The sequence below is a fragment of the Sediminimonas sp. genome, from assembly GCF_024637375.1.
GTDB lineage: Bacteria > Pseudomonadota > Alphaproteobacteria > Rhodobacterales > Rhodobacteraceae > Sediminimonas.
This window is the reverse complement of sequence record NZ_JAGXFK010000059.1, coordinates 1-43,090: the sequence shown is the minus strand read 5'-3', so window position 1 is coordinate 43,090 and position 43,090 is coordinate 1. Positions and strand designations below refer to the sequence as shown.

The window sequence follows — 43,090 nt, the reverse complement described above, 5'->3', positions numbered from 1 at the left end:
GGCTCGACCGTGGTTCATTCGGTGGGCGGCTGGGCCGCACTCACTGGCGCGATCATCCTCGGGCCGCGCATCGGCAAGTACAACAAGGACGGCAAGACCGTACCGATCCCCGGTTCGAACCTCGCGCTGGCGACGCTGGGCACGTTCATCCTGTGGCTGGGCTGGTTCGGGTTCAACGGCGCATCGCAACTGGCGATGGGCAGCGTCGGCGACGTGGCCGATATCAGCCGCATCTTTGCCAACACCAATACCGCCGCCGCCGGCGGGGCGGTCGCGGCGCTGATCCTGACGCAGCTTCTTTACAAGAAACCCGACCTGACCATGGTGCTCAACGGCGCGCTGGCGGGGCTGGTGTCGATCACCGCCGAGCCGCTGACGCCCTCGCTGGGCGCCGCGACGCTGATCGGGGCCGTGGGCGGCGTGATCGTCGTGTTCGCCGTGCCGATGCTCGACCGGCTCAAGGTGGACGATGTCGTGGGCGCCATCCCTGTGCACCTGATCGCCGGCGTCTGGGGCACGCTGGCGGTGCCGCTGACCAATCCGGGCGCCAGCTTCGGCGCACAGATCATGGGCATCGTGATCATCGGGGTCTTCGTCGCGGTCGCTTCGGCCGTCGTGTGGGCGGTCCTGAACATGGTGATGGGCCTGCGCGTCGACGAAGAGACCGAGATCAACGGCCTCGACATGGCCGAATTGGGGATGGAAGCCTACCCCGAGTTCTCGAAAAGCTGATCCTTCCTTCCTGATCGGCTGACCACTGGCCCGGGCGCACAAGGCGCCCGGGCTTTTTGCATTCGCGCGACGCCGCCGCGCCCCGGGTTGGAGCGGCGCGCATTTGGCGCTATTACCGGGCAACGCTCCCGCCCAGCGGGGGCCATCCCAAACCCCGGTTCAGGAGCCGCCGATGCGACGCCACCCCCTTTTCGGGATATTCCTTGCGCTGTTCGGCGCGTTGGTGTTGACGCCCGATACGTTGCTGATGCGCTGGTCGGAGATGGACGGCTTCCAGATGCTGGGCTGGCGCGGCACCCTGATGGGGTGTTTGCTGCTGGCCTACTGGGCCGTGACGCGGGGCGGGCTGCACCGGGCCGACCTGCGTGCCTTCGCCTCGGGCGCGGGGTTGACCATCGTGGCGTGCCAGTTCTTCAACGCCACGCTGTTCAGTTTCGGCATCGCCACCGCACCGGTTTCGGTGGTGCTGTTCGGGGTAGCCACGGTGCCGATCTTCGCCGCCATCCTTGCACGGCTGTTGTTCGGCGAGCCGACGCATCCGTCCACCTGGATCACCATCGTCGTGGTGCTGGCAGGCATCGGCCTGGCGGTGTTCGGCGGGCACGGCGGCGCCGATGCGCCGACGATGCGAATCGAGACGCTGTGGGGCGCGGTTGCGGGGCTGTTGGTGGCGGGCACGCTGGCGCTCAATTTCGTGGTGATCAGGGCGCGACCCACGGTGCCGATCCTGCTGGGCATCGGTACCGGCGCCCTGCTGGCCGGCCTGATGGGGCTGGCGATCACCGGGCCGGCGCGCATGGCCGATGGCGGCGTGCTGGCGATCGCGGCAACGGGGCTGGTGGTGCTGCCGGTGTCGTTCATGACGTTGTCGCTGGCCGCGCGCCTGACGCCGGCCGCGAATGTCAGCCTGCTGTTGCTGCTGGAAACGGTGCTGGGCCCGCTGTGGGTGTGGCTGGGCACCGACGAATCACCAACGCCCGCGATGGTCGCGGGCGGGGCGGTGGTAGTCACGGCGCTGGCGGTTTACCTGTTATACACCGACCGGCGGCAGGCGCGTGCCCGGCGCCGCGCCGGCCCTGCGTGAATGCGTGTGGGCTCAGCCGCGGCCGTCCACCAGTTGCGGCGCGCCGGTGGCCATGTTGGTACCGATATAGGGCTGGTGCGCCTCTTTCCACGCCACCATGCCGCCGCTCATGTGCGCGACGCGGTCCATTCCGGCGGCGATGGCGGCGCGCGCCACCCGGTCCGACCGCACGCCCGAGCCGCAATGGAACACGATGCGCTTGTCGCTCTGCCCCGGCAGCTTGTCGGCTCGGAAGAACGACATCGGCATCAGCAGCGCGCCCTCGATATGTTCGAACATGTATTCCTGTGGCGTGCGCACGTCGATCAGCACGATCTCGTCGCGGACAAAGGCCGCGGCTACCTCGGCCACGGTCCATGTCTCCAGCTCGGCGTTGTCGACGGTTTCGGTTTTCATTCCGGGGTCTCCTGCGGTTGGGTATGATGCTTCGGCCGGGCGGCGCCGTGTGATGGCGTGCATGTAGTCGATCACGCGCAGCTTTGCACCTGCAACGCCCGAAATCGGGTGGCGGCGGTGCCGCGCGGGCACGCGAACCCGGTAGCAGAATCGCGGGCGGCATGCTAGGTATTGTGGTATGAATACGCATGCCCCCAATATCCGGCCTGTCATCCGGCAGCTTGACGATGCCGCGATCAACCGGATCGCCGCTGGTGAGGTGGTCGAGCGCCCCGCCTCGGCGGTCAAGGAACTGGTCGAGAACGCCATCGACGCGGGCGCACGGCGCATCGACATCGCCATCGCCGATGGCGGCAAGAGCCTGATACGGGTCGGCGACGACGGTTGCGGCATTTCGCCCGAGCAGTTGCCCCTGGCATTGTCACGCCATGCGACCTCCAAGATCGACGGTGAAAACCTGCTCGACATCCACAGTTTCGGCTTTCGCGGCGAGGCGTTGCCCAGCCTTGGCGCGGTTGGCCGGCTGACCATCACCAGCCGCGCCGAGGGCCATGACGGGGCGCGCGTCGCGATCAGCGGCGGGCAGGCGGGCGCGGTGGCGCCGGCGGCGCTGAATACCGGCACGGTGGTGGAGTTGCGCGATTTGTTCCATGCCACGCCCGCACGGCTGAAATTCCTGCGCAGCGACCGTGCCGAGACGCAGGCGATCATGGACGTGGTTCGGCGGCTGGCGATGGCCGCACCCTATGTGGCGTTCTGCCTGCGCGACGTCAGCGGCGGCGGCGCCGGGCGGGTGAGCTTCCGCGCCGACGCCGAGACGGGCGACATGTTCGATGCGCTGCACGGCCGTCTGGGCCGCGTGCTGGGGGCGGAGTTCGCGCAGAACGCCCTGCCAATAGATGCCGAGCGCGAGGGGCTGCACCTGTCCGGGTATGCCGCCTTGCCGACCTATTCACGCGGCTCGGCGGTGGCGCAATACCTGTTCGTCAACGGCCGCCCGGTGCGCGACAAGTTGCTGGTAGGGGCGCTGCGCGCCGCCTATCAGGATTTCCTCAGCCGTGACCGGCACCCGGCGGCGGCGCTGTTTCTCGATTGCGCGCCGCAGCTGGTGGATGTGAACGTGCACCCGGCGAAATCGGAGGTGCGGTTTCGCGATCCGGGGCTGGCACGGGGGTTGATCGTGTCGGCCTTGCGCCATGCGCTGGCGGCGGCGGGGCATCGCGCGTCGTCCACGGTAGCGGGCGCGACGCTCGGGGCCTTTCGCCCCGAGGGCGCGGGTGGGCCTGCGCCCCGGTATCAGGCTGACTATGGCGCCCCCGCGGCGCGGGCCGCGGCCTACCAGGCGCAGGCGCCGGGCTTTGCCGATCTGGGCGCCGGATACAGCGCGCGGGTCGAGGCGCCGGCGGCGCCCGGCCCCGATGGCGACGGGGCGGTGGCGTCCGAGCACCTGCCGCTGGGCGCGGCGCGGGCGCAGGTGCACGAGAATTACATCGTCGCCCAGACCGGCGACGGCATGGTGATCGTCGATCAGCACGCCGCGCACGAGCGGCTGGTCTATGAGAAACTCAAGCGCCAGATGGACGACAACGGCGTCGCCGCGCAGGCGCTGCTGATCCCCGAGATCGTCGAGCTTTCCGAAGCCGACTGCGCCCGGCTGATGGACCACGCCGAGGCGCTGGCGCGGCTGGGGCTGGGAATCGAGCGGTTCGGCGGCGGCGCGGTGGCGGTGCGCGAGACGCCCGCGCTGCTGGGTCAGGTCGATGCGGGCGCGATGCTGCGCGACATCCTCGACGAGCTGGCCGACGAGGGCGAAAGCCCGACCCTGCGTGCGCGGCTTGAGGCGATTCTCAGCCGCGTGGCCTGCCACGGGTCGGTCAGGTCGGGCCGGCGCATGGCCGCCGACGAGATGAATGCCCTCCTGCGCGAGATGGAGGCGACCCCCCATTCCGGCCAGTGCAACCACGGTCGCCCCACTTACGTGGAACTCAAACTTGCCGATATCGAGCGGCTGTTCGGGCGCACCTGAACGCCGCGCTCAGATCCGCAGGAACGGCTGCGCAATGCGCGGGATCAGGCCGCGAAACCGCAGCGGCGCGTCGGTCGCGGCGAGGCAGATGCAATCGGCGCCGATATCTGCCACCGGCGTGTGGTGAAGGCTTTCGTCGGCAACCTCGATGTCACCGGGGCCGAAACGGTCGGTTTCGTCGCGGAAGGCGCCGCGCAGAACCAGCGTCAGTTCGGTGCCGCGGTGGCCATGGTCGGGCACCGCCGCACCGGCGGGGATGTACAACAGCCGCGCCGTCGCATCGCGCGAAGTGCGCAGGATCGCCTGCTTCACACCCATGCCGACGGGGCGCCATTTCACCGCGTCAAGGCTGCCGCCGATGTAATCGGCCAGCGGCGCCGGCAACCCCTCGACGCGCTTGCGCCGCGGAGCCGCCGCCGGAGTCGCCCCGGTGATGCGGGCCAGCGTCGCTTCAAGACTGTCGTCAGCCATGGCCACGGTGTCGCAGCCTTCCAGCAGGGCACCGCCGACGCTGTCGAACGCGCCAAGGCGCGCACGGCATTCGTCGCAAAGCGACAGGTGCGTGGCAATGGTCAGGTTGAACGCCTCGGGCAGGGTGCCGGCGGAATAGGCCATCAGCAGGGCGTCGGTCAGGTGATGCGTGATCTTGGTCATTGCGGCGGTCATTTCATTGCGTGGCGCAGTCGGTCCAGCGCCAACCTGATGCGGGATTTGATCGTGCCAAGGGGCAGGCCGGTTTCTTCGGCGATTTCGCTGTGCGACAGATCGCCGAAATAGGCGCGTTCGATCAGCTCGCGCTGTTTCTCGGGCAATTCGGCGATCGCACGGCCCAGGCGGGCGCATTCCTGTTGCAGGCCAAGCGCCTCTTCCTGGTCGGGCTCGGCCTCGGGGCCCCAGGGCAGGTCTTCGGGTTCGGGGCGGCGCTGCTTGCGCAGCAGGTCGATCTTGCGGTTGCGCGCGATGGTGAAGATCCACGTCGCAACCGAGGCGCGGGTGGGGTCGAACAGGTGGGATTTCTGCCAGAGCGTCGCCATCACGTCCTGTGTGCATTCCTCGGCCAGCGCCATATCGGTGCCCGAGCGGATCAGAAAGCCTTTGATGCGCGGGGCGAAGTGCGCGAACAGCTCGGCGAAAGCGCGCCTGTCCTCCTGATCGCGAATGCGCTCGATGTGGGCGACCCAGTCGCGGGTGTCGGTCTTGTGCTGTGCTGTCACCGCAGGCGCCTTGTTCGCATGTCTGTCATCCCTGCCTTGCCTAGCATGGCCCGAGGGCGGTGGCGACGGGGCTTTCGTGCAGCGCAGTGTATCGGGATCAGCCAACATACCACTGTTTACGCCGCCCAAAGATGCCCGGATCACTCGGCGGCGCAGCTTTTTCTCATCCGGTTTCTGCCGCGCGGCGTATCCCCGACAACTCGGATTTCACGGAGAACATCACATGCCGTTCGAAGCAGCCCCCGGGGCGACAGGCAAGGTCGCCGTCATTGGCGCGGGGATTTCCGGCATGGGGGCGGCGCACATGCTGGCCGCCGATCGCCACGTCACCCTGTTCGAGGCCGAACCGCGCCTTGGCGGCCATGCCCGCACCATCATGGCCGGGCGCCGCGGCGATCAGCCGGTGGATACCGGGTTCATCGTGTTCAACTACGCCAACTACCCACACATGGCCGAGCTGTTCGCACGCCTCGACGTGCCGGTGGTCAAGTCGAACATGAGCTTCGGCGCCTCGCTGCGCGGCGGCGCGTTCGAGTACGGGCTGGCAAATCTGCGTGCTGTCTTTGCCCAGCCGCGCAACGCGGCTGACCCGCGATTCCTGCGCATGTTGCGCGACATATTCCGGTTCAACGCCAATGCCCTGCAACTGGCGCAGGATCGCGGCCTGACATTGGCACAGTTCCTTTCGCGGCTGGGCACCGGCGCGTGGTTTCGTGACCATTACCTGCTGCCGCTGTCGGGCGCGATCTGGTCCACCCCGGCGGAGCGGATCATGGAGTTCCCCGCCCACGCGATGATCGGCTTTTTCGAAAACCACGCCTTGCTCAGCCACACCGGCCAGCACCAGTGGTACACCGTGCAGGGCGGGTCGGTGGAATATGTGCGCCGTCTGGGTGCGGCGATGCGCGCGCAGGGCGTGAGCCTGCGCCTGGGCTGCCCCGTGGCGGGCGTGCGGCGCACGGTGCGCGGGGTCGAGGTGCGGGCCCACGGCGGAGAATGGGAAGCCTTCGACGAGGTGGTGTTCGCCACCCATTCCGACGACTCGCTGGCGCTGCTGGCCGATGCCACACCCGATGAGCGCACCAACCTGGGTGCCATTGCCTACCAGCCCAATGATATCGTGCTGCATTCCGACACCGGCGTGATGCCGCGCCGCCGCGCGGTGTGGTCATCGTGGAACTATACCGAAGCCGCCGACAAGCGAAGCGACCGGATCGATTTGACCTACTGGATGAACTCGTTGCAGCCGATCCCGATGGACGACCCGCATTTCGTCACCCTCAACAGCACCCGGCCGATCCGCGAAGAACTGATCTACGATCAGGTGACGCTGCGCCACCCGGTCTACGACCTTCCCGCACTGGCCGCGCAGGACCGGGTGCGCGCGCGCAGCGGCGCCGCCAACACCTGGTTTTGCGGTGCGTGGCTGGGTCACGGGTTTCACGAAGACGGATTGCTCAGCGCCGTCAACGTGGCCCATGAAATACGCTGGCGCGACGCAGCGGTGGGGATTGCCGCGCAATGACAGGTGGCATCGACCATATCGCCGGCCACACATGGCATGGGCGCAAGGGCGGGATCGAGAACGCCTTTCGCTACGGTGTGGATTACCTGTTGCTGGATGCCGAGGCGCCGCCGCCGGACACGCCGCGCCTGTTCTCGCGCAACCGGGGCAACCTGGTGTCGCTCTGGGACATCGACAATGGCGGGCCGCCGAACAACGGGCGCGGCGCGGCCTGGGTACGCGAGGTGTTGGACGCCCATGGCCTGCCGACGCCGGCGCGGATCGAGCTGCTGACACAACCGCGGGTTCTGGGGCATGTGTTCAACCCGGTGTCGTTCTGGCTGTGCCGTGACGCGGCCGGCGCGTTGCGCGTGGTGATCGCCGAGGTCAGCAATACCTTCGGCGACCGCCATTTCTACCTGTGCCGCCGCGACGACATGGGGCCGATCACGGCCAGTGACCGGCTGCGGGCACGAAAGGTCTTTCACGTCTCGCCCTTCCAGCCTGCCGAGGGGCACTACGAGTTCCGCTTCGACATCCGCGACGACCGCATCGGCATCTGGATCGACTTCACCGGCGGCAATGGCGGCGTGACCGCCACGCTTGTCGGGCGCCGCCGGGCGCTGAGCACGCACGGGTTGCTGGGCGCGGCGCTGCGCCGGCCGCTGGGGTCGCGCCGGGTGCTGGCGCTGATCCACTGGCAGGCGCTCAAGCTGTGGTGGAAGGGCGCGCGCTATCGCCCCCGCCCGGAGCCACCGGCGCAAGACGTGTCGCGGTGACGGCGCGCGGCGCCACGGCATTCAATGCGCATCGAGACGCGCCACCGCCCAGAGGGCCGCATCGCGCACCGTGTCGTCGGCGTCTTCGCACAGGCCCTGCGCCACCGCGCGCAGCGACGCGTCACCGGAATTTCCGATGGCGTACAGCACATTGCGCACGAACCGGTTGCGCCCGATCCGCTTGATCGGGCTGCCGCTGAACCGCGCGCGAAACGCGGTATCGTCCAGCCCGGCCAGCTCGGCCAGCGGTGGCGCCAGCAGGTCGTCGCGGGCGTGATACTTGGCCTCGCGTGCGGCAACGGCGAACTTGTTCCACGGGCACGCGGCAAGGCAATCGTCGCACCCGTAGATACGGTTGCCCATCAGCGGCCGCAGAGCCTCGTCTACCGGGCCGTGGTGTTCGATCGTCAGGTAGGAAATGCAACGCCGCGCGTCCAGTTGGTAGGGCGCCGGAAAGGCATCGGTGGGGCAGACATCGAGGCAGGCGCGGCAATTGCCGCAATGGTCAGTCTCGGGCGCGTCGGTCTGCAAATCCAGCGTGGTGAACACCGAGCCCAGGAAGAACCAACTGCCCAGCCCCCGCGACACGAGGTTTGTATGCCTGCCCTGCCAGCCGATTCCGGCGGCTTCGCCCAAGGGTTTTTCGGGCACTGGCGCGGTATCGACGAACACCTTGACCTCGCCGCCCGCGTCGGAAATCAGCCAGCGCGCCAGCCGCTTGAGCGCCTTTTTCAGCGGGTCGTGATAGTCGCGGTTCTGCGCATAGACGGAAATCGCGGCGCGGTCGGGGTGCTCCAGCACCGCCAGAGGGTCGTGTTCGGGGGTATAGCTTTGCCCCAGCATGATGACGGTGCGCGCCTCTGGCCACAGCACATGCGGCTGGCCGCGCCATTCGGCCCGCTCAGACAGCCAGCGCATCTGCCCGTGATAGCCACGGCCCAGGAATTCGGTCAGCCGGTCGGGCACCTGCGGCACGTCCCACGGGCGGCACAGGCGGCAGGCGTCAAAACCTTCGTCGCGCGCGCGGGTCTTGAGGCGTTCTTCGAGGCTGGTCATCGTCCATCCACGGGGTCGATCACGCCGACGACCGGGCCCAACGGCAACCCGATATCCGCCCTCCCCAGCCCCGGCGCGTAGAGGCGCGAAATATTGCCATCCAGAAAAAGCGCCTGATCGACGCCAAGCCGGTCGCGGAACAGGCGTGCGAATTCGTGGAAAGTAACCGGCGCCTTCGAGATGGCAAACCACGCCGTGCGCCCGTCGGCTGCGGTGCCGACGCCGTTGCGCACACGGCGCGAGGTGCTGTCAGGCAGGAAACGCGGGTGCAGCGCGCCATCGATCACCAGCATCGGCCCCGATTGGGTGGCATGGCGGCAGGCGGGGGCCTCGGCGATGTACTGGCGGGTTTCGATCACGTCGGCGCGGCCCTCGCGCAGGCACAGCACGCCATTGGGCAGCATTCCGAAATTGCCCGGCCCGGCGGAGGGAACGAGACGCATCGCCTGTTGGCCGTCCTCGATAAACAGCCCCACCGGGCTGCGATCGGGGTGATACATGCCGGCGTTCATGGCAAAGGCCAGCCGATGCCCCTGCGCGCGCAGGCCATCGTCGATACGCCGAAAGCTGCCCCAGGGCGCGCCGCTGTCGTCATACAGGAACAGGCGCAATTCCTCGTGCGCGGCATCGACGCGGCAGACGGTGTAGCCACGCCCATCATGGGCGATGTCGTTGCATTCGACGGCCCACGCCGCCCCGGCCGCCAGCCACAGCGCCAGCGCCGCGGCCAAGGTGGGGGCTATGCGCGGCGGGCGCATGTCAGTCCTCGATGTCGCGCTTGACCTCGTCGCGCGAGAACAGCTCGCGCGCCTCGTCCAGCCTGTCGAAGGTGGCGTCGGGCTGAAAGCGCAGCTCGGGCACGAATTTCAGCGTCAGGCTGCGCCCGGTCAGGTGCCGCAGCTCACCCTGGTTGCGCGCCAGCAGGCCGATCAGCTCGTCCTGGCCCTCGCCGCCCAGCGGCACGACATAGGCGGTCGCCACGCGCAGGTCGGGCGACATACGCACCTCGCCCACCGTGACCGAGAAACGGTCGAGATCGGGGTCGTGAATATCGCCGCGCATCAGGATGTCGGATAGCGCGCGCCGCACCAGCTCGCCGACGCGAAGCTGTCTTTGGCTGGGTCCGGCCCCGTCGTGTTGCTTGTTCTTTGCCATCCCCGCGCATCTAAGCTCTCAGACGGGTTTTGCCAAGCGCGCCGTGCCGGGCTATCAGGACGGCAAACCGCGAAAAGGAGCAAGCCAATGACAGATCTGCCGGGAATCGTCGTTAACGGCGCGTCGGGCCGCATGGGCCGGATGCTGGTGGACACCGTCACGCAAAGCCCCCGCGCGCGGCTGGCCGGTGCGGTGGTACGGCCCGGCCACGACTGGATCGGGCAGGACATTGGCACCGCCATGGGCGGCGCGGCGCTGGGTGTGACGGTCACCGACGACCCGCTGGAGGCGCTCGCCAATGCCCAGGCGGTGGTGGATTTCACCGCGCCCGCCGCAACGGTCGCGATCGCCGCGCTGGCCGCGCAGGCGCGCGCGGTGCATGTCATCGGCACGACGGGGCTGTCCGACGACGACCTGTCGCGCATCGCCGCCGCCGCCCGCCACGCGCCCATCGTGCGTGCCGGCAACATGAGCCTGGGCGTCAACCTTCTGGTGCAACTGGCCAAGCGGGTGGCCGCCGCGCTGGACGAGGACTTCGACATCGAGGTGATCGAGGCGCATCACAACCGCAAGGTCGACGCGCCCTCGGGCACCGCGCTGATGCTGGGCGAGGCCGCGGCACAAGGTCGCGGCGTGCGCCTTGCGGACGTGCGCGATTCGGGCCGCGACGGGATGACCGGTGCGCGCCGGCGCGGCGATATCGGGTTTTCGGCGATTCGCGGCGGCGACATCGTGGGCGAACACGACGTGCTGTTCGCCGGCCCCGGGGAGCGGATCATCCTGCGCCACGTCGCCAGCGACCGCGCGGTGTTCGCGCGCGGGGCGCTCAAGGCGGCGCTCTGGGCGCAGGAGAAGGCGCCCGGCGAATATGACATGCTGGACGTGCTGGGCCTGTCGGGCGGCTGACAGCCCGCCCGCGTCATCGTATCCCGGCGCACGCGACGCGCGGGCAACCAAGGTCAGCGGTCAGAAATCGATCGCGATACCCTTCTTTTCCCAATCGCCGAAGCGCACCGGCTCGGGCCCGTCGCGACCGCCCAGCTCGGTGGGCAGGCTTTCTTCGGCGCGGGCCTTGCGGCGGGCCTCCGCCTCGGCCAGGGCGCGTTGCGCGGCAGGGGGAAGGGGGTTTTCGGTCTCGCTCATGGCATGGCTTCCTTGCTGCGTCGGCCCTTGATATACGCCGCACGCCAGCCAGAGCAAGGACACCGCCATGACACCCCCCACCCAGACCCCGCGCGCCGGCGCCGTCGCCCTGCTGGACCGGGTGCTTGGCGAACGCCGCACAGTGACCGAGGCGCTAGGCGTACTGCACCCGCTGGACCCACCCGAGCGCGCGCGGGCGCAACGGCTGGCGCTTGACACGTTGCGGGGCCTGGAACGCGCCGACCGGCTTCTGGCGCGGCACATGCGCAAGGCACCGCCGCTGCATGTGCGCAACGTGTTGCGACAGGCCACGGTGGAAATCTGCATGGGCGGCGAGGCGCATGGCGTGGTCAACGACGCGGTGTCCACCGTTGCCGCCGACAAGCGCCGCGCCGCGCTGAAAGGCATGGTCAACGCGGTGCTGCGCAAGATCGCCGCCGACGGGCCGGCGGCCTGGTCCAGGCTGCGCGTGCCGCGGCTACCCAAATGGCTGCGCGGGCCGCTTGTGGATGCTTACGGCGCGCCCACCGTCACCGCGATGGAGGCGGCGCATTTCGCCGGCGCGGCGCTGGACATCACCGCGCGCGACGACAACGCCGGGGTGGCGGCGATGCTGGGCGGCCGGCTGTTGCCCACGGGCACCGTGCGGCTGGACGAGGCCGGGCAGGTGTCGCGCCTGCCGGGGTTCGACGCCGGGCAGTGGTGGGTGCAGGATGCCGCCGCCGCCCTGCCCGCGCGCATCCTCGCACCCGTGCCCGGCGAAACGGTGCTCGACATGTGCGCGGCGCCCGGTGGCAAGACGCTGCAACTGGCCGCCGCCGGCGCGCGGGTGACGGCGCTGGATGTCTCGGACCAACGGTTGGCGCGGCTGCACGAGAACCTTGCCCGCACCGGGCTTGACGCAGCGGTGGTCGTGGGCGATGCGCTGGCCCATGACGGGCGTTACGACGCGATCCTGCTGGACGCGCCCTGTTCGGCCACCGGCACTATCCGCCGCCACCCGGACCTGCCGCACGCGCAGGACGGCGCCAACTATGGCGACCTGATGGCCCTGCAAGCGGCGATGATCGACCACGCCATCGGCCTGCTGGCACCGGGCGGGCGGCTGGTCTACTGCACCTGCTCGCTGCTTCCCGACGAGGGCGAATGCCAGGTCGAAGCGGCGCTGGCCCGCCATCCCGACCTTGCCGCCGACAGCGCGGCGCTGGCCCTGCCCGGCATCGCGCCCGAATGGCGTAGCCCCGAGGGCGGGCTGCGCCTGCGCCCCGATTACTGGCCCGAGCACGGCGGCATGGACGGGTTCTACATCGCCGCGCTGGTGCGCTGACCCCTTCATCTTTCCGGCAAGTACTCTCGGGGGGAATCGCGCCAAAGGCGCGATGGGGGGCGGAACGCCCCCCCGACAACACGGGTGACAGCCGCGGTGCCGGCGCGTATGATCCGCCCAGACGCCGCGAGCGCGTGAGAGGCCGGTGCAGATGCCCACACCCAACATCGTTTCGGCGCGTCTGACGCGCTGGATGAACCGCCTGCACGCGCGGGCGAGCAGCTTGGCGCGGCCCGCCACCGGATTCGTCAGCCAGCCCGAGCCGCGCACCATCGGCTCCTACGCGCGGGGGCGGCAGTTGATGGCCGGCAACTACCTGTTCGCCGGTCACCTGGTCGAGGCACCGGGCGGCTCGCCGTGGGACATAACGCCGCCCGATGCCGATTTCCGCAACGCGCTGCACGGCTTTGGCTGGCTCGACGACCTGGCCGCCGTGGGTGACACCGCGGCACGGGCGCGGGCTCAGGAATGGCTCTGGGACTGGATCGCACGCTATGGCGACGGGCGCGGCCCGGGCTGGACACCCGAGCTGACCGGCCGTCGGATGATCCGATGTATCCACCACGCGCTGTTCCTGCTGCGCGGGCAGGAGGCGGACCGGAGCGAGGCATTCTACCGCGTGCTGGCGCGGCAGGCGCTGTTCCTCGGCCGCCGCTGGCAAGCCGCCGCGCCCGGCCTGCCCCGGTTCGAGGCGCTGACGGGGCTTTTGTATGCCGGGTTGTCGCTGCAGGGGATGGGCCGCTTCACCGACCCCGCGATGCGCGCGCTGGCCCGCGAGTGCCGCGCGCAGGTGGATGCGCAGGGCGGCATCCCCACGCGCAACCCCGAGGAGTTGCTGGAGGTTTTCACGCTGCTGACATGGGCCTCGGCGGCGCTGGCCGAGGATGGCAAGAGCGCCCTGCCCGACCACCTCGCGGCCATCGAACGCATTGCACCTGCGCTGCGCACGTTGCGCCACGCCGATGGCGGGCTGGCGCGGTTCCACGGCGGTGGCCGCGGCGCCGAAGGGCTGCTGGACATGGCGCTGACGGCCTCGGGCACCGGCGGGCGGCGGGCACCCGAGGGGCTGTCGATGGGCTATGCGCGGCTGAGCGCCGGGCGCACCAGCATCATCGTCGATGCCGCCGCGCCGCCCACCGGACCGGCCTCGCGCGACGCGCATGCCTCGACGCTGGCGTTCGAACTCACCTCGGGGCGCCGGCCGGTGATCGTCAATTGCGGCTCGGGCGCCGCTTTCGGCGCTGAATGGCGCCGCGCCGGGCGCGCCACGGCCAGCCATTCGACCCTGGCGCTGGCGGGGTATTCCAGCGCCCGGCTGGGCACGGGGCACGCGCGGGGCGAATGGCTGATCGACGCGCCGCAGGGCGTGCCCGTCGAAATGAGCCACGCGCCCGACGGCATTCGTTTCGAGGGCGCACATGACGGCTATCTGCGCACCCACGGGCTGACCCATGCGCGCACGCTGGAACTGACATTCGAAGGCCGCAGCATGCTGGGCGAGGATTTGCTGCTGGTGATCGACGACGCCGACAAGCGCCGCTTCGACAAGGCGCTGGACGCGACGCAGTTGCAGGGCATCGCGTTCCAGGTTCGGTTTCACCTGCATCCCGACGTGGAACCCGCGCTCGACATGGGCGGCGCGGCGGTGTCGATGGCGCTGAAAAGCGGCGAGGTGTGGGTGTTCCGCCACGATGGGACGCTGGAAATGACGCTGGAACCCAGCGTTTACCTTGAAAAGGGGCGGCTGCGCCCGCGTGCGACCAAACAAGTCGTTTTAACCGGCCGCGCGATGGATTATGCGACACGCACCCGGTGGTCGCTGGCCAAGGCGCATGACACGCCGATCAGCATTCGCGACCTGCACCGGGACGAAGAGATGGACCTGACCAACTGAACCACACCCGGGGACCCCGACAGATGACCGAACTGACCAAGCTGCGCCGCGCGCTGATTTCCGTATCCGACAAGACCGGGCTGGTTGATCTGGCCCGCGCGCTGGATGCGCGCGGCGTCGAGCTGATCTCGACCGGGGGCACGGCGCGGGCGATGCGCGAGGCCGGGCTGACGGTGCGCGATGTCTCGGACATCACCGGCTTTCCCGAGATGATGGATGGCCGCGTGAAAACCCTGCACCCGGCGGTGCATGGCGGGCTGCTGGCACTGCGCGACAACGACGCCCACGTCAGCGCCATGACCGCCCACGGCATCCCGACGATCGACCTGCTGGTGGTCAACCTCTACCCGTTCGAGAAAACCGTCGCCGCCGGTGCCGACTACGACACCTGCATCGAGAATATCGACATCGGTGGTCCGGCGATGATTCGCGCCGCGGCCAAGAACCACGCCCATGTGGCCGTGGTCACCGATGTCGAGGACTATGACAAGCTGATCGGCGACATGGACCAGCACGACGGCGCCACCTGTCCGAAGTTCCGCCGCAAGCTGGCGCAGCGTGCCTACGGGCGCACCGCGGCCTATGACGCGGCCGTCAGCACCTGGATGGCCGATGCCATCGGCGATGCGGCCCCGCGCCGCCGGGCCGCCGCCGGGCACCTGGCGCAAACCCTGCGCTACGGCGAGAACCCGCACCAGCGGGCGGCGTTCTATACCGACGGCAGCGACCGCCCCGGCGTCGCCACCGCGAAGCAGCTTCAGGGCAAGGAACTGAGCTACAACAACATAAACGACACCGACGCGGCGTTCGAGCTGGTCAGCGAGTTCCCGCCCAAGGACGGCCCGGCCTGCGCCATCATCAAGCACGCCAACCCCTGTGGCGTGGCCCGCGGCGCGACCCCGAAAGAGGCCTATATCCGCGCCCATCAATGCGACAGCACCAGCGCCTTCGGCGGCATCGTGGCGCTGAATTCAAAACTCGACCTGGAGACGGCGCAGGAGATCATGCAGATATTCACCGAGGTGGTGATCGCGCCGGGCATCGACCAGGACGCGCGTGATCTGTTCGCGTCCAGGAAGAACCTGCGCCTTTTGATCACGCCGGGGCTGGCCAACCCGGCCGCGGCATCCCTGACCTGGCGGCAGGTGTCCGGCGGGTTCCTGGTGCAGGACAAGGACAACGGCCATCTCGACGTTGACGATTTGAAGGTGGTGACGAAACGCGCCCCGACCGACCACGAACTGGCGGACATGATCTTTGCCTGGCGGGTGGCCAAGCACGTCAAGTCGAACGCCATCGTCTACGTCAACGACGGCGCCACCGTGGGCGTGGGCGCCGGGCAGATGAGCCGCGTCGACAGTTGCCGTATCGCGGCGCGCAAGGCCGCCGACATGGCGGCCGAGCTGGGCCTGCCCGCGCCGCTGACGCAGGGGTCCGTGGTGGCCTCGGATGCCTTCTTCCCGTTCGCCGACGGGCTGATGACCGCGGCCGAGGCAGGCGCCACGGCGGTGATCCAGCCCGGTGGCTCGATGCGCGACGACGAGGTGATCGCCGCCGCCGACGAGGCCGGGCTGGCGATGGTGTTCACCGGCATGCGCCATTTCCGGCACTGAACGGCCGGCGCTCCGCCGGGAAAGGATTATCGGGATGCGGATTGTCTTCTGGGTAGGGTTCTGGGTTTTCCTGGCTGACCAGGCCAGCAAGTACTTGGTGGTTCATTTCATGTCGCTGCGCGAGCTTGGCCGCATCGACGTGTTTCCGCCCTACCTGAACCTGCGCATGGCATGGAACCGGGGGGTCAATTTCGGCCTGTTCTCGCAGGACAGCGATGCGATGCGCTGGGTGCTGATCGCGCTGGCGCTGGTGATCTCGGGCACCGTGCTGTGGTGGGTCTACCGCGACCGGCCCGGGCGCGCCGGCCTGGTCGGCGCGGGCCTGCTGGTGGGCGGAGCCCTGGGCAACGTGATGGATCGCCTCCTTTACGGCGCAGTGGCCGATTTTCTCAACATGTCGTGCTGCGGCATCGCCAACCCATACGCCTTCAACGTGGCCGACATGGCGGTTTTCCTCGGGGCGATCGGGCTGGTGTTTTTCGCCGGTCGCGAAAAGGCCCCGTGACGCCCGCCTTTCGATCGGCTAAGTCTGGACGCGACGGATTCAGGAGGGTGGCAATGCGACTGCCGCGCGCGACTATCTTGGTAACTGGGTTGATGCTGGCCGCCTGTTCGGGCGATGGGCAGCCTCCCGAATTGCGCAACCTTCAGCCACCGGGCAAGGGGCCGGACGAATTCTCGGTCCTGCCGGGCAAGCCGCTGGAGACGCCGGGCGATCTGTCGGCCCTGCCAACGCCGACACCGGGGCAGGGCAACCGCACAGACCAGACCCCGGTCGCCAACGCGGTAACCGCTCTGGGCGGACGGCCCGAGGCGGCCGCCGGCCCGGTGCCGCAGCGCGACAGCGCCCTGGTCCAGCACGCAAGCCGCAACGGCGTGACCGAGGGCATCCGCCAGATGCTTGCCGCGGAGGATGCCGATTTCCGCCGCCGGCGCGGGCGTTTCACGCAAATCAAGATCGCCAGGACCGACCGCTATCGGCAGGCCTACAAGTCGATGCTGCTCGACCCTTACGCCGCGCTGGGCAAGTTCCGGCAGATGGGGGTGGAGACGCCTTCGGCGCCGCCGGGTGGTTGAAGCATTCACATGCGCGTCACCCCGGGTTGAAGTACGCGGGTGACGGCGTAACTGTGCCTCATGCGTAACGCCCACAGCCCGTGAGGAGACCCTGACATGATGCGCGCACTGGCCCTTGTCGCGGGAATGTTGGCCCCCGCCGGGGCAATCGCCGAAGGGCAGGTCACCGATTTTCCCCTGGATAACGGGATGCAGGTGGTTGTGATCGAGGACCACCGCGTACCCGTGGTGACCCACATGGTCTGGTACCGCACCGGCGCCGCCGACGAACCGCAAGGGCGCTCGGGCGTGGCGCACTACCTCGAACACCTGATGTTCAAGGGAACCGAGACCCTGGAGGCAGGCGAGTTTTCCGCAACAGTGGCGCGCCACGGCGGCCGCGACAACGCCTTCACAAGCTGGGACTATACCGCCTATTACCAGCGCGTCGCCGCCGACCGGCTGGGCCTGATGATGCGGATGGAGGCCGACCGAATGGTCAACCTGCGGCTCGCCGAGCGCGACACCGTGACCGAGCGCAACGTGATCCTCGAAGAGCGCAACCAACGGGTCGAAAACGACCCCGCGGCGCTGTTTCGCGAGCAGAAGCGTGCAGCGCAATACCTCAACCACCCATACGGAATCCCGATCATCGGCTGGCGCGCCGAGGTCGAGTCACTGGATCGCGATGCGGCGCTGGATTTCTATCGCCGCCACTACGCGCCCAACAACGCCATCCTGGTGGTCGCCGGCGACGTGACGCCGCAACAGGTGCGCCGTCTGGCCGAAAAGCACTACGGCGCGATCCCCGCCAACCCCGACCTGCCGCCGCGCACCCGCCCGCAAGAGCCGCCGCAGCTTGCCGAACGCCGCGTGATCATGCGCGACGCCCGCGTCGGCACACCGCACCTGAGCCGCGCCTACCTTGCCCCCGAACGCGACAGCGGCACGCAGGAAAAGGCGGCGGCGCTTGCGCTGCTGGCCAATCTTCTGGGTGGCGGGCAGACATCGGTGCTGACGGAAAAGTTGCAGTTCGAGGATAACCTGGCCGTGCACACCGCCGCCTATTACGGCGGCACCTCGCTTGATGCGACCAGCTTCGATATCGTCGTGGTTCCGGCGCAGGATGTGAGCCTTACCGATGCCGAGGCGGCGCTCGACACTGCGCTGGCCGAGTTCCTGGCCGAGGGTATCGACCCGGACGCCCTGGAGCGCATCAAGTTCCAGGCCCGCGCCGAGCTGATCTACGAACGCGACGACACGCAAAAGCTGGCGCACAGATACGGCCGGGCCCTGACGCAGGGCCTGACGATTGCGGACGTGCAGGCGTGGCCCGATATCCTTCAATCCGTGACCGGGGACGACATCATGGCCGCCGCGCGCGAGGTGTTCGACAAACGCCGCGCCGTGACCGGCTTTCTCGACAAGAAGGAACTGACGCAATGATCCGCGCAACGCTGCGCCTTTGCCTCGCCGCGCTAACCGGGGCGCTGATGCTGGCCGCGCCGGGGGCGCGCGCCGCCATCGACATCCAGAAGGTGGAAACGCCCGGCGGCCTGACGGCCTGGCTGGTCGAGGATCACACCATCCCCTTTACCGCGCTGGAAATCCGGTTTCGCGGCGGAACCGCGCTCGACAGCCCGGAAAAGGCCGGCGCGACCAGCCTGATGACCGCGCTGCTGGAGGAAGGCGCAGGCGAGATGGACGCCCGCGCCTTCGCTCGGGCGCGCGATTCGCTTGCGACCACGTTTCGCTTCGATGCATCCACCGACGCGGTGCGCGTCTCGGCCCGGTTCCTGACCGAGAACCGCGAAGCGGCATTGGGGCTGTTGCGCAAAAGCCTGACGCAACCGCGGTTCGACGCGGAGGCCATCGAACGGGTGCGCGGCCAGATGATGGCAAATCTGCGCTCGGATGCCAATGACCCGCGCAGCATGGCCGACAAGGCGTTCGAGGCTGCGGTGTTCGGCGACCATCCCTATGCCATCCCCGGCGACGGTACGCTCGACACGGTGCCGAACCTTGCGCGTGACGACATCGTGGCGGCCCATCGCGGCGCGCTGGCACGTGACCGCATCTATATCGGCGCCGCCGGCGACATAACTGCCGACGAACTAGCAGCACTGCTTGACGATCTGCTGGGAGATCTGCCCGAAACCGGCACGCCGCTGCCCGGCGATGCCGACCCGGCCTTCAGCGGCGAAACGCAGGTGGTCGACTTCGACACCCCGCAATCGGTGGCGGTATTCGGGCAGCCCGGCGTTGCCATCGACGACCCCGATTTCTTCGCCGTCTATATCGTCAACCGCATTCTCGGCGGCGGGTCGTTCGAAAGCCGCCTGATGGAGGAGCTGCGCGAGAAGCGCGGCCTGACCTACGGCGTCGGCACCTACCTGGCTGATCGTGACCACGCCAAGCTGTGGATGGGGTCGCTGGCCTCGTCCAACGACACCATGGCGCAGGCGGTGCGCCTTGTGCGCTCCGAATGGGCCCGCCTTGCCCGCGACGGCGTCACTGAACAGGAATTGCAGGACGCCAAGACCTACCTGACCGGGGCCTACCCGCTGCGGTTCGACGGCAATGCGCCGATCGCGCGGATCATTGTCGGAATGCAGATGCAGGGCCTGCCCATCGACTACGTGCGCACCCGCAATGACCGCATCCGTGCCGTCACGCTGGAAGAGGTCAACCGCGTCGCCGCCGAACGGCTCGACCCCGAGGCACTCAGCTTCACGGTGGTCGGGCAGCCCGAGGGCATGACGGCACCCGCGAACTGACAGCCCGTGATCGCCGCCCCCTGATCACAGGTGCTGTGCGCTGACGCGGGTTGCCATCGCCCCGCCGCTGGCTAGGTGATGGGCGGATCAAACAAACACGGGTGCAAAATGTCGACAACAAAGCTGCTGGGCCTCTCGGGTTCGCTCCGCCGGGGATCCTACAACACGATGCTGCTGCACGAGGCGGCAAACGTCTTCGGCGACGCGGACCTGTCCATCGCCGATATCGACCTGCCGCTGTTCAACGAGGATGACGAGGCCGCGAACGGCATCCCTGCCAGTGTTCAGACGCTCGCCGACCAGATCGCCGCCGCCGACGCGGTGCTGATTTCCACCTCCGAATACAACAAGGGCATCTCGGGGGCGCTGAAGAACGCGCTGGACTGGATCAGCCGGACCAGGCCGAACCCCCTGATCGGCAAACCCGTGGCGATCATGTCGGCCGCCGCCGGCCGCGCCGGCGGCGAGCGCGCGCAGACGATGCTGCGCAATTGCCTCGTGGCGTTCCAGCCGCGGCTGCTGCAAGGGCCCGAAATGCTGTTGGCCGGGCCGTCAAAGGAATTCGACGACGACGGCCACCTTGTCAGCGACACCTACCGCAAGACCCTCGGCAACCTGATGGAGGCCCTGCGCGAGGAAATTCGCTAGGCACGGTTGGCGATCTCGATCAGGTTCCCATCAGGATCGCGCAGGTAGATCGACAGGATCGGCCCGGTCGCCCCCGTGCGGGGCACCGGGCCTTGCTCCATCCCGACGCCGAGTTTGGCGAGGTGCCGCTGCCAGTCGGAAACCGGCTGATCGCTCAGAAAACACAGGTCCGCCGCGCCAGGCGTCGGGTGCGCTGCCCTGGGTTCGAACTCGGCGCCGCGTTGATGCAGGTTGATCTTCTGACCACCGAAGTACAGCGCCCAGCGATCCGGGCCATCGGCGGGCTTGAAGCGGGCCGGCTCCATCCCCAGGACATCGCGATAGAACGCTAGCGTGTCATCGATGTCGGAAACCGTCAGAACCAGGTGGTCGAGCCCCTGAACATGCGGTGTCATTTGCCGTTGCCTCCGCTTGTGCATCTGCCTAGGTTTCGCGCATGCAGGTTGCCGATCCCGAACCGTTTCGTCAAAGCGATATCATGGATCCCGCGCGCGCCGTCGCCTTCCTGGCCACGCTGGGACGCACGGACAACGTCGCCGCCGGCGATCCCCTGCCACCGTTCTTCCACCAGCTCTATTTCTGGGAGGCCCGCCCGCCCGGCGAGTTGGGCCGCGACGGGCCCCCGCACCCCGGGCTGGGCCCGATCCCGGACACGGGTTTGCCCCGGCGCATGTGGGCCGGCGGGCGGCTGAAATTCCACGCACCGCTGATCGCCGGGCGCCCGGCGCAAAAGACAACCACGCTGGACAAGACCGCCCGCAAGCAAGGGCGCACGGGGCCGCTGGCCTTCGTCACCTTGCGCCACAACATTACCCAAGGCGGGCAGCCGCGCGTTACCGAATGGCAGGATCTTGTCTACCGCAACGACCCGGCGCCGGGCAGCACGCGGCCCGCACCACCCGCCGCCCCGCAAGACGAAGACCTGCGCGAGGACGCGCGTTTCGACACCACGATGCTGTTTCGCTACTCGGCGCTCACGTTCAACGGCCACCGCATCCATTATGACCTCGACTATGCCCGCGATGTCGAAGGCTACGACGGCCTGGTCACCCACGGCCCGCTGCTGGCGCAACTGCTGATGCTGCTGGCCGAACGCAAGCTGGGCAGGCTGCGCACCTTTTCGTTCCGCGCCACCGCCCCGCTGATGCACCATGAGACGGCGCAACTGTGCTGGAAATCCGACGGCACGCTCTGGGTGCGCGGCCCCGGCGGGCGGCTGTGCATGACGGCGCAGGCGCAGTAGCGAACTTCATCTTTCCAGAAATACTCACTGCGCGGCGCCCGCAGTCAGAAACTGGCCTCGGGGCGGAACCCCTGCGGGATCGCATCGTGCCCGCCCAGCACCAGATCGGCCATGACCGCGCCCACCTTGGGCGCCATGCCGAAGCCGATCTTGAATCCGCCGTTGGCGATGAATTCTCCCTCGTGCAGCGGATGCGCACCCAGCACCGGCGCGCGCGACCGCGAGCGCGGGCGCAGACCGGCCCAGCGGTTGATCACCGCGGCCCCCGCCAGTGCCGGCACTGCCCCCTCGGCACGCGCCAGCACCGCGTCAAGCTGCGCGTCGGTGCCGGTTGCGTCGTCGAATGCGCGCTCGCTGGTCGAACCGACGGCTGTGGTACCATCGGCGTGCGGCACGACGTGCACGCCATCGGCAAATATCTGCGGGCAATCGCGCCGGTCCAGTCGCAACAGCGCCGCCTGGCCCTTGACCGCGTTGCCGAAGGCGCGCGGGCGTGCGGCGTTGATTTCCTCAAGCCCGGCCACCCCGGTCGCCCACACGACGTGCCCCTCGGCGGCGCCCTCGCGCGCCACCACGCCGCCCTTTTCCCCGATCGCCGCCACCAGCGCCGCGCAGGCCATCCGCGGATGCAACCGCGCGCTGAGGCTGTCCGCGATCAGCCAGCCACTCGGGGTTTCCGGCGCCCATGCGCCGAAATCACCGCGCGGGCGCACCTGCCATTGCGCCCGGCCCTGCCATAGCGCGGCCGCGCTTTCGGCCCGCGCGCGGGCCATTTCCAGCGCTGCGGCGTCCGCCACCGGCTGCAACCGGCCCAGCCGCGCATAACCGGGATCACGCCCCGAGACCCGCGCCACCCCGTCCCAGAACGCCTGTGCCATGATCAGGCTGTCGAACTGGAACGCCTTCTTGTCGTTCCACTGCTCGGGCACATGGGGGGCCAATGCGCCGACCAGCCCGCCACTGGCCCCGGCGCCGGGGCCGTGGGGGTCGATCACCCGCACCCGCGCGCCGCGCTGCGCGCAGCACCAAGCCACCGAAAGCCCGAAAATACCGGCGCCGAAAACCGTCACATCCGCCATTGCCATCACCGGGCCTCCGCTGCATCCTCGCGCCATCTTTAACGGACGTTCCCATGCAAGACCAGCAACGCCAGATCGCGTGGCACGGCCATGACGTGCCCGTCTCGACCCGCTTCGGCGACCCGTATTTCAGCCTCCATGACGGGCTGGCCGAAACGCGGCACGTATTCCTGGCCGGCAACGGCCTGCCGGCGCGATTGCGCCCCGGTTTCCACGTTGCCGAGCTGGGCTTCGGCACCGGGCTCAACCTGTTGGCGGTGCTGGCGCTGTGGCGTGGCAGCGGGCAGGCGGGCGCGCTGCGCTACACCACGTTCGAGGCATTCCCGATGTCCGCGGCCGACATGATCCGGGCGCAAGGCGCGTTTCCCGATCTGGTCGGCATCGCCGCCGAACTGGCGCCCTTCTGGCAGGAGGGCGCGGCACGGATCACCCTGCCCGACCTGGATTTCACCCTGATCGTCGGCGATGCGCGCACCACCCTGCCGGATTGGGAAGGACAGGCGGATGCGTGGTTTCTTGACGGGTTCGCGCCGGCCCGTAATCCCGAGCTGTGGCAACCCGATCTCATGCGCGCGGTGGCCCGCCACACCGTGCCGGGCGGCACCGCGGCCACCTACACCGCCGCCGGGGCGGTGCGAAGGGGTCTGGCCATGGCAGGCTTTGACGTGGTGCGCATCGCGGGCTATGGGCGCAAGCGGCACATGACCACGGCGCGCAAACCGGCAGGGGGCGAGATTGCACAGTGACACCAACACCCGGCTCGGCATCGGGCTGATGGTTCTGACCACCTTCATCTTCGCGATGCAGGACGGCATCTCGCGCCACCTGGCGGGGGAATACAACGTGCTGATGGTCATCATGATCCGCTACTGGTTCTTCGCGGCCTTCGTGATCACCGTCGCCACCCGCAAGGCCGGCGGCCTGCGCGCCGCCGCGCACACCACGCAGCCGTTTCTGCAAACCTTCCGCGCGCTGCTGCTGATCACCGAAATCTGCGTGATGGTCCTGGGGTTTACCCTGCTGGGCCTAATCGAAAGCCACGCCGTGTTCACCGTCTACCCGCTGCTGATCGCTGCGCTGTCGGGTCCGATCCTGGGCGAGCGGGTCGGCTGGCGGCGCTGGGTGGCGATCGCGGTGGGCTTCGTTGGCGTCATGATCATCCTGCAACCGGGTTTCGGCGTCTTCCGACCCGAGGCCGTGGTGCCCCTGCTCGCGGCGCTGATGTTCGCGCTTTACGGGCTGCTGACGCGCTACGCCGCACGCCGTGACACCACCGCGACCAGCTTTTTCTGGACCGGCACCGTGGGCGCGCTGGGCATGACCGCCGCGGGCGCCTGGTTCTGGGAACCCATGACACCCCCCGACTGGGGCTGGATGGGCCTTTTGTGTGTCACCGGGGCGCTGGGTCACTGGACGCTGATCAAGTGCTATGAGGTCGCCGAGGCGTCGTCAGTGCAGCCCTTCGCCTATCTGCAACTGGTGTTCGGCAGCATGCTGGGCCTCACCGTGTTCGGCGAGGTCATCCGCACCAATGTCGCCATCGGCGCGGCGCTGATCGTGGGCGCGGGGCTATTCACCCTGTGGCGCGAGCGGCAGCGCGGTTGAGCCGGCAAGCTCGGCGCTGAATGGCACCGGGTGGGGCGCCTTGCCCAGGCGCGCGCGGTAGATGGGAAGCGATTCGGCCACCCGCATGACGTAGTTGCGGGTCTCGCGGAACGGGATGTGCTCGATCCAGTCGATCACGTCCATGCCATCCTCGCGCGGGTCGCCATTGCCTTCCATCCAGCGGTTGGCGCGACTGGGGCCGGCATTATAGGCCACCGCCACCAGCACCACGTTGCCGCCGAACCGCCAGCCCAGCCGCGCCAGGTATGCGCTGCCCAGCCGCGCGTTATAGCGCCAGTCGTCCAGCACCCGGCTCGCATCGTGATCGGCCACGCCAAGTGCGCGCGCCATGCCGGCCGCCGTGCCGGGCACAAGCTGCATCAGCCCCAGCGCCCCGGCGCCGCTGGCCACGCGGTGGTTGAATTCGCTTTCACGCCGCGCGATGGCCAGCGCCATCTCCATCGGCACCGGCAGGTTCATCTCGTGCATCGGGTGCAGCGCGTAGTAGGGCCCGGGCAAGACAATGCCGCGGCCCGCCGCCAGCTTGCCGATCATCACCGCCAGGTGCGGCTGGCCCAGATCCTGCGCCATGGCACCCATCTGACCCAGCGTGGTGCGGTCGAAATCGCGGGCCAGGTGCAACAGGAACCGCTTTGCCAGCGTCGTCTCGCCCGCGTTCATCGCCAGCACCCCAACCCGAAACAACGGCGACTCTGTGAACGCCGCCTCGCGCCAGGGCGCAAATGCCTCATCCCCGGCAAGCGCGGGGTCGGGCGGCAGGTCCGCGGCTTCGGCCGCGAGCAGGCCGTAAAAACTGGTCTGGTAGCGTGCGCCCAGTGCGAACGCGGCGCGTGCCGCCGCCTCGTCGCCGCGCGCGCGCTGCGCCCGGCCCAGCCAATACCCCGCGCGCCCCAGCGAGATCGGCGTGGCGACGGCGTTTCGAAAGCGCTCGAAATGGTGCACTGCAAGGTCCGGATCATCCAGGTAGCGCAACGTCAGGTAACCCGACAACCACTCCAGATCAGCGTAATTCGCCCCCTCACGCAGGTGGTGCGCGGCGGCGATCTCATAGGCCGCGCGCCCCTGGCCGGCACGCATCCGGTCGCGCGCCAGCCAGCGCCGCCAACTCGCCCAACGTTCTGGCCGGCCCAGCGACGCGTCGCTTTCACTGCGCGCGTTCAGCAACGCGATCGCGTCGTCGCTACGCCCCTTGCGGATGCGCCACAGGAAGCGCTCGTAGGCCAGGCCCGGATCGCCCGACAGCGCCTCGGGCACGGCCATGATCAACGCGTCGACGCCGGCGCGATCGGCCCGCAGCGCCAGCCGCGCCTGCGCCAACGCCTGCCATCCCTCGGGCAGGCGCGGCAGCAGCGCCCGCGCCTGTTCGTCGGCGCCGCGCCACAACAGCATGTCGGCCCGCGCGACGTGGTGCGAGCGCAGGAGGTCGGCATGCGCGGCCAGCATCGCGTGTTGGTCCGCCACCGACATGGACAGCGTGCGCCAGGCCAGTACCAGCCCGGCCTGCGCATCGCCGATGCGCCCCGCAGCCCGCAACGCACGCGCCTGCGCCAGCACGCCTGCCCCGGTGCGTGGACGGATATCCCCCGCAAACAGGCGCAACACATCCGCGTCGGCGGCACCGTCCAGCCTGGTTTCGGCGCGCTCACGGATCAGGCCCAGCCCGGGCCAGTCGTCATGCACGTCGAGGAAGGTCAGCGCCTGTTCCAGCGTGCCCCCGCCGACGCGCAGTCGCCGCCATTCGATCAACGGCACCGCCTGCGGGCCGGCGCGGCGGGCCAGCTCGGCGGCATTGTCCCAGTTGCCGGCGCGCGCGGCATCCAGCGCGCTGGCCAGCGGGCGCGGCCCCTCCTGTGCCGGCATGGGCGTTGCGCAGACGGCAAGCGCGGCGGCAAGGACCAGTGAAATCGGGCGCATGCGTCTTGCCTTTCTAATCCGACAGGGGATAGACAGCGCCAGATTACCCGCGCACCGGGGGCGCGGCAATTCACGAACTTGCCCAAGCCACCGGGTCGGCGGCAGGCTGCGCAATACCGGGGCGCACATGGCGCGCCGGCAAGACGAACGATCAAGGGAGCGTGTTATGTTCAAAGGGTCCATTCCCGCACTGGTAACGCCGTTCACGAACGGCGAGCTGGATCTGGAGACGCTGCACAAGCTGGTGAACTGGCACGTCGCCGAAGGGTCGTCGGGGCTGGTCCCGGTGGGCACCACGGGCGAGAGCCCCACGCTCAGCCACCGCGAGCACGAGCGCGTCGTCGAAGAGGTGGTCAAGGCCGCCGCCGGGCGTATCCCGGTGATCGCCGGCGCCGGGTCGAACAGCACCCATGAAGGCATCCGCCTGATCCGCCACGCCGAAGAGGTGGGCGCAGACGCCGCGCTTGTCGTGACACCCTATTACAACAAGCCCACGCAGGCCGGGCTTTACGCCCATTTCAAGGCCGTGCATGACGCCTGCAACCTGCCGATCATCATCTACAACATCCCCGGCCGCTCGGTCATCGACATGAGCCCCGACACCATGGGCGAACTGGCCAAACTGCCGCGTATCGCGGGTGTCAAGGACGCCACCGGCGACCTGGCCCGCGTGCCGCGCACCCGCATCACCTGTGGCCCCGATTTCGTCCAGCTTTCGGGCGAGGACGCCACAGCCCTGGGCTTCAACGCGCATGGCGGGGTGGGCTGCATTTCCGTCACCGCCAACGTGGCGCCGCGCCTGTGCGCCGAGTTCCAGGCCGCCACGCTGGAAGGCGACTACACAAAGGCGCTGGAGTTGCTCGACCGGCTGATGCCGTTGCACGACGCGGTGTTCACCGAACCGGGCGTGGTGGGCGTGAAATACGCCATGTCACGGCTGGGGCTGTGCAGCGCCGAGGTGCGCCTGCCGCTTGTCGAACCGAGCGATGACACCAAGGCCCGGCTCGACGCCGGCCTGCGCCACGCCGGGCTGCTCTGAACCGCCGCTTGCAGGAATCTCACGGGCGCGCCCCTTGAGAACCGCTGCTTCTGCTGGTGCCCATCAAATCCCGCAGTCGATGATCGCCTTGGCGAGGATTGGCACGGTGTCGCGGTTCAGCCCCGCGATATTCAACCGCGAATCACCCACCATGTAGATCGCGTGCTTCTCGCGCAGCTCTTCCACCTTGTCGGGCGTCGTACCCAGCCGCGAGAACATGCCACGGTGCTGCGCGATGAATCCGAACCGGTCGGACCCCGACAGCCGCCTCAATTCATCGGCCAGTTGCTCGCGCAGGCCCAGCATCGAGTTGCGCACATCCTCCAGTTCCGCCGCCCAGTCGGCACGCAGCGCATCGTCGCGCAGGATCATCGTCACCACCCGCGCGCCGTGATCTGGGGGAAAGGAATAGTTCTGCCGATTCAAGTAGTTCAGCGTACCCTGCGTCAACCCCCGCAAGCCGGTGTCGTGCGCCACCGCCATCAGGATACCGGTGCGTTCGCGGTAGACGCCGAAATTCTTGGAACAGCTTGCCGCGATCAGGCATTCGGGCACCATCGAGGCCACCAGCCGCGTAGCTTTGGCGTCTTCCTCCAACCCGTCGCCAAAGCCCTGGTAGGCGATGTCGATCATCGGCATCGCGCCCTTCTTCAGCATCAGGTCGATGACCTCTTGCCACTGCGTCAGGTTGAGGTTGGCGCCGGTGGGGTTGTGGCAGCAGCCGTGCAGCAGAATCACGTCGCCCGCCTGCACCTGTTCCAGGTCGGCCATCATGCCGTCGAAATCGACACCGCCGGTGGCGCTGTCGAAATAGCGGTAGCTGAGCGTGGGCATCTCCATGAACTTGAGGATGCTCAGGTGGTTGGGCCATGTCGGATCGGATACGAAGATGCGCGCATCGGGGTTGGCCATGCGGATCGCCTCGAACGCCTGGCGCACCGCGCCGGTGCCGCCCGGCGTGGCCGCGGCGGCCACCTGGGCACGATCCACCGCATCGCCCAGCACCAGATCGACCATCGCATCGCCGAAGGCCGGGTCACCCGCCAGCCCGACATAGGCCTTGGTCGTCTGGTCCTGCCAAAGCTGTTTCTCGGCGGCTTTCACGGCGCGCATCACCGGGGTCACGCCCTCGGCGTTCTTGTAGACACCCACCCCGAGGTCGATCTTGTCCTCGCGCGGGTCGTCCTTGAACTTCTGCATCAGTTGCAGGATCTTGTCGGCGGGTTGTTCGTGCAGGTTTGCGAACATCTCAGGTGTCTCCAGTAGCGACAGGCACGGTGGGGAAGGCGCCCCATTCCGCCCATGACCCGTCATAAAGCGAATGATCGGTCTTGCCGATGCGTTCCAGCGCAAGGTTGATGATCGCAGCGGTCACGCCCGACCCGCAGGTGGTGATGGCGGGCTTGCCCAGGTCGACACCGGCGGCATCGAACATGGCGCGCAGGTCTTCGGGCGATTTCATGGTGCCGTCGGCGTTCAGCAAATCCCGGTAGTGCACGTTGCGTGATCCCGGCACATGGCCCTTGCGCAGACCGGGGCGCGGCTCGTCCTCGCGGCCCGTGAAGCGGCCCGGCGAGCGCGCATCGAGGATCTCGTGATCGCCCAGTTTCGAAGCGGCGGCGACCTGCGTGACATCCCTGACCATTTGGTTCTGACGGCGCACCGTCATGTGGCGGTCGCGCACCATCGGCGGCAGATCTTCCACCTCGCGCCCCTCGGCCACCCATTTCGGCAGGCCACCGTCGAGTACCGCGATGTCGGGCTGGCCCATGAGCCGGAACAGCCACCACACCCGCGCCGCCGAAAACAGCCCCAGCGCATCGTAGACCACCACCTGGTGACCATCGCCCACGCCCATCGCCCGCAACCGCGACATGAATTTCTCGACCGGCGGCACCATGTGCGGCAGGTCCGACCGGTGATCGCTGATCTCGTCGATGTCGAAGAACCGCGCCCCCGGAATGTGGCAGGCCCGGTATTCCGCCCGTGCATCGCGGCCATCGTCGGGCATGAACCAGGTCGCATCCAGGATCCGCAGATCGGGATCCTTGATATGCGCGGCCAACCAGTCGGTCGAAACCATCGTTCTCGGATCGTCATGCGCCATTCGGACCCCCGTTATTGCGTTCATCCTTGCCTACATCGGGGGGCACTCAAGGGCAAGTCCGGCCCGCCCGCGGACATGGCGCAATTTCATCTTGCCCGAAACACCCCGGGGGGAGTCGCGCGCGACGGGGGGGCGCGCACCCTTACCCGTGATCCTTCAGCAGGCGCTGCTTCTGGCGGTTCCAGTCGCGCTTGGCGGCCGTTTCGCGCTTGTCGTGCGTCTTCTTGCCTTTGGCGACACCGATCTTGATCTTGGCGATACCACGATGGTTGAAATACAGCACCAGCGGCACCAGCGTCAGCCCCTTGCGCTGCGTGGCGTTCCACAGTCGCGCCAGCTCCTTGCGCGAGGCCAAAAGCTTGCGGCGGCGGCGTTCCTCGTGCTTGAAAGTCCTGGCCTGTTCGTATTGCGGGATGTGGCTGTTAATCAGCCACAACTCGCCATCCTCGACGGCGGCATAGCTTTCGGCGATGTTGGCACCGCCCTGGCGCAGCGATTTCACCTCGGAGCCTTCGAGGATGATCCCGCATTCGAGATCCTCTTCGATCGCATAGTCGAACCGCGCCCGGCGGTTTTCCGCAATCACTTTGTAATTGGTCGACTCTTTCGGCTTGGCCATGATCGCGCGTCCTATCTCGGGCGGTGGCTGCTGTCCACCTGCATTGTCGGCCGGAAATCACGCGCCGACAATTCAATGGCGCACGCATGGTGCTGTCGATGTTGGCCGACCTTGTCCACGGCGGGCTTGATCAGGTTCATGTTGGTGGCCCACTCCCGCCCGGCAATCAGTTGGTAGATCCAGGTCTGGCTTGCGCCACCACGCGGATCAGCAACAACGCCAGCCCCACGCCCAGAACCGCGCCGGAAACGTCGGCGATGACGTCGCCCAGTTCGGCATTGCGCCCCGTCAGGGGTTGCAAGAACTCCAGCACGGCGCCGTAAATCGCCGCGAAGCCGATCGCCACGATCAACCTGTGGGGACAGCCAAGCGCCACGATGCACCCCAGAACGGCAAATGAAACCAGGTGATGCAACTTGTCGCCGCCGGGGGCCTGGGGCAGAGAGTCAGACGGCAGCAGCATCACGACCGCCAACGCCAGGGCCCAGACCACCGCGACTAGGCGAATCATCCGCCGGTTGCGCAGGCACCGTGCAGCTATGGATCGGATCCCGGCGATGCTCCACTTGCTCATCACGGCGCGCTATTCCACCGTGACCGACTTGGCCAGGTTGCGCGGCTGATCCACATCGGTGCCCTTTTCCACCGCGGTGTGATAGGCCAGCAACTGCACCGGTACGGCATAGACGATGGGCGCGAAAATGCTGTCGAAGGTGGGCATCTCGACCCCGTTCCACAGGTCTTCGCCTGCCTCATGCAGGCCGCGCGCGTCCGAGATCATCAGGATCTGCCCGCCGCGCGCCATGACCTCGTGCATGTTCGACACGGTCTTGTCGAACAGCGCGTCAAAGGGGGCCATGACCACGACCGGCATGTCCTCGTCTATCAGCGCGATGGGGCCGTGTTTCAACTCGCCGCTGGCATAGCCCTCGGCATGGATATAGCTGATCTCCTTGAGCTTCAGCGCCCCCTCCAGCGCCAGCGGGTACATTGCCCCGCGGCCAAGGAACAGCGCATCGCGCCGGCGTGCCAACTGGGCGCTGATCGCCTGAATCTGCGGCTCGCAGCGCATCGCCTCGCTCACCATGCCGGGCACATGGCGCAACTGCGCCTCCAGCGCCTCGATGCGGTCGGGGGTCTGCGTACCGCGCTGCTGCGCGGCGTGCAGTGCCATGACCGCCAGCACGGTCAGCTGGCAGGTGAACGCCTTGGTCGAGGCAACGCCGATCTCGGGCCCGGCCAGGATCGGCAGGGTGACATCGCTTTCCCGTGCGATCGAGCTTTCGGGCACATTCACGATCGACACGATCCGCGCCGCCTTACCGACGCAATACCGCAGCGCCGCCAGGGTGTCGGCGGTCTCGCCCGACTGGCTGACGAATACCGCCATGGTGGCCTTGGATACCGGCGGCTCGCGGTAACGGAACTCCGACGCGATATCCACCTCCACCGGCAGGTCGGCCAGTCGTTCGAACCAGTATTTCGCCACCGCGCCGGCCAGCGCCGCGGTTCCGCACGCCACGATCACGACGCGGTCGATTCCGGTGAAATCGACGCTGTCACGCAACAACTCGCGCCCGTCCTGGTCGCGCAGGTAGTATTCCAGCGCCTCGCCCAGAACGAGGGGCTGCTCGGCGATCTCCTTGGCCATGAAATGCTTGTATCCGCCCTTGTCGGCCGCCCTTGCGTTGACGCGCACGCGTTTGCGCGGGCGCTCGACCGGGTGTTGATCGGCGTCAAGGAACGCGGCGCCGCTGCGCCGCACGATCGCGATGTCGCCCTCTTCGAGGTAGGTGATCTCGTCGGTCATCGGCGCCAGCGCCAGCGCGTCCGATCCCACGTACATCTCGTTCTCGCCCCACCCAACTGCCAGCGGGCTGCCCTTGCGCGCGGCAACGATCAGGTCCTCTTCGCCGTCGAACAGGAAACACAGCGCATAGGCCCCTTCGAGACGGGCCACCGTGGCCTTGGCCGCCTCGACCGGGTCGAGCCCCTGGTCGAGATGCCAGTTGCACAGCATCGCCACGGTTTCGGTGTCGGTGTCGGTTTCGGGTGTCACCTGATGCTGCGACAGGAAGGCGCGCAGCTCGCGGAAGTTCTCGATGATGCCGTTATGTACCACCGCGACGCGCCCGCGCGCGTGGGGGTGGGCGTTGCCCATGTTGGCAGCGCCGTGGGTGGCCCAGCGCGTATGGCCGATCCCGGCGGTGCCCGACAGCGGCTCGTGTACCAGCAAATCCGACAGATTCACCAGCTTGCCCATGGCGCGGCGCCGGTCCAGCCGGCCATCGTTCACCGTTGCGATCCCGGCACTGTCGTAGCCCCGGTATTCGAGCATCTTCAACCCTTCGACAAGGATCGGCGCGGCCTGATGCCGCCCCAGAACGCCGACTATTCCGCACATGATTTATCCATCCGATGAAATATTGTCATTCGCCGCCAGCTTCGCCTTGAGCGCCAGCAATTTCTCGCGCAGCCGGCGTGCCAATCCGGGCTTGTTCACCTGCTGCGCACGCGCGATCCCCAGCGCGCCATCGGGCACGTCCGCGGTGATCACGGACCCGGCTGCTGTCATCGCTCCCGCACCCACCGCGACCGGCGCAACCAGGGCGGTATTGGTGCCGATGAAGGCACCGGCGCCGACCTCGGTGCGATGCTTGAAGACGCCATCGTAATTACAGGTGATGGTCCCGGCGCCGATATTGGCATCGGCGCCGATCTCCGCATCGCCGATATACGACAAGTGGTTGATCTTGGCGCCTTTGCCCAGGTTGGCGCTCTTGGTTTCCACGAAATTACCGATGCGCGCCCCCGCGCCCACGCGCGTGCCGGGCCGCACCCGCGCATAGGGCCCGACGACCGCACCGGAACCCACCTCGCACCCTTCCAGGTGGCTGAAAGCGCGCAGCCGGGCGCCATCGGCGACCGTTACGCCGGGGCCAAGCACGACGTGCGGCTCGATCGTGACATCGTGGCCAAGCCGCGTGTCATGAGACAGGAACACGGTGTCGGGGGCGGTCAAGGTCGCCCCCTCGGCCATTGCCTGCGTGCGCGCCGCGGCCTGGAATGTCGCCTCGGCGCGGGCCAGTTCGGCGCGTGAATTGATGCCCATCGTCTCGGCCTCGTCGCACTGCTCGACAACGCAGTGCAGGCCGTCAGACGCGGCCAGGCCGATGATGTCGGTCAGGTAATATTCCTTGCTTGCGTTGTCGTTGCCGACCCGATCAATCAAGGCGCGCATGGTAGCCCAATCGGCGCAGATCACGCCCGAGTTGCACAGCCGCACCGCCAGTTCGGCCTCGGTCGCGTCCTTTGCCTCGACGATACGGGTCAGGCTGCCATCCTCGACAATCAGGCGGCCGTAGCGGCCCGGCTCGGCAGCCTCGAAACCCAGAACCACAACGTCTGCGCCGGTCCGGCGCCGCGCTTGCATGGCTTGCAGGGTTTCGGGCCGGATAAACGGGGTGTCGCCGTACAGAACGATGGCATCGCCGGAAAACCCGTCAAGCGCCGCGCCAGCCTGCGCCACGGCGTGCGCGGTGCCCTTCTGTTCAGCCTGATGGGCGAGCCGCACCTCGGGGTTCAGCGCCTGCACGCAGCTTGCCACCCGGTCGGCGCCATGGCCGGTAACGACGACGCAACGCTCCGGGCGCAGCGCTGCGCCGGCCGCCATCGCATGCCCGACCAGCGGCAGGTCTGCCACCTCGTGCAGCACCTTCGGCAGGTCCGACACCATGCGGGTGCCGCGTCCGGCGGCAAGAATGATCAATGACAGGGACATGCGGGAACTTCGCCTCGGCTTCGGTGCAATGGTGTTAGTCTCTCGGGTCTGCGTTGCCAAGCCCGGCAGGACGCTCAGGCCGACAGGGCGGCGGATGTCGCGTCGTCGCGTATCGCTTCGGACACGATCTCGACAACCTCATGCATCAGCGCCTCGTCCTCGCATTCGACCATGACCCGGATCAGGGGCTCGGTTCCGGAAGGTCGGATCACCAGCCGCCCCATCCCTGCAAGGCGCTTTTCCTGCTCGGCGATTACCCCGCGTACCATGTCAGAGGCCAGCGGCGCCGCGCCGGCGTCGATGGTCAGGTTTTCCAGGTGCTGCGGCACAGGCGTGAAATTATCCAAAAGCGCGCTTGCCTGCTTGCCGGTCTCCACCATTGCGGCGAGCAACTGCAACCCGGCGATCAGGCCGTCGCCAGTGGTGGTGAAATCGGTCATCACGATATGGCCCGATTGCTCGCCGCCGAGGTTGAATCCGCCTTCGCGCATCCGCTCTACGACATAACGATCGCCCACCTTTGTGCGTTCCAGCGCAAGGCCGCGACCGTGCATAAAGCGCTCCAGCCCGAGGTTCGACATCACCGTTGTCACCAGCGTCCCGTTGGCAAGACGCCCCGCATCGGCCCAGAGCCCGGCGAACAGCGCCATGATCTGATCGCCATCGGCGACATGGCCGGTTTCATCCAGCGCAATCAGGCGGTCGGCATCGCCATCCAGGCACAAGCCAAGGTCGGCGCCGCTTTCACGCACCAGCCGCGCCGCGGCCTCGGGTCGGGTCGAGCCGCATTCGCTGTTGATGTTGGTGCCGTCAGGCGCAACGCCGAGAGTCACCACCTCGGCCCCCAGTTCCCATAGAACCTGGGGCGCCACCTTGTAGGCCGCCCCGTTGGCGCAATCCACAACCACCTTGAGCCCGGTCAGGCGCTTGCGCCGCGGGAAGGTCGTCTTGGCATATTCCACGTACCGGCCGCCGGCGTCGTCGATGCGGCGCGCGCGGCCGATATTGCCGGGCTCTGCGGGTTTGATCTCGTCGGCGAGGAACTGCTCGATCTCGTGCTCGGCGGCGTCACACAGCTTGAAACCGTCGGGACCGAAGAACTTGATGCCGTTGTCCTGATGCGGGTTGTGGCTGGCCGAGATCATCACGCCGAGATCGGCTCGCATCGACCGCGTCAGGAACCCGACCGCCGGCGTCGGCACCGGCCCCAGCAAGAGAACGTTCATGCCCGTCGAGGTCAGGCCGGCCGTCAGCGCGTTCTCGATCATGTAACCCGACAGCCGCGTATCCTTGCCGATCACCACGCGGTGACCGTTGGAGTGGTCGCGGCGAAAAAACCGCCCGGCCGCCGCGCCGAGCCTGAGCGCCATCTCGGCGGTCATTGGGTAGGTGTTTGCCTCACCGCGCACACCATCGGTACCAAAAACCTTGCGGACCATCGCAACCTCCATCACCTGAAAATGCCATCGCAGAAATCATTACCAAGGTGTTAATGCACCGCACGCCGCGCTCCAAGAGCCGCGTCGCCAGCGCCTTTCAGAAACTGCGGCCTCAAGGCAGAATTCCGCTGATTTCTTGGAATTTCAAACACTTGCCCGGCTCGATACGACGCGGGTACAGCCAACGGTTGAAACATGCTGAAACAGTTTGCGACCCCAAGAGTCACACCCGCGATGCGCGGCATGACGGATCATCCTGCAAGAAGGGAACTGGTGCCGGTGATAGGACTCGAACCTACGACCCCATCATTACGAATGACGTGCTCTACCAGCTGAGCTACACCGGCTCCGTGGGGCGGGGCTATAGCACCGGCTATCGGGATGGAAAAGCCCTATTTTTTCCCGGTTCCGGTTTCGGGCATGTCCTCTTCGGGGGGGACGATCTCGGCCTCGGCGACAGGCGTGTTCTGCGCGTCGGGGTCGTCCTCCAAGGCAGCCTCGTCGCCGGTATCGCCCGCGTCCGCGGCGCCGTGCGGCGCGACGATCAGCGGCAGCATCTCGACCCCGGTCGGCGCCACGATATGGGGCGCCGGGGGAGTGCGCCAGCTCAGCGTGTCAAAGCTGTGGCAGTTCTCGCAGACCGGAACCCATTCGCGGTGGATGTTGTGGCAATTGTCGCACACCCATTGCGGGCCGCGCGGCGCTGCCAGCGCACGGGTGAGCCAGCCCTCCACAACCGCGTCGCTTGCCCCCTCGCCACGCTCGATCGCGGCCATGATCGTCAGCGCCCGCGCATCCGGCGTCGTCTCGGGGATGTCGCCCAGGGCACGGCGCGCGGCGGGGAAGTCTTCGGCGGCGATGTACAGCTCGGCCTGCAATAGCCGGCTTTCGCGGTGATCCGGGTTGGTCTTGATCAGCTTGGCGAACCGCTTGAGCCGCTCTTCGGGCGATTCATCGGGCGCGATGTCGGCATAGGCCCCGGCAAGGTCAGGGTGCGGGTGCACGGCCCAGGTTTTTTTCAGCACCCGGGCGGCCAACCGTGATTTGCCGTTCTCGATATAGCTGCGCGCCGCCAGACAGGTTGCCGGCACCAGGTCGGGCGACAGGCGATTGGCCTCGATCGCGGCTTCGCGCGCCTCGATTGTCTTGCCCTCGTCCATGACGTCGCGCGCCTCCGACAACGCCAGAACCGCATCGCGGCGCCGGTAGACGTCGCGCGGCAGCGCGCCGCTTTTCAGCTTGGCGCTCAACGTCTCGCGCGCGCCTTTCCAATCGTGCTTGTCCGCCTGAAGCTTGAGCAGGATATCCTGTGTCTCGGTATGGCGCGGCTTTATGGCAAAGGCCTTTTGCGCCAGCTTCAGCGCCGTGTCGGTATCGCCGTTGGCCAACTTTTGTTTCATGATCCCGCGCACGCCGACAAAACGCGTCTTGTCATCGGCCAGAAGGCGCTTGTAGACGGTTTCAGCCTTGTGGTGATCGCCCGAAAGCTCGGCCGCCTGCGCCGTCAGCAGGTTGGTCAGTTCGGGCTTGGCGAGGAATTTCTCGGCCTTGGTGGCCTTGGCCATCGCCAGCCGCCCCTCGCCCGAAGCCAGCGCCAGCATGGCCTCCGACAGCGCCTGGTATCCCTTGCGCTCGCGGTTGCGGTCGAAATAGCGCGAAATCGCCGTTTCGTCACCGTTGATGAAGTGCAGCACCGCCACCAGAAGCGCCGCCAATTTCAGAAACAGCCACACCGCCAGCACCAAAAGCACCAATGCAATGACCGCGTTGAGCGGCGTCAGGTTCACCTCGATCCCGGCAAAGGCGACGCGCACGCCGCCTTCCAGATCCAGAAGGTACGCAGCCCCGGTCGCCGCCGCGGCCACCAGAATGACGAAAACAACAATCTTTATCAGCGCCCAAAGCATTCCGGCAATCCTCAGTTCGAGTTCAGCTCTTGCGCCAACGCTTCGGCGGCGGCAACGGCGTTGCGGCGCGCGACGACGTCGCCGACCCAGTCCGACAATACGACGCGCGCAGGCTCGGGCAGTTGTTCGATTTCGGCCAGCGTATCGGTCAGCCGGCCGTCGCGCAGCGCGGCCTCGGCCCGCGACAGAACGGCGTCGGGGTCGTCGCCAGGGCGCGGCTCCAGCGAGCGCAGGCCCAACTGCGCACGCAGGAACGCCATCACGTCGCCCTGGGGCCCGTCGGCGCCGGTGGACCGTGCCGCGGCCAGCGCCTCGCGTGCCAGATCGGGAAACCGGGATTGCAGGCTGCTATACGTCTCGACCCCGTCTTCGGCCACCGCCACCAGGTCGCCGGAAACGTCCACGCCGGCGGCGCGCAGATCGGCCAGCGCCGGGGCAAAGCCGGTGCCGGCATCGAGCGCGGCATCGATACGGCTGAGCGCCGCGCGCGTCATCGCGTGCTGCGCCGTCACCTCGGCCGCAGCTTCGCGCTGGGCTGCCTTTTCGGCCAGCTTGTCGATCTCTTCGCGCTGCGCGGCCAGCGCCTCGCGCAGGGCGGCGAGTTCGGCACGACTGGCAGCATCGGCCTCGCCGCTGTCTGGTGCCGGGATGGGGCGGTTCTCGACCGCCTCCAGGCGATCAGAGAGCGCGGACAGGCGCGATTTCAGGTCATCGACGCTTTGCGATACAGTGTCGGTGCGCGCATCTGCGGCCTCGATGGTGTCGGCCAGATCGTCCACGCGCCCGTCCTGCGGCGCCGGATCACGCTGCTGCAATTCGGCGACAGTGTCGCGCAGGGCCGACACGGCTTGTTGCTGGTCCGACAGATCGCCGCGCAGCGCATCGAGCCGCGGATCGGGAATCGCATAATTCCCGGCGGCAAAGCCCAGCGCCGCCACCACGGCACCGCCCAGAAGCAGCGCCCAGGCACCGCCACCGCGCCGCGCGGGTGGGTTCGCGGGTTCGCGGTGTTGCGTCCCGGCGACCGGGTCGGCGGGCGGTTCACTCTCGTGATCCGGCATCGTCGGGTCGGCGGGCGGTTCGTCTTGCTGGTGCACGGGTTGCGCCCCGCCGGTGTCTTCCGGCGTGGGCAATTCCGACTCGGCGGGTTTCTCGGGGTTCTCGGCTACATCCTGCGCGCCGTCTTCGGGCGCGACCGATTTCGCTTCGTCAGGGCGTTCCTCTGCCGACGTATCCGACCGGTCGGGTGTGTCCGGGCCCGGCTGCGTGAGCGACTCGTCCGCTGCGTCTTCGGTACCGGTTTCGCGTTGCTCGGGCGGTATTTCAGGCCGGGTTTCGGGTTGCTCTCCACGGTCTGCCGCATCTTTCGCATCACCGGTCTGCGGTGCCGCGTCGTCAGAGCTCGGTTTCTTGTTGCTCACCCGTAACCACCCTTTCGAATCTGTGGGCGTTCAACACGCCTGACCGTGACCTTACTGTGCAGATCGCCGGTCCTCAAGATCGCGCGCTGCATCCAAGAGTTCATCAAGCGCCGACACCATCGCTGTCATCGACGGGTGTTCGGCCACAACCAGCCGCCGACGCGGCACCATGACCGCTTCGGCCACTTGCGGACTCATCGCCGCGATGAACAACGGCGCCTGTCCGCGATGCTGTCGTGAAAAAATCGTCGCGGTGCGGGGCGAAAACAAAGGCACGAGAACAGGCTCATGGCCGTCAAGAAGCGCCCGTGCTTCCGGCGTGAACGGCTGCGCCTTCTGGTGGTAAAGCACCGCCTCGCGCGTCGGACAGCCGGCCCGGCTCAGGCGCTGTGCGACTGCGCCGCGCGCATGCTCTCCGCGCAAGTGCAACAGCGGGCCCCGCACCCCGTCGGCAAGGATCCGCCGGACAAGCGCATCTGCATCGCCGCCAGCCGACACCACGCACAGGCCGGCTTGCCGCGCCGCGTCTGCGGTGGCGTCGCCGACCGCGTAGGCAGGCAACCGCGCGGCCGGGCAAAGGGCAGCGAACGCCTCGACCGCCGTGCGCGCCGTAAAGACCACGCCCTTGATGCCGCGCAAGTCCGGCGGCTGCGCGACGAATTCAGGCTCTATCAAGGGGGAAACGGACAGGTGCAGGTTTCGCGCCTGCAGATCTTTGCGCATCCGCTCGGAGGCGGCACGCGGCCGGGTGAGAAGGATGGTTGCGGTCATGCGACCAACCGGGATTGCCTGAACATCCCCGCGGTGGTAGCTGCTGCGTTGCAATCTTGCAACGTGTTTGGCGACGAACAGAGGCAATCGGCCATGGGCAGCAGCGTAACGATCCTGGGGCTGGAAAGCAGTTGCGACGACACCGCCGCCGCGGTTCTGCGCCAGGACGGGGATGCGCCCGCTCGAATCTTGTCGTCGGTGGTTTTCGATCAGGCACAGTTGCACGCGGCCTATGGCGGCGTCGTGCCCGAAATCGCCGCCCGCGCGCATGCCGAAAAGCTGGATATCTGCGCCGCGCAGGCACTGGACGAGGCCGGGGTATCCCTCGACCGGATCGATGCCGTCGCGGTTACCGCCGGGCCGGGCCTGATCGGCGGCGTCCTGTCGGGGGTTATGTGTGCCCGCGGCATCGCAACCGGCGCCGGCTTGCCGCTGATCGGGGTCAACCACCTGGCTGGGCACGCGCTGACACCGCGATTGACCGATCAATTGCGCTATCCCTACTTGATGCTGCTGGTCTCGGGCGGGCATTGCCAGTTCTTGATAGTACGGGGGGTGAGCGATTTCTTGCGCCTGGGCGGCACGATTGACGATGCCCCCGGAGAGGCCTTCGACAAGACCGCGCGCCTGCTGGGCCTGCCGCAGCCCGGCGGCCCGGCGGTGGAAGACGCCGCGCGGGCGGGCGACCCGGGCCGCTTTGCGTTTCCGCGCCCGCTTTTGAACAAGCCGGGATGCGACATGTCGTTTTCGGGGCTGAAAACCGCCCTTCTTCGGGCGCGCGACCGCATCGTGGCCGAGAAATCGGGCCTGACGTTGCGCGATCGCGCCGATCTGTGCGCCGGGTTCCAGGCAGCCGTCGCCGATGTGCTGGCTGAAAAGAGCCGCCGCGCCATCGGCATCTACCTGAACGAAGCGCCGTCCGATGCCGTCATCGCGGTGGCCGGCGGGGTCGCGGCGAACCGCTCCATCCGCACCGCGCTCGAACAGGTCGCGCATGACAACAGCTGCCGCTTCGTGGCGCCACCGCTGCGCCTATGCACTGACAACGCCGCAATGATCGCCTATTGTGCGCTGGAACAGTATCGCGAAGGCCACCGCGGCGAGCCGGAGGTTGTGGCCCGGTCGCGCTGGCCGCTCGATCAGCGCAGCGCGCCTATTCTGGGCAGTGGCCGCAAGGGGGCGAAGGCATGATCGTTGTCGTCGGAGCAGGCGCTTTCGGAACGGCACTGGCCGTGGCACTTGGGTCGGACGGCACCCGGGTTTTCCTGTGGGGGCGCGACTCCGCACAAACCAGGGACATGCAGATCAGACGCGAGAACGCGCGCCACCTGCCCGGGATATCGCTGCCCGACAGCATCACGGTCTCATCGGATCTGGACACTATTGCACCGGAATCGCCGGTTCTACTGTCGATTCCGATGCAGCAGTTGCGCAGCGTTGTCTGCACCCACGCGGCGCGCCTGTCCGGGCACGCCCTTGTCGCCTGTTGCAAGGGGATCGAGCTGGAAACCGGCCAAACCGCAACGTCGGTGCTGGCCGATGTGCTGCCCGATACAACGCACGCGATTCTAACAGGGCCCAGCTTTGCCGCCGATATCGCCCGCGGACTGCCGACCGCGCTGACGCTCGCATGCGCCGATCATCCCGCCGGAAAACATCTGCAACAGTGCCTGACACGCCCCAATCTGCGCATATACCGCACAGCAGATACCATCGGAGCGGCCTTCGGCGGGGCCCTCAAGAACGTCATGGCTATCGCGGCGGGCGCTGTGATCGGCGCCGGGTTGGGCGACAGCGCGCGCGCTGCCCTCATGACCCGCGGCTACGCCGAGATGCAGCGCATGGCACTGGAACTCGGCGCTCGACCGGAGACGTTGTCGGGGCTGTCGGGCTTTGGTGATCTCGTGTTGACATGCACGTCGGAAAAGTCCCGAAACCTGCGTTTCGGCCACGCTTTGGGACGCCGGGACAAGCTCGACGAGTCGCTCACCGTCGAGGGCGTCGCCACCGCGCGCGCGGTTCTCGAAAGCGCCCGGAAAATGGGCATCGACATGCCCATCACCGCCGCGGTGGTCGCCATGCTCGATGGTCACCTGCAACTGCCCGAGGCGATGGAAATGCTGCTGTCACGACCACTCAAGGAGGAATGAATGCTTTACGCCCTCATCGCGCGCGACAAGGCGGGCGCGCTTGATGTCCGCAAGGCCAACCGCGAGGCGCATCTCGCCTATATCGACGAAACCGGCGTGGTCGCTCAGGCCGGCCCGCTTCTGGACGATGACGGGGGGATGATCGGCTCGTTGGTCATTCTCGATGTCGCCGATATGGACGCCGCACAGGCGTGGGCGGCGCAAGACCCTTACGCCAGGGCCGGGTTGTTCGAATCGGTCGAGATCGTCGCCTGGAAAAAAGTCATCGGCTGATGCGCTACTGGTTGTTCAAGTCCGAGCCCGGCAACTGGAGCTGGCAGGATCAACTCGCCAAGGGCGATGCGGGTGAAGAGTGGGACGGCGTGCGCAACTACCAGGCACGCAACTTCATGCGCGATATGTCACTCGGGGATCGCGGTTTTTTCTACCACTCGCAAAAGGAAAAGGCGATCGTCGGCATTGTCGAGGTGATCACCGAATCCCATCCCGACAGCACCACCGACGACCCGCGTTGGGAGTGCGTCGATATCAAGGCCGTCTGTTCGGTCAAGACGCCCGTCACGCTGGACATGATCAAGGCTGACCCGCGGCTTTCCGGGATGGCGCTGGTCAGAAGCCCGCGGCTTTCCGTCCAACCCGTCCGTCCCGCCGAGTGGGCAGCCATTTCTGAAATGGCGGGGCTTCGGCCCGGGTCCTGAAACCTGGCGCGGCTCGCGCGGCGCCGCACGGCGATACCTGAAAACAGCGTGGAGGGCCCCGCCAAAGCGCCGGAACCCTCCACCTCCCCACTGATCACGAACTCGATGGCGTTGGCCTCGTGCTCCCTACGCACCACACGTGTATCTGGAAATCGGCTCCGGCCGTCCTGGCCGTGATGAGTCATACGCTAGCGCATGGGCACAGCACCGGCAAACGGCGAATGGTTAGAATGCGTTTCAATTCCGGTCCGAAGCACGCCTCGCGCGCCCGTCGGTCACGCTTAGCGGAAAACCGATTCCCGGCCGAAATGCCTGGTCAGCATGTAGTAGACCACTGCGCGGTACTTGCTGCGTTCATCAGACCCGTAGATTTCCAGAACCTGGTTGATCGCATCCATCAGTTCCGGCCCGTCGCGCAGGCCGAGCTTCCGGATCAGGAAGTTTTCCTTGACGGTCTTCAGTTCATGCGGCTGCGACATCGCCACGGTCGCGGTATCCGCGCTGTAGATCGCCGGGCCGCAGCCGATGGTCACCTTGGTCAGAAGGTCCATGTCGGGCTCGATCCCGCATTTGTTGCGCAGGTCGTCCGCGTAAGTTGCGATTAGGTCGTCTCGGCGTCCCATTCAATAACTCCCGTCATGTCGGCAGGCTGCCGAATTGATTTGCGAGAATATCGCGGCTTGTATGCCGCTCAGGGTAACGCCGGCCAGGCGGGGCGCAAAGCACAATTGCACCGCCCCGCCATCGCGCTTCAATACCTGTAGTGATCTGGTTTGAAGGGTCCGTTCGGGCTGACGCCGATATAGGCGGCCTGGTCGGGGGTCATTTCGGTGAGTTTCACGCCGATCTTGTCGAGGTGCAGGCGCGCCACCTTTTCATCCAGGTGCTTGGG

The 43,090-nt window shown here is 67.6% G+C and carries 43 protein-coding genes, 1 tRNA gene and 1 pseudogene; 22 read left to right on the top strand and 23 right to left on the bottom strand.

Annotated elements, in window-relative coordinates; translation table 11 throughout:
- Together Q0L89_RS10000 and Q0L89_RS09995 are read left to right on the top strand one after the other, a co-directional pair.
- Window positions 1–732 (top strand): annotated as a pseudogene (locus Q0L89_RS10000) (ammonium transporter); the annotation flags it as partial.
- Window positions 733–904: 172 nt separating this feature from the next.
- Entirely contained in the window at window positions 905–1,816 is a 912-nt protein-coding gene (locus Q0L89_RS09995) for a DMT family transporter (RefSeq protein ID WP_296764492.1), read from the top strand.
- A gap of 12 nt (window positions 1,817–1,828) precedes the next feature.
- On the opposite strand, the gene Q0L89_RS09990 is transcribed toward Q0L89_RS09995, so the two are convergent.
- The gene (locus tag Q0L89_RS09990) at window positions 1,829–2,212 is read right to left on the bottom strand and encodes a rhodanese-like domain-containing protein (RefSeq protein WP_296764489.1); all 384 of its coding nucleotides are present in this window, start codon (window positions 2,210–2,212) and stop codon (window positions 1,829–1,831) included.
- A 178-nt stretch (window positions 2,213–2,390) separates the two neighbouring features.
- Between Q0L89_RS09990 and mutL the strand changes: the two genes are divergently transcribed.
- On the top strand, window positions 2,391–4,238 hold the full coding sequence (mutL, locus tag Q0L89_RS09985) for a DNA mismatch repair endonuclease MutL (protein WP_296764488.1): 1,848 nt from the start codon (window positions 2,391–2,393) through the stop codon (window positions 4,236–4,238).
- Between the two features lie 9 nt (window positions 4,239–4,247).
- Here the strand turns inward: mutL and Q0L89_RS09980 are convergent, their stop codons facing one another.
- Both Q0L89_RS09980 and Q0L89_RS09975 read right to left on the bottom strand, forming a co-directional pair.
- Window positions 4,248–4,892: a ChrR family anti-sigma-E factor gene (locus Q0L89_RS09980; protein WP_296764485.1), complete on the bottom strand. Its 645-nt coding sequence runs from the start codon at window positions 4,890–4,892 to the stop codon at window positions 4,248–4,250.
- Between the two features lie 8 nt (window positions 4,893–4,900).
- Complete coding sequence (locus Q0L89_RS09975; protein ID WP_296764483.1) at window positions 4,901–5,560, bottom strand: sigma-70 family RNA polymerase sigma factor; 660 nt, start codon at window positions 5,558–5,560, stop codon at window positions 4,901–4,903.
- A gap of 115 nt (window positions 5,561–5,675) precedes the next feature.
- Between Q0L89_RS09975 and Q0L89_RS09970 the strand changes: the two genes are divergently transcribed.
- Window positions 5,676–6,977 (top strand): FAD-dependent oxidoreductase, encoded by a 1,302-nt coding sequence (locus Q0L89_RS09970; protein ID WP_296764480.1) that lies wholly within the window; start codon window positions 5,676–5,678, stop codon window positions 6,975–6,977.
- Complete coding sequence (locus Q0L89_RS09965; RefSeq protein ID WP_296764478.1) at window positions 6,974–7,735, top strand: DUF1365 domain-containing protein; 762 nt, start codon at window positions 6,974–6,976, stop codon at window positions 7,733–7,735. The genes Q0L89_RS09970 and Q0L89_RS09965 overlap by 4 nt, the downstream gene beginning before the upstream one ends.
- 21 nt (window positions 7,736–7,756) lie before the next feature.
- On the opposite strand, the gene queG is transcribed toward Q0L89_RS09965, so the two are convergent.
- The 3 genes from queG to rbfA are packed head-to-tail and all read right to left on the bottom strand — an operon-like array spanning window position 7,757 to window position 9,946.
- A complete protein-coding gene (queG, locus tag Q0L89_RS09960) occupies window positions 7,757–8,791 on the bottom strand; it encodes a tRNA epoxyqueuosine(34) reductase QueG (RefSeq protein ID WP_296764475.1) in 1,035 nt (344 codons plus the stop codon).
- Window positions 8,788–9,549 (bottom strand): phosphodiester glycosidase family protein, encoded by a 762-nt coding sequence (locus tag Q0L89_RS09955; protein WP_296764473.1) that lies wholly within the window; start codon window positions 9,547–9,549, stop codon window positions 8,788–8,790. The genes queG and Q0L89_RS09955 overlap by 4 nt, the downstream gene beginning before the upstream one ends.
- Window position 9,550: 1 nt before the next feature.
- Window positions 9,551–9,946 (bottom strand): 30S ribosome-binding factor RbfA, encoded by a 396-nt coding sequence (rbfA, locus tag Q0L89_RS09950; protein WP_296764471.1) that lies wholly within the window; start codon window positions 9,944–9,946, stop codon window positions 9,551–9,553.
- An 87-nt stretch (window positions 9,947–10,033) separates the two neighbouring features.
- Between rbfA and dapB the strand changes: the two genes are divergently transcribed.
- Window positions 10,034–10,852, top strand: coding sequence for a 4-hydroxy-tetrahydrodipicolinate reductase (gene dapB, locus Q0L89_RS09945; protein WP_296764469.1), 819 nt, complete (start codon window positions 10,034–10,036; stop codon window positions 10,850–10,852).
- Between the two features lie 60 nt (window positions 10,853–10,912).
- Here dapB and Q0L89_RS09940 read toward each other — a convergent pair whose 3' ends face one another.
- The gene (locus tag Q0L89_RS09940) at window positions 10,913–11,089 is read right to left on the bottom strand and encodes a DUF1674 domain-containing protein (RefSeq protein ID WP_296764466.1); all 177 of its coding nucleotides are present in this window, start codon (window positions 11,087–11,089) and stop codon (window positions 10,913–10,915) included.
- Window positions 11,090–11,156: 67 nt separating this feature from the next.
- On the opposite strand from Q0L89_RS09940, the gene Q0L89_RS09935 reads away from it, so the two are divergent.
- The 8 genes from Q0L89_RS09935 (at window position 11,157) to Q0L89_RS09900 (ending at window position 20,404) form a co-directional block, all read left to right on the top strand.
- Window positions 11,157–12,416 (top strand): transcription antitermination factor NusB, encoded by a 1,260-nt coding sequence (locus Q0L89_RS09935; RefSeq protein WP_296764465.1) that lies wholly within the window; start codon window positions 11,157–11,159, stop codon window positions 12,414–12,416.
- A gap of 151 nt (window positions 12,417–12,567) precedes the next feature.
- A complete protein-coding gene (locus Q0L89_RS09930) occupies window positions 12,568–14,310 on the top strand; it encodes a heparinase II/III family protein (RefSeq protein WP_296764462.1) in 1,743 nt (580 codons plus the stop codon).
- Between the two features lie 23 nt (window positions 14,311–14,333).
- A complete protein-coding gene (purH, locus tag Q0L89_RS09925; protein WP_296764460.1) occupies window positions 14,334–15,923 on the top strand; it encodes a bifunctional phosphoribosylaminoimidazolecarboxamide formyltransferase/IMP cyclohydrolase in 1,590 nt (529 codons plus the stop codon).
- A 34-nt stretch (window positions 15,924–15,957) separates the two neighbouring features.
- The gene (gene lspA, locus Q0L89_RS09920; RefSeq protein WP_296764457.1) at window positions 15,958–16,428 is read left to right on the top strand and encodes a signal peptidase II; all 471 of its coding nucleotides are present in this window, start codon (window positions 15,958–15,960) and stop codon (window positions 16,426–16,428) included.
- Between the two features lie 53 nt (window positions 16,429–16,481).
- Entirely contained in the window at window positions 16,482–17,000 is a 519-nt protein-coding gene (locus Q0L89_RS09915) for a DUF3035 domain-containing protein (protein WP_296764455.1), read from the top strand.
- A gap of 96 nt (window positions 17,001–17,096) precedes the next feature.
- On the top strand, window positions 17,097–18,425 hold the full coding sequence (locus Q0L89_RS09910) for a pitrilysin family protein (protein ID WP_296764453.1): 1,329 nt from the start codon (window positions 17,097–17,099) through the stop codon (window positions 18,423–18,425).
- Window positions 18,422–19,756 carry a pitrilysin family protein gene (locus Q0L89_RS09905; RefSeq protein ID WP_296764451.1) on the top strand — a complete coding sequence of 445 codons (1,335 nt, stop codon included), beginning with the start codon at window positions 18,422–18,424 and terminating at the stop codon, window positions 19,754–19,756. Before Q0L89_RS09910 ends, Q0L89_RS09905 begins: the two co-directional genes overlap by 4 nt.
- A gap of 108 nt (window positions 19,757–19,864) precedes the next feature.
- Entirely contained in the window at window positions 19,865–20,404 is a 540-nt protein-coding gene (locus Q0L89_RS09900) for an NADPH-dependent FMN reductase (RefSeq protein ID WP_296764449.1), read from the top strand.
- Here the strand turns inward: Q0L89_RS09900 and Q0L89_RS09895 are convergent.
- Window positions 20,401–20,799, bottom strand: coding sequence for a VOC family protein (locus Q0L89_RS09895; protein ID WP_296764447.1), 399 nt, complete (start codon window positions 20,797–20,799; stop codon window positions 20,401–20,403). The genes Q0L89_RS09900 and Q0L89_RS09895 overlap by 4 nt on opposite strands.
- A gap of 41 nt (window positions 20,800–20,840) precedes the next feature.
- Between Q0L89_RS09895 and Q0L89_RS09890 the strand changes: the two genes are divergently transcribed.
- Window positions 20,841–21,647 (top strand): MaoC family dehydratase N-terminal domain-containing protein, encoded by an 807-nt coding sequence (locus Q0L89_RS09890; RefSeq protein ID WP_296764446.1) that lies wholly within the window; start codon window positions 20,841–20,843, stop codon window positions 21,645–21,647.
- A gap of 44 nt (window positions 21,648–21,691) precedes the next feature.
- On the opposite strand, the gene Q0L89_RS09885 is transcribed toward Q0L89_RS09890, so the two are convergent.
- Window positions 21,692–22,726 carry an FAD-binding oxidoreductase gene (locus Q0L89_RS09885; protein ID WP_296764496.1) on the bottom strand — a complete coding sequence of 345 codons (1,035 nt, stop codon included), beginning with the start codon at window positions 22,724–22,726 and terminating at the stop codon, window positions 21,692–21,694.
- A gap of 53 nt (window positions 22,727–22,779) precedes the next feature.
- Here Q0L89_RS09885 and mnmD point away from each other — a divergent pair, with 53 nt between their 5' ends.
- Both mnmD and Q0L89_RS09875 read left to right on the top strand, forming a co-directional pair.
- Complete coding sequence (mnmD, locus tag Q0L89_RS09880; RefSeq protein ID WP_296764444.1) at window positions 22,780–23,472, top strand: tRNA (5-methylaminomethyl-2-thiouridine)(34)-methyltransferase MnmD; 693 nt, start codon at window positions 22,780–22,782, stop codon at window positions 23,470–23,472.
- Window positions 23,462–24,331: a DMT family transporter gene (locus Q0L89_RS09875; RefSeq protein ID WP_296764443.1), complete on the top strand. Its 870-nt coding sequence runs from the start codon at window positions 23,462–23,464 to the stop codon at window positions 24,329–24,331. The genes mnmD and Q0L89_RS09875 overlap by 11 nt, the downstream gene beginning before the upstream one ends.
- Here the strand turns inward: Q0L89_RS09875 and Q0L89_RS09870 are convergent.
- On the bottom strand, window positions 24,296–26,266 hold the full coding sequence (locus Q0L89_RS09870) for a lytic transglycosylase domain-containing protein (RefSeq protein ID WP_296764441.1): 1,971 nt from the start codon (window positions 26,264–26,266) through the stop codon (window positions 24,296–24,298). The genes Q0L89_RS09875 and Q0L89_RS09870 overlap by 36 nt on opposite strands.
- A gap of 166 nt (window positions 26,267–26,432) precedes the next feature.
- Here Q0L89_RS09870 and dapA point away from each other — a divergent pair, with 166 nt between their 5' ends.
- Entirely contained in the window at window positions 26,433–27,305 is an 873-nt protein-coding gene (dapA, locus tag Q0L89_RS09865) for a 4-hydroxy-tetrahydrodipicolinate synthase (RefSeq protein WP_296764439.1), read from the top strand.
- A gap of 63 nt (window positions 27,306–27,368) precedes the next feature.
- Here the strand turns inward: dapA and Q0L89_RS09860 are convergent, their stop codons facing one another.
- The 11 genes from Q0L89_RS09860 to Q0L89_RS09810 all read right to left on the bottom strand — a co-directional run bounded on the left by Q0L89_RS09860 (window position 27,369) and on the right by Q0L89_RS09810 (window position 39,350).
- Window positions 27,369–28,553, bottom strand: a complete 1,185-nt coding sequence (locus Q0L89_RS09860; protein WP_296764437.1) for an amino acid aminotransferase — start codon at window positions 28,551–28,553, stop codon at window positions 27,369–27,371.
- Between the two features lies 1 nt (window position 28,554).
- Entirely contained in the window at window positions 28,555–29,412 is an 858-nt protein-coding gene (gene sseA / locus Q0L89_RS09855) for a 3-mercaptopyruvate sulfurtransferase (protein WP_296764435.1), read from the bottom strand.
- A 142-nt stretch (window positions 29,413–29,554) separates the two neighbouring features.
- A complete protein-coding gene (gene smpB / locus Q0L89_RS09850) occupies window positions 29,555–30,031 on the bottom strand; it encodes an SsrA-binding protein SmpB (RefSeq protein WP_296764433.1) in 477 nt (158 codons plus the stop codon).
- 166 nt (window positions 30,032–30,197) lie between these two features.
- Entirely contained in the window at window positions 30,198–30,542 is a 345-nt protein-coding gene (locus Q0L89_RS09845) for a VanZ family protein (protein ID WP_296764431.1), read from the bottom strand.
- A gap of 72 nt (window positions 30,543–30,614) precedes the next feature.
- Complete coding sequence (gene glmS, locus Q0L89_RS09840; protein WP_296764429.1) at window positions 30,615–32,435, bottom strand: glutamine--fructose-6-phosphate transaminase (isomerizing); 1,821 nt, start codon at window positions 32,433–32,435, stop codon at window positions 30,615–30,617.
- A gap of 3 nt (window positions 32,436–32,438) precedes the next feature.
- Window positions 32,439–33,812, bottom strand: a complete 1,374-nt coding sequence (gene glmU / locus Q0L89_RS09835; RefSeq protein WP_296764427.1) for a bifunctional UDP-N-acetylglucosamine diphosphorylase/glucosamine-1-phosphate N-acetyltransferase GlmU — start codon at window positions 33,810–33,812, stop codon at window positions 32,439–32,441.
- Between the two features lie 74 nt (window positions 33,813–33,886).
- Window positions 33,887–35,251, bottom strand: a complete 1,365-nt coding sequence (gene glmM, locus Q0L89_RS09830) for a phosphoglucosamine mutase (protein ID WP_296764425.1) — start codon at window positions 35,249–35,251, stop codon at window positions 33,887–33,889.
- Window positions 35,252–35,522: 271 nt separating this feature from the next.
- A tRNA-Thr gene (locus tag Q0L89_RS09825) sits at window positions 35,523–35,598 on the bottom strand.
- Window positions 35,599–35,643: 45 nt separating this feature from the next.
- Window positions 35,644–37,158 (bottom strand): heme biosynthesis HemY N-terminal domain-containing protein, encoded by a 1,515-nt coding sequence (locus Q0L89_RS09820; protein ID WP_296764423.1) that lies wholly within the window; start codon window positions 37,156–37,158, stop codon window positions 35,644–35,646.
- An 11-nt stretch (window positions 37,159–37,169) separates the two neighbouring features.
- Window positions 37,170–38,579 (bottom strand): hypothetical protein, encoded by a 1,410-nt coding sequence (locus Q0L89_RS09815; protein WP_296764421.1) that lies wholly within the window; start codon window positions 38,577–38,579, stop codon window positions 37,170–37,172.
- Window positions 38,580–38,630: 51 nt separating this feature from the next.
- Window positions 38,631–39,350 carry a uroporphyrinogen-III synthase gene (locus tag Q0L89_RS09810; protein ID WP_296764419.1) on the bottom strand — a complete coding sequence of 240 codons (720 nt, stop codon included), beginning with the start codon at window positions 39,348–39,350 and terminating at the stop codon, window positions 38,631–38,633.
- Window positions 39,351–39,443: 93 nt separating this feature from the next.
- On the opposite strand from Q0L89_RS09810, the gene tsaD reads away from it, so the two are divergent.
- Genes tsaD through Q0L89_RS09790 form a run of 4 tightly spaced genes read left to right on the top strand, consistent with a single transcriptional unit; the run spans window position 39,444 to window position 42,198 of the window.
- Window positions 39,444–40,541 (top strand): tRNA (adenosine(37)-N6)-threonylcarbamoyltransferase complex transferase subunit TsaD, encoded by a 1,098-nt coding sequence (tsaD, locus tag Q0L89_RS09805; RefSeq protein ID WP_296764418.1) that lies wholly within the window; start codon window positions 39,444–39,446, stop codon window positions 40,539–40,541.
- Entirely contained in the window at window positions 40,538–41,500 is a 963-nt protein-coding gene (locus tag Q0L89_RS09800; RefSeq protein ID WP_296764415.1) for an NAD(P)H-dependent glycerol-3-phosphate dehydrogenase, read from the top strand. The genes tsaD and Q0L89_RS09800 overlap by 4 nt, the downstream gene beginning before the upstream one ends.
- Entirely contained in the window at window positions 41,501–41,773 is a 273-nt protein-coding gene (locus Q0L89_RS09795; RefSeq protein ID WP_296764414.1) for a YciI family protein, read from the top strand.
- Window positions 41,773–42,198, top strand: coding sequence for an EVE domain-containing protein (locus Q0L89_RS09790; protein WP_296764411.1), 426 nt, complete (start codon window positions 41,773–41,775; stop codon window positions 42,196–42,198). Before Q0L89_RS09795 ends, Q0L89_RS09790 begins: the two co-directional genes overlap by 1 nt.
- A 281-nt stretch (window positions 42,199–42,479) precedes the next feature.
- Here the strand turns inward: Q0L89_RS09790 and Q0L89_RS09785 are convergent, their stop codons facing one another.
- Both Q0L89_RS09785 and Q0L89_RS09780 read right to left on the bottom strand, forming a co-directional pair.
- Complete coding sequence (locus Q0L89_RS09785; RefSeq protein ID WP_296764409.1) at window positions 42,480–42,821, bottom strand: DUF2853 family protein; 342 nt, start codon at window positions 42,819–42,821, stop codon at window positions 42,480–42,482.
- Between the two features lie 128 nt (window positions 42,822–42,949).
- Window positions 42,950–43,090: adenosylhomocysteinase (locus Q0L89_RS09780; RefSeq protein ID WP_296764494.1), on the bottom strand; the 141-nt coding region annotated here is incomplete at its 5' end.

Excerpts from the sequence above, each read along its gene's own strand:
- Q0L89_RS09995 (WP_296764492.1), top strand. The coding sequence starts at position 905 with ATGCGACGCCACCCCCTTTTCGGGATATTCCTTGCGCTGTTCGGCGCG.
- Q0L89_RS09990 (WP_296764489.1), bottom strand. The coding sequence starts at position 2,212 with ATGAAAACCGAAACCGTCGACAACGCCGAGCTGGAGACATGGACCGTG.
- mutL (WP_296764488.1), top strand. The coding sequence starts at position 2,391 with ATGAATACGCATGCCCCCAATATCCGGCCTGTCATCCGGCAGCTTGAC.
- Q0L89_RS09980 (WP_296764485.1), bottom strand. The coding sequence starts at position 4,892 with ATGACCAAGATCACGCATCACCTGACCGACGCCCTGCTGATGGCCTAT.
- Q0L89_RS09975 (WP_296764483.1), bottom strand. The coding sequence starts at position 5,560 with ATGTTGGCTGATCCCGATACACTGCGCTGCACGAAAGCCCCGTCGCCA.
- Q0L89_RS09970 (WP_296764480.1), top strand. The coding sequence starts at position 5,676 with ATGCCGTTCGAAGCAGCCCCCGGGGCGACAGGCAAGGTCGCCGTCATT.
- Q0L89_RS09965 (WP_296764478.1), top strand. The coding sequence starts at position 6,974 with ATGACAGGTGGCATCGACCATATCGCCGGCCACACATGGCATGGGCGC.
- queG (WP_296764475.1), bottom strand. The coding sequence starts at position 8,791 with ATGACCAGCCTCGAAGAACGCCTCAAGACCCGCGCGCGCGACGAAGGT.
- Q0L89_RS09955 (WP_296764473.1), bottom strand. The coding sequence starts at position 9,549 with ATGCGCCCGCCGCGCATAGCCCCCACCTTGGCCGCGGCGCTGGCGCTG.
- rbfA (WP_296764471.1), bottom strand. The coding sequence starts at position 9,946 with ATGGCAAAGAACAAGCAACACGACGGGGCCGGACCCAGCCAAAGACAG.
- dapB (WP_296764469.1), top strand. The coding sequence starts at position 10,034 with ATGACAGATCTGCCGGGAATCGTCGTTAACGGCGCGTCGGGCCGCATG.
- Q0L89_RS09940 (WP_296764466.1), bottom strand. The coding sequence starts at position 11,089 with ATGAGCGAGACCGAAAACCCCCTTCCCCCTGCCGCGCAACGCGCCCTG.
- Q0L89_RS09935 (WP_296764465.1), top strand. The coding sequence starts at position 11,157 with ATGACACCCCCCACCCAGACCCCGCGCGCCGGCGCCGTCGCCCTGCTG.
- Q0L89_RS09930 (WP_296764462.1), top strand. The coding sequence starts at position 12,568 with ATGCCCACACCCAACATCGTTTCGGCGCGTCTGACGCGCTGGATGAAC.
- purH (WP_296764460.1), top strand. The coding sequence starts at position 14,334 with ATGACCGAACTGACCAAGCTGCGCCGCGCGCTGATTTCCGTATCCGAC.
- lspA (WP_296764457.1), top strand. The coding sequence starts at position 15,958 with ATGCGGATTGTCTTCTGGGTAGGGTTCTGGGTTTTCCTGGCTGACCAG.
- Q0L89_RS09915 (WP_296764455.1), top strand. The coding sequence starts at position 16,482 with ATGCGACTGCCGCGCGCGACTATCTTGGTAACTGGGTTGATGCTGGCC.
- Q0L89_RS09910 (WP_296764453.1), top strand. The coding sequence starts at position 17,097 with ATGATGCGCGCACTGGCCCTTGTCGCGGGAATGTTGGCCCCCGCCGGG.
- Q0L89_RS09905 (WP_296764451.1), top strand. The coding sequence starts at position 18,422 with ATGATCCGCGCAACGCTGCGCCTTTGCCTCGCCGCGCTAACCGGGGCG.
- Q0L89_RS09900 (WP_296764449.1), top strand. The coding sequence starts at position 19,865 with ATGTCGACAACAAAGCTGCTGGGCCTCTCGGGTTCGCTCCGCCGGGGA.
- Q0L89_RS09895 (WP_296764447.1), bottom strand. The coding sequence starts at position 20,799 with ATGACACCGCATGTTCAGGGGCTCGACCACCTGGTTCTGACGGTTTCC.
- Q0L89_RS09890 (WP_296764446.1), top strand. The coding sequence starts at position 20,841 with ATGCAGGTTGCCGATCCCGAACCGTTTCGTCAAAGCGATATCATGGAT.
- Q0L89_RS09885 (WP_296764496.1), bottom strand. The coding sequence starts at position 22,726 with ATGGCGGATGTGACGGTTTTCGGCGCCGGTATTTTCGGGCTTTCGGTG.
- mnmD (WP_296764444.1), top strand. The coding sequence starts at position 22,780 with ATGCAAGACCAGCAACGCCAGATCGCGTGGCACGGCCATGACGTGCCC.
- Q0L89_RS09870 (WP_296764441.1), bottom strand. The coding sequence starts at position 26,266 with ATGCGCCCGATTTCACTGGTCCTTGCCGCCGCGCTTGCCGTCTGCGCA.
- dapA (WP_296764439.1), top strand. The coding sequence starts at position 26,433 with ATGTTCAAAGGGTCCATTCCCGCACTGGTAACGCCGTTCACGAACGGC.
- Q0L89_RS09860 (WP_296764437.1), bottom strand. The coding sequence starts at position 28,553 with ATGTTCGCAAACCTGCACGAACAACCCGCCGACAAGATCCTGCAACTG.
- sseA (WP_296764435.1), bottom strand. The coding sequence starts at position 29,412 with ATGGCGCATGACGATCCGAGAACGATGGTTTCGACCGACTGGTTGGCC.
- smpB (WP_296764433.1), bottom strand. The coding sequence starts at position 30,031 with ATGGCCAAGCCGAAAGAGTCGACCAATTACAAAGTGATTGCGGAAAAC.
- Q0L89_RS09845 (WP_296764431.1), bottom strand. The coding sequence starts at position 30,542 with ATGATTCGCCTAGTCGCGGTGGTCTGGGCCCTGGCGTTGGCGGTCGTG.
- glmS (WP_296764429.1), bottom strand. The coding sequence starts at position 32,435 with ATGTGCGGAATAGTCGGCGTTCTGGGGCGGCATCAGGCCGCGCCGATC.
- glmU (WP_296764427.1), bottom strand. The coding sequence starts at position 33,812 with ATGTCCCTGTCATTGATCATTCTTGCCGCCGGACGCGGCACCCGCATG.
- glmM (WP_296764425.1), bottom strand. The coding sequence starts at position 35,251 with ATGGTCCGCAAGGTTTTTGGTACCGATGGTGTGCGCGGTGAGGCAAAC.
- Q0L89_RS09820 (WP_296764423.1), bottom strand. The coding sequence starts at position 37,158 with ATGCTTTGGGCGCTGATAAAGATTGTTGTTTTCGTCATTCTGGTGGCC.
- Q0L89_RS09810 (WP_296764419.1), bottom strand. The coding sequence starts at position 39,350 with ATGACCGCAACCATCCTTCTCACCCGGCCGCGTGCCGCCTCCGAGCGG.
- tsaD (WP_296764418.1), top strand. The coding sequence starts at position 39,444 with ATGGGCAGCAGCGTAACGATCCTGGGGCTGGAAAGCAGTTGCGACGAC.
- Q0L89_RS09800 (WP_296764415.1), top strand. The coding sequence starts at position 40,538 with ATGATCGTTGTCGTCGGAGCAGGCGCTTTCGGAACGGCACTGGCCGTG.
- Q0L89_RS09795 (WP_296764414.1), top strand. The coding sequence starts at position 41,501 with ATGCTTTACGCCCTCATCGCGCGCGACAAGGCGGGCGCGCTTGATGTC.
- Q0L89_RS09790 (WP_296764411.1), top strand. The coding sequence starts at position 41,773 with ATGCGCTACTGGTTGTTCAAGTCCGAGCCCGGCAACTGGAGCTGGCAG.
- Q0L89_RS09785 (WP_296764409.1), bottom strand. The coding sequence starts at position 42,821 with ATGGGACGCCGAGACGACCTAATCGCAACTTACGCGGACGACCTGCGC.